Below are 56,417 nucleotides of genomic sequence, written 5' to 3'. Positions count from 1 at the left end.
GCTGAAGGCCGCGATTGCCGGCGATCCTGCGGCTCTGGACCGTTTGTCGGCCATCGTGCATCCCATTGTCGCCGCCGACCGCGATGGTTTCGTGGCGCTTCATGCCGATGCGCCCCTTGTTGTTCTGGATATTCCGCTGCTTTACGAAAACGGCTATGGGGCGCAGATGGACGGCGTGGCGGTTGTCTCGGCGGATGCGGATACGCAGCGCCGTCGGGTTCTTGCGCGGCCGGGCATGACGGAAGACCTGCTGGACCTGATCCTGTCGCGGCAGATGCCCGACGCCGAGAAACGGGCCCGGGCGGACTGGATCATCCCGACGGACAGCCTGGACGCCGCCCGCCGGGCCGTGAACCGCATCGTGAAGGAGATTGCCACCCTTGCGTGAAATCGTGATGGACACCGAAACCACCGGCTTTGACGCGGACAAGGACGACCGCATCGTCGAGATCGGCGGGATCGAGCTTGTGAACCACCTGCCCACCGGCCGGACCTTTCACGTCTATGTCAATCCCGAACGCCCCATGCCCAAGGAAGCCTTCGAGGTGCATGGCCTGGGCGACGACTTCCTGCGCGACAAGCCGAAATTCGCGGACATCGTTCAGGGCTTTGTCGATTTCATCGGCGACGACGCCCGGCTGGTGATCCACAATGCCAGCTTCGACATGAAGTTCCTGAACGCCGAACTGCGCCGGCTGGGCCGTCCCCCCCTGCCGTGGTCCCGCGCCCTGGACACCCTGGCGCTCGCGCGCGAGAAGTTTCCCGGCTCTCCGGCCACGCTGGACGCGCTGTGCCGCCGCTTCGGCATCGACAACTCCAACCGGCAGCTGCACGGCGCGCTTCTGGACAGCGAGCTTCTGGCCGAGGTCTATCTGGAACTGATCGGCGGCCGCCAGCCGGATCTGGTGCTGGACCAGCCCGGCCGCGGCCCGGCCGCCGGCCCGCAAGGCGCCGGCAGCGGCCCCCGCGCCGCCCGTCCCCATCCCCTGGCCCCGCGCCTGACCGAGGCCGAGGCCGCGGCCCATGCCGAATTCGTGGCTAAGCTGGGGGAAACGGCGGTCTGGGCGCGCTATACAGGTTGACAGTCGCGGCTGCCGGTGACGCCATAAGGGCTGTCCGACCACAAGGGCGAAGGTGCCGATGCTGACCCTGCTGCGCGAGATCTGGTCCTTTGTGGCGGCGATCTTTGAACGCATGGACAAGATCCACATGGGCCTGATCGCCGCGGGCGTGGCCTTTTATGCCATGTTCGCGGTCTTTCCGGGCCTTGCCGCCATTATCGCGTTGTGGAGCCTGTGGTTCGATCCGACCGTGATCATGACCTATCTGGACGTGGCGCATGAATTCCTGCCCGAGGGCGCGGGCGACCTGATCGACGCGCAGGTGATGTCGCTGACCTCGGCCGGGCGCACCTCGGTCGGCTGGACCTCCTTCGTGTCCTTCATGGTCGCGACCATCGCCGCGCGCGCGGGGGTCGAGGCGGTGGTCGGCGGCCTGAATGCCGCCTATGGCGTGCGGTCCCATTCGACGGTTTTCGGCTTCGTGCTGGCCTATGCGCTGACCCTGGCCATCGTGGGCATTTCGCTGGCGGGGCTTGCGACAATCGTTCTTGTGCCGATCCTGCTGAACTTCGAGGTCTTCGCCCAGGTGCGGGCCTGGGCGGTGGCCGGGCTGCCCTGGGGGGCGATGTTCCTGCTGGTGATCCTGGGGATCGGCATCCTGTATCGCTATGGCCCGAACGTGAAGACCCCGCGCACGCCGGTCTTCACCTGGGGCGCCTTTTTTGCCGCCGTCCTGTGGGCCGTGGCCTCGGTGGCCTTTTCCGCCTATCTCAGCAGCTTCAACAGCTACAACCGGATCTACGGGTCCATCGGCACGGTTGTCGCGCTGCTGATGTGGTTCTATCTGGCAGGCTTTTCCGTTCTGCTGGGCGCGCTCATCAATGTCGAGATCGCCCGCCGCCGCCGGGTCCGCGCCGCGCGCGAGGCCCGCGCCTCGCTGGTGGAAGGCATCAAAAAGGCGGCGGAATGACCCGCCGCCCCTCGGGTCCGCGAAAGCGGCCTCAGGCCGCGTCCAGCCCCTCGGTCGAGGAAAAGAACATCGCCTGGCTGACGGCCGAGCGGACCTGTTCCTCGTTGTAGGGCTTCGAGATCAGGAAGGCCGGTTCGGGCCGTTCGCCGGTCAGCAGCCGTTCGGGGAAGGCGGTGATGAAGATCACCGGGATGTCGCCCAGATCGCGCAGAAGCTCGTTCACGGCGTCGATGCCGGACGATCCGTCGGCCAGCTGGATGTCGGCCAGGATCAGGTCCGGGCGGGACTGGCCCGCCAGTTCGATGGCTGCGGAATGGGTGCGGGCCACGCCCGTCACCTCGTGGCCCATGGCCTGGACGATGCCCTTCAGGTCCATGGCGATGATCATCTCGTCCTCGATCACCATGACCTTGCCGCGCAGCGACGCGCTCATCTCGGACAAGGCGATGCCCACCAGTTCCTCGGCCTCGGTCGCGTCGATCTGCATCACGCGCCCGATCTGGTCGAAGCGCAGTTCCTCGATCGTGCGCAGCAGCAGGGCTTCGCGCGAATTGGCGGTCAGGCCCCGCAGGTGGTCCTGGGCGCGCGTTTCGCGCGCGGTGCGGTCGGTTTCATCGACCGGCTGGCCGGAGCTTTGCCAGATCGCGTGAAAGGTGCGGAACAGCCCGATCCGGGTGTCGTCTTCTTCTTGCAGGATCGAACGGTCCGACAGGATGGCTTCCAGGGTGGCGGCGGCATAGTTGTCACCGGCGCGCTGGCTGCCGGTCAGCGCACGCGCATAGCGCCGCAGATAGGGCAGCTCGCGCCCGATGGATTGGGCCAGATCGGCTGACGACATATCTCTCATCCTTCGCATTTCGCATATTGCGCGGAACCTATCCCAACCCCTACAGGTTGGACAACGTGCGCACAAGATTTCCGGGACTAACAAAGTAATGACATCGAAGCGAGATGATCGTCGCAAGGCGGCAGTCGAGAAGCAGATCGACGAGAATCTGCGCCGCGTCTATGAACAGGACGTGACCGAGCAGATTCCCGATCGTTTCCTGGCGCTTCTCGACCAGCTGCGCGAGCAGAAGTGATATCCTTGCAAACGCGACGACGCGACGGTGGACGGTGAGAGAATGAAGAAATCCGCGACAACGGATCCGCGCGACCAGTTGGTGGACCATCTGCCGGCGCTGCGCGCCTTTGCCCTGTCCCTGACGCGCGAAGGGGCATCCGCCGACGACCTGGTCCAGGACACCATCGTCAAGGCCTGGACCAACATGGACAAGTTCCAGGCCGGCACCAACCTGCGCGCCTGGCTGTTCACCATTCTGCGCAACACCTTCTATTCCGCCCGCCGCAAGACCAAGCGCGAGGTCAGCGACAGCGACGGCATCCATGCCGCCCGCCAGGCGACGCGCCCCGAACATGACGGGCGGCTGGCGATGAAGGATTTCCGCGTGGCCTTTGCCCAGCTGCCCGACGAACAGCGCGAGGCGCTGATCCTGGTGGGCGCATCCGGCTTTTCCTACGAGGAAGCGGCCGACATGACCGGGGTCGCCATCGGCACCGTCAAGTCGCGGGCCAATCGCGGGCGCCGCAAGCTGGCGGAACTGCTGCATCTGGAAAGCGGTGAGGAACTGGACATGACCGATCAGGCGACTCTGGCCGTGATGGCGTCCAGCCACACCATCGCCCGCTAGGAACCGCCGGTGTTCCGGCGGATCAGCGACCGTCTGGATTTCACCCGCAAGCTGGGTTTCCGGCTGGGCGCGCTGCTGTCTGTGGCCATCCTGCCTTTGGGGCTGATCTCGCTGATCCAGAACTTCAACCTGGTGGCCGAAGCCGAGCGCGGGGTCGAGATCGCGCTTCTGGGCCGCACCGCCTCGACCGCGGCGGGGGAACGGGCGCTTTTGCAAAGCGCGCTCGGCTCGGCGGACGCCCTTGGCCCCGCCGTGCTCGAGGCGATGAACCGCCCGCAGGCCTGTTCGGACCTGATGCGCAACTTCATCGAACGCAGCGCCACCTATGTGTTTGCGGGCTTCGTGCCGCTGGACGGGGTAAGCACCTGCAATTCGGCAAGCCAGGGTGGGCCGCTGGATCTGAGCCGGTCCGAGGGTTTCAGGACGTTCATCTCCCAGCCGGGCATCCGCGTCACCGCCATCGACCGGGGCACGGTCAGCCGCCGCCCGGTGGTGCTGGTCATGCAGCCGCTGTATCGCGACAGCCAGATGCTGGGCTATATCGGCCTGTCGCTGACCAACGAATTGCTGCGCTCCACCCACGACATCAGCTTCGGCAGCGAGGGGGCGCGGATCGTCACCTTCAACCAGCAGGGCGAGATCCTGACATCGGACACCGATGCCCAGACCAGCGTCGCGGACATCCTGCCCCAGAATGTCGAGCTGGTCAGCCTGCTGTCGCGGACCGAGACGACCTTCCGCGCCCGCGCCGGCAACGGCCAGATGCGCATGTTCACCGTTGTGCCCGCCATACCGGGGCTTGTTTATGCGCTTGGCAGCTGGTCGCCCAAGACGGCGGGCGTCGGGCTGTTCCAGTTGTCGCGCTTCGGGGCGGTGACGATCCCCATGGCCTTGTGGCTGGTGTCGCTGGCCGTGGCCTATTTCGCGGTGTTCCGCATGGTCCTGCGCCACATCACCGTTCTGCGCGGCCAGATGCGCCGTTTCGCCATCGGCAACCGCACGGAACCGCCCCCCGTGCTGACCGACGCGCCCACCGAGATCTGCGATGTCAGCCAGACCTTCCACAACATGGCCCGCATCCTGATCCGCGACGAGGAAGCGATGGAGGAGGCCGTCGCCGAAAAGACCGTGCTGCTGAAAGAGGTCCATCACCGGGTCAAGAACAACCTGCAACTGATCGCGTCCATCATCAACATGCAAAGCCGGGTGATCGACGATCCCGACGCCAAGCGCGTGCTGCGCTCGGTCCAGGACCGCGTGGCCGCCCTGGCGACGATCTACCGCAACCTTTACCAGGCCGAGCACCTGGACGCGGTCGAGGCCGGGCGCCTGATCTGCGACATCATCAACCAGATGGTCAGTGCCTCGGTCGAACCCGGCAGCCACCTGCGCATCGACACCAACATCGAAACCCTGATCCTGCTGCCCGACCAGGCGGTGCCGTTGTCGCTGCTGGCGACCGAGGCCTTCACCAACGCGCTGAAATACGCGGGCACCGCGCCGGGCGAGGACGCGCCGTGGGTGAGGGTGGACCTGGCGACCACCGCCCCCGGCAAGGCGGTGCTGGAGGTCGCCAATTCCGTCGGCCAGGATTCCCGCCAGTCCGAGGGGACCGGCCTCGGCAGCCAGCTGATCGAGGCCTTCGCGACCCAGCTCGAGGGTGAGGCCACCTCGGGGATCGAGGGGAACAGCTTCGTTCTGCGCCTGCATTTCGCCATCGACCAAGCCAAGACCCTGGCCGAGGCGCGCAACGTGGTTCTGACATCGGCGGCGCGGCCGGGGGCGCGGCATTAAGCGGATCGCCCCTTGCGCCGTCACGATGCCGCTTGCACGGACGGGTCCGGTCCCTATCTTGCAGGGCATGGATTCGCAGGGCAGCTTCGATCTGACGACCGGCCGGGGGCTGATGGCCTGTCCGCGCTGCGATGCCCTGCATGTCGAGGAAGACCTGGAACCCGGCGACACCTTGTGCTGCGTCCGCTGCGGCGGCGTGCTGGCCAAGCCCCGCGGCGGGGCCTTCAGCCAGCTGATCGCGCTGGCCTTCACCTCGATGGTGCTGATGATGGGGGCGATCTTCTTTCCGTTCCTGGAAATCTCGCGCATGGGGTTTGGCAATGCGACCTCGCTGTTCGGGGTGGCGATGGCCTTCGCCGACGGGGTGCTGCTGCCCCTGGTGCTGGCGGTGATGGCGATGATCGTCGGCCTGCCGGTGCTGCGGTCCTTTCTGCTGGTCTACACGCTGGCGCCCCTGGCCCAGGGCCGCGCGCCTTATCGCCACGCCGCGCGCGCCTTCCGCTGGTCCGAGGAACTGCGCCCTTGGTCGATGGCCGAGATCTTCGTGATCGGCACCGCGGTCGCCCTGGTCAAGGTGGCGGGGCTTGCGACCGTTCATCTGGGCCCCGCATTCTGGGCCTTCTGCGCCCTGATCCTGGTCAATCTCGCCTCGCGCGGGTTCATGTGCCAGACAACCATCTGGGACGCCATCGAGGACGCGGGCCTGCGCACCGACGGCCACGAGATGGCCGGGAACCGCGCGCCATGAACGGGGACGCCGCCGACGCCCCGATCCTGACGGCGCATCGCGCGGGTCTGCTGGGCTGCCGGTCCTGCGGCCGCGTCTGGCCCCAGGATCAGGAAACCTGCAACCGCTGCGGCGCGGATCTGGTGCCGCCCGACCGGCGCGGGCTGCAAAAGGTCTGGGCCTGGTGGCTGGCGGGCCTGATCATGTATGTTCCCGCCAACCTGTTCCCGATGATGCGGACCCAGACCTTTGCCGGGTTGCAGGGCAGCACCGAGGCAACCATCCTGGAAGGCGTGGTCGAGCTGGTCCATTACGGCAATTACGACATCGCCATCATCGTCTTTGTCGCCTCGGTGATCGTGCCGATCGCCAAGTTCCTGTCCATCGCCTGGCTGGCGCGGGTCGCCGGCCGGCCCGCGACGGTCGAGCAGGCCCATCTGCGCCTGAAAATCTACGAGGTGGTCGAATTCATCGGCCGCTGGTCGATGATCGACGTGTTCGTGGTGGCGATCCTGTCGGCCCTGGTGCAGCTGGGTTTCGTCGCCTCCATCCATCCCGGCCCTGCGGCCGTGTCCTTTGCGCTGTCTGTTGCCTTCACCATGCTTTCCGCGCAAAGCTTTGATCCAAGACTGATCTGGCGCGGATTGCCGCTGCGAAGCCGGACGGACGACACGGGGCAGGAATAAAGACACCGATGACCGACCAGCCGCCGCCCTTGAGACCGGCAAGTCCCGCGCGGAAAACGGCCGCGCGCGCCGCCCTGGCCGGGATCAACGTGATCTGGCTGGTGCCGATCATCGCCCTGATCGTGACGCTGGCGATCGCCTGGAACGCCTATGCGGACCGGGGCAAGACCATCAGGGTCGAATTCGCCGACGCGACCGGCGTGACGCCCGGCGAAACCGCCCTGCGCTTTCGCGAGATCACCGTGGGCCAGGTCGAATCCGTCAGCTTCACCCCGGATCTGGCGCGCGTGGTGGTCGAGATCCGCGTGGACAAGGACGTGGCCCCCTATATCGACAGCGACGCGGCCTTTTGGATCGTCCGCCCGCAGGTCACGGCCCAGGGGGTGACGCGGCTGGACACGGTGCTGACCGGCTCGTTCATCGAAGGCTATTGGGACGCCGCGGTTTCGGCCCCCCAGGACCGCTTCGTGGGCCAGGAACGCCCGCCCCTGGTGCGCAGCGACACGCCCGGCACCTGGGTCACGCTGGCGATGGAGAATGCCGACGGCATCAGCGAGGGCGCGCCGGTCCTGTATCGCGGGGTGCAGGTCGGGCGCATGGAAAACCTGCGCTTGTCCGCGTCCGAGGATCAGGTCATCGCCGACGCCTTTGTCGAGGCGCCCCACGACAAGCGGCTGACCACCGCGACGGTTTTCTGGGACACCTCGGGCTTTTCGCTGTCGCTGGGCGCCTCGGGCGTGTCTTTGAACGTGAACTCGCTGTCCTCGGTCCTGCAAGGGGGCGTCGCCTTCGACACCCTGGTCAGCGGCGGCCAGCCGGTCCAGCCGGGCCATGTCTTCGCCCTGCAACCCGACGAGGACACGGCCCGCAACGACATCCTGGCCAGCGACAATGCCGAACCCCTGCGCATCGCCATGCTGATCGACGATTCCCTGCGGGGGCTGGAAAAGGGCGCCGACGTGCAGTTCCAGGGCCTGCGCGTGGGCCAGGTCACCGACCTGGCGGTCGCGGTGGACGACGGCACGGACAGGATCCGTCAGGTCGTGACCATGGCGATCTCGCCCTTCCGGCTGGGGCTGGCCGACGACGCCACGCCCGAAGAAGCCCTGGCCTTCCTGCAAGAGGCCGTGGCCGACGGCCTGCGCGCGCGGGTCGCCAGCGCCGGATTCCTCGGCACCTCGCTGATGGTCGAGCTGGTCGACATTCCCGACGCCGCGCCCGCCGCCATCGACACAAGCGCCGAACCGAACCCCGTCATTCCCTCGGTCCCGGGGGATCTCGAGGATTTCACCGCCAGCGCCCAGGGCTTCCTGTCGCGCATCGGCAACCTGCCGCTGGAGGAGGTGCTGCGGTCGGCCACCGACATGATGAACAGCATCACCGCCCTTGCCAGTTCCGAGGACACGCGCGCCATTCCCGAAAGCCTGCGCCAGACGCTGGACCAGGCCAAGGGCGCGGCCACCGACATCGGCGGCATGGCGCGAGAGCTGCGCGAGGCGGACACCGCCGCGAACCTGGCCCGCCTGATCGACGAGGCCGCCGCCGCCGCGGAAGCGGTCAAGCTGGCCGCCGCCGACGCGCCCGAGATGGTGGACAGCATCGACGCCGCCGCCGCCGCGGTCGAGGAGTTCGGCTTTGCCGAGATCAGCGCCCAGGCCGAAGGGATCCTGGCCGACCTGCGCGCCATGCTGGGCAGCGAGGATGCCGAACAGCTGCCCGGAAACCTGTCCGACACCCTGGAGGCGGCGTCTGGCCTGCTCAATGACCTGCGCGACGGCGGCGCGGTGGGCAGCCTGAACGACGCGCTGGACAGCGCCAGCACCGCCGCCGATCAGGTGGCCCAATCCGTCCAGCGCCTGCCGCAATTGATCGGACGGCTGGAAGCCACGGCCGCGCGGGCGGATTCGGTCCTGGCCTCCTACGGCGACCGCTCGGCCTTCAACACCGAGGCGGTCAACATGCTGCGCGAGCTGCGCCGCGCGACCGAGGCCTTCGGATCGCTGGCGCGGCTGATCGAACGCAACCCCCGCGCCTTCATTCTGGGACGATGACATGACCCACAGCCTGCCCCTTGCCCTTGCCTGCCTTGGCCTTCTGGGGCTGTCCGCCTGTTCCGACCCGGAAAACACCGCGCGCTTCCTGATCGACCCGCCGGCGGGCGAACAGGTGCCCGACCGCCTGGGCAGCGCGGAACTGAAGGACGTGTCCCTGCCCGAATACGCCTCGGGACAGGAGGTCGCCTTTCAGACCGAAGACGGCGCGGTCCGCTCCACCCCCGACAACCTGTGGGCCGACAACCCGCAGCGCGCCTTCACCCTTGCGCTGGCGCGCGCGATTTCCGACGCCTCGGGCGCGACCGTGATCGGCGAGCCCTGGCCCCTGGCCGAACCCCCCCGGCGCCGGCTGGAGGTGCGGGTGGAAAAGGCCCTGGCCCAGGCCAACGGCACCTATCGGCTGTCGGGCCGTTATTTCGTGTCCGACGAGGGCAGCGGGGGCGCGAACCACGCCCGCAGCTTCGACATCGCCGTGCCGCTGGGGGGCACGGGGCCTGCGGCATCCGCCGCGGCGGCGTCCCGGGCCATCGCCCTTCTGGCGCGGCAGATCGCCACGCTGTCGGGGCCCGGCCGCACCATCGCCACCACGGCGCCCGCCGATCCCTTTGCGCTGGATCCGCTGTTCTGAACGCAAGGGAATGGCGGATGGCTGAAAGCCATCCGCCAAACACCCGCAGGCACAACAAGCACTGGTTACGCGGGGGGACTTGGCGGGTCTTCGTCCCGGTCCCGGAAATGGCCGGGGCGGGACACGGGATCGTCGCAGGCGCCGGCCCGTCCCATCACGCGGACGATGACCGGCAGGACGTAATGGTCGAAACAGCGGCGATCGGGGGCGAAGGCACCGGGATGGCCGATGCCTCCGCAGTCTTCGCAATCCTCGATGTTGCCCCAGCAATTGGGGCAGGCACCCAGGGCGCAGGCCAGCATCTCGACATGATCGACAAGAAGCCGGTTTTCCTGCTCGAGCCGCCGGAAAGCGGCCCAGGTCGGACGGTCGGGATCAGCGAGAGGAACATCGCCCCCTGATCGCCCGGATATTGCCGCCAGCAGATCCTGCTGCATGTCGTGAACCGGCATATTCTGCACACCCCCCGGTCCACCGCCCAGAAGCTGAAGCGCGGCAATCACGTTGCTGAAATTCGGAACTGAGTCACCCGGCATGTGCGTCTTCCCCCTTGCTGTCTTTCGCAAGCCGTCATCCCGTGCGACCAATGATCGCTTGCAATGGAATCATCATCGCTCAAAGCCGTGAAACGGGCGTGAATCCGGGGGCGGTTTTCGCAAGAAAGGCGATCGGCGCCGCTAGAACTCGCCGAAAGGCCCGGCAAAGGGCAGAATGGGCGGCTGATCGGGGGGTCTGGACGGCTGCTGGTCCTGCCGGGCCTTGTCCCGGACCGCCTGCCGGCCGTCCAGCACCGCGCCCTGCGACAATTGCCCTGCCAGCCAGCGCGCCAGCTGCGGCGCCGCAAGCGAGGTGCCCGACGCCAGCGCGAAGCTGCCGCTGTCGCGGCCGCGCACGATCATCGTCCCGGCATTGACGCTGCGGTCCACCGGGGCCAGGCAATCGCCCGGCTGCCCGTCCTCCAGCAGCGCCCCATAGGCCGCGTCCCGTTCGGTGCGCAGATAGATCGCCCCCGCCCGCAGCGTCCTGCTGCCGGTGGCATAGCTGTTGACCGTGCCCTTGCGGATCACCAGCGGATCGCCGCCGTTCCGCGCATCCGTCAGGATCGGAAAGCCCGCCTCGTCGTGGCTGCGATAGGCGGGGTCGTGAAACCAGCTTTGCCGCGCGCCCCGGCGAAAGCCGCGGATCACCTCGTCGCGCTGCGCCATGACGTCATAGCTTGCGCCGGGATCGGTGCTGCCGGCGATCCCGACCCGCCATTCGCCGGGCGGGGCGAAGGGCTCGCCCAGCCTTTCGGGGCAGGTCGGCGTGGCGATCACGGCGATGCCGTCGCGCCAGCGGCCGTCGGGCAGCAGATGCGGCGTGTAATAGGCGCGCGCCAGGGGCGTTCCCTTTGCGTCGGACAGAACGGAAAACTGCCAGGGCAGCGTAAAGGCGGTGGTCGCGGGCGGATGGCCCGGCGGGGTCAGCGTCACCTGCAACGCCCCCCGGGGGGGATGCGCATAGGGCGGCCCCCAGATCTCGATGGCGTTGATGGTGGTGTCGTCGGGGGGCAGGCGCCAACCGATCTGCTGGCCCGCCCGCAAGCGGGCGCGCAATCGGCCCTGGCGATGATTGCCCATGGGCAGCACGAAATGCACGGGGCCCAGATCCGGGGCTTGGACGGCCGAGACCGCATCCATGAACCGTTCCAGCAGGCTTGACCCGTCGCGCGGCCCCGCTGTCAGCCCCAGGCTGAGGTTAACGACCACCGGCAGCCGGACCGAGCCGCGCGGCTGGCCGCGCCGCGCCTCGATGAAGCGGCACAAGCGCCGGGCGCGGTGGATGATGAACAGCATTCCCGTCAGGATCGGAACAGGTGCCAGGACGCCCGTGGAATCGGCGATGATCCGCGGCGGCAGGCAGACGGCGATCACCGGATGGTCGCGGGCCCGCGGATCGCCCGGGTCGAAGCCTGCGGCCAGGGGGGCCACCGCCGCGCCATGCCCCGCCTCGAACGCGCCCGAGGGCGGGCCGGGGCGGGTCAGATCCACCGCGCCGGTCAGGCGGTAGATCGCATCCTCGCCCGGCAGGCTGCCGCTGGCGGCCCTGGCCAGCAGCTCCGACAGTTCGGCTCCGCGCCATTCCGCGCCGGATGGCAGGTCGGTGCCCGTCCCGGGCCGGAACCGCGCATCCTGCATCCACACGGCGGCCATGCGGCTGAGACCGCCCGCAAGGGTGAACCGCTGGTGGACAAAGGGAATCGCGTCGTCGATGACGCCGATGATGCAGCCCTTGCCGGGTTCGGGCAGCGCCCCGTCCGGCAGATAGGCCAGCGCCGGATCGGCCAGGTCGCCGTCGCCCGCCATCCGGTGATCCGGGTTGGCCGCATCGCCCGACAGGACGCCCGCCGGATCCTCCAGGAAATCCTCGAAGGCCGTGACGATCCTGTTGGCAAGGGCCATCATCGGAAGCTCTGCTCGATCAGGTCGCGCAGCGCCTGTTCAAGCTGCCCGGGCAGTTCGGCGCCGTCGGCCGGGCCGTGGCCGTCCTGCGCGGGAACCTGGTTCCGGCCGGCGCGCAGGTCGTGGAAGTAATGCAGGTAAGGCGACAGGCCGGGGCGGAACCGGTCATAGGCAGCCCGGGGCTCGGACCAGCGCGGGGGGTCGTCTTCGCCGGGACCGGATGTCAGCTCCATCGCGTCTGCCATTCCCGGGCCGCGCGCTGGCACAGCGATTGCCACAAGGGGGCGGGACGCACCGCCGCCGCATCGTCGGGAAAGCCGGCCGAGGGATCGCCGCCCCTCACCATCCGGTCCAGCACGCCGTAATGAAAGTCGCGCGGCTGGTTCCCGTCGCGGAAGGCCGTGCCGTCGAAGCTGGCCGACCCGACCGTGCCGCCCTGCCCCCGCGCCATCAGATAGCGCCCCAGCTGGATGCCCAGCACCGCGCCCGCCGCGCTGTCGGCGGGGAAATGCACGCCCGCCACCGTGCGGTTGATCGCGATCCGGCAGGCCAGGCGGTAAAGCTGGCTGTCGGCGGCAATGGCGGCGCCCGGGTCCGTCAGCCGCGACAGCATGGCCGCCAGCGTGAACATCTGCGTGGCATGGCCGCTGGGCAGGGTCGGATGGCCGGGTTCCGCGATCATCGGCTGGACAAGGGGGCTGAACTGCGAAGGGCGCGGGCAGCCAAGCGCGATCTTGGCCCGCATCACCACCGGCGTCACGATGTCCAGGCCGGTTTCCAGCATCTCGACCACGGCGGGCGCGCGGAAGGGGGTGACGGGCAGGATGGCGGAAACGAAGGGGATCAGGCGTTCTTTCTGGACCAGGATCTCGGCCAGGCGGTCGGCGCGCAGTTCGGCGTAAGCCGCGACCAGGGGCGCGGCATGGCCGAAATCCGCGACCTCGGGGCGGATGATCCGGGCCAGGGGGAGGGGGTCCGCAGCAGCGGCGCCGCCCCGCCGCAGCACCGTGACCGCCCGGGCGGCGGCGCGCTTCTGGGGATATTCCTCGATCTTGAAGGAGATGTCCTCCAGCAGTTCGGACATCAGAACGGCGCGCCGGAACGGAGGCTCCATCCGCCGCAGCCGGTCGGCGGCCTCCAGCGTCGCGTCCTGGCCGGCCTGGGGGGCGATCGTCTCGGTGCCGACAATGGCGTCGCGGGTCCGCATCAGGGCGGCGGCCATCATGCCCTCGGCGGAGGAAGCGTCCGGCCCGACTGCACCCTGGCCGTGCTGACCATGCTGGCCGTGTTGCAGGGACATTGTCCGACCTCGTTGACCGGGGGAATCGAAAACACTGTATCTTTGCCGCCGGGGAAAGCGTAACAACGAGTTCGGATTTCGCCTATAGCTTTGTTTTGATGCAGTCGCTGACGCTTCGCCTTATGGGGCCTGTCGAACTGACCGGGCCGGGAAACCTGCGGTTGACGCCGCGCGGGATGCGGGCGCGCGGCGCCCTGGCGGTGATGGGCAGCGCTGTGGCCATGCGGGTGCTGCGTGCCCGCTTGCAGGATCTGCTGTTCAGCACGCGCGAACCCGAAAACGCCAATGCCAGTCTGCGCCAGGTTCTGCGCGAGATCCGCATGGGCCTGGCGGATTTCCGCGGCGCGCTGGTCAGCGGGCCGGGATGGGTGGGGCTGGACGGCGCGGTTGTCCGGCTGGACATGACCGCGCGTCCCGGTCCGGACGGGCAGATGCCCGAATTCGCCGCCGACCTGGACATCCCCGACCCCGAATTCGAGGACTGGCTGCGCGATGCGCGGATGCATGCCGAGCAGGCCGTGACGCCTGGCGCCCCCGAGCCCGCGGTGCTGCCGGTTCTGCTGACAACCGAGCCGGTGGCGAGCGACATGGAGGCCGGCGTGATAGCGGCCATGGTGATGGGCGAGGCCGCGGGCCGGGTCTGCGACCTGGTGCCGATGGTCGCCATGCCCGACCGGGCCGATCCGGGACAATCGGCCATTGTCCTGTCCGCCATGGCCAACCGCCTGGGCCAGCAGATTCACGTTCTGGTCAAGCTGGGCCATCGGCCCAGCGGCCGCCTGTTCTGGTCGCACAAGTTCGTGCTGGACGCGGCCAGCCCGACCGCATCCATGAACGACTGCACGGCGCAGGTCTGCGTGGGCGTCATGCGCGTGCTGGAAGCCCTGCGCACCGTGGACGCCGCCCTTGGCGTGTCCTTTGCGGATGTGTTCAGCTTCAACCAGGCGCGGCTTCATCGCGCCGAACAGTCCCTGGCGGACATGGACAACGGCGTCAACGCGTCCCTGACCATGGCCCTGAGGGCCTGGGTGCGCACCACGCAGGTCTTCGAACGCCTGGTGCCCGACCCGCAGGACAGCATCCAGGAAGCGCATGAATTCGCCGCCAAGGCCCGCGAGGCCGATCCCTACAGCGCCACCGCCCTGGCCGTGGGATCGGTGGTGGAAGGCTACATGAACCACGGCCAGGTCAGCTTCTGGCTGGCCCAGCAGGCGGTCCAGATGGACGCCCGCAATCCCCTGTCGCGCTATGCCTATTCCCAGGCCCTGACCGATCTGGGCCGCCACAAGGAAGCGCATCGCGAGGCGCAGACGGGCCTGGCCGAGGCGCTGTCTGTTCTGAACCCCGCCACCTGGCAGTTGCGCATGGGCATCGCCCTGACCCGCCTTGGCCGCTTCGACGAGGCAGAACAGCGTTTCAACGCCGTCCAGCAGTTCGCCCCGGAAAACCGCCCCTCGCTGCGCTTCCTGGCCGCGCTGCGATACCGCCGCCGGGACGAGGCGGGCGCCCAGGCGGCCCTGCATGCGCTGAAGAAGGTCGAGCCGGGCTTCTCGCTGGAGGCGATGCGCAGCGACAGCTATCCCGTGGCGACCCTGCGCCAGGGCGGGTTGCTGGGGGTGACCCGGTCGGGGCTGATCTAGGGCGGCGCGGGGCGTCCGGCCTGCTTGATTGCCTGCACGGGCGGGGTCAGGAAACGGATGCGTTTCCCCGCCCCCGACGGTTTCGATGGCGAACGGTGCCCGCGACCATGCGAAACCGGCGCTCGGCGGCGGCGGGGCGCAGGCCGGCCCGTCCTTCAAGGCCCGGCGGCATGGGTGAACATGGCAGCCGCGGCGAATGCGGCTCGGGCGCGGGTGCCTCAGGCAACCGGCCCTTCGGCCAGGATCTTCTCGACCTCTTCGGCCATCGGGTTCCAGTCGAAGCGGGCGGCGATGATGCCATGGTCGTTGTAGCCGCGCCGCTTGCGCTCGGCCTCGGTCGCGGTCAGGTGGTCGTTCAGCACCCGCATTTCGCGGAAGGACCACCGGCGGATCGCCGAATGGTCGTAAAAGGAATCCGACACCATGATGTGGTCCAGCGACTCCATCTGGTTCTGGTGGATATAGGTGTAATAAACGTGGCGGAACGACCGCAGCTGTTGCAGCTTTTCGACCGTGTAGAGGCCCCGGTCGGACTTGCTGCCCGCCGTGCTTTTGGCAAAGAAGCGATAGCCCGGGTTGCCCGTCAGCAGCTCGGTCGAAACGGATGTGGTCGCGTCGTTCAGGTCGCCCAGCACCACCACCGGCTTGTCGTTCCGGCGCATCTCGTCGTCCAGAATGGCGCGAAAGGCCCCGGCCTCGACCATGCGGCGGACATGGGACACCACGGTCTGGGCGATGAACCTGTGCCGGCGCAGCACCGGATTGGCGTCGTCGCGCCGCAGCGCGGTCGGCCCCTTGGATTTCAGATGGGCCACGAAAACGGTGATGTCGGGCGTGCCGGGGGCCTTGTTCACCAGAACGCGCAGCAGCGGGCGGGAAAACCGGCGGATCGTGACGCTGACCGCCTCCCTGGCGTCGCGCGCCTCCTCCAGGTCGATGAAGCGGGCGTCGGGGGGCAGATCCTCGATCCATTCCGGCTCGTCCTGCAACATCCCCTTGCGCAGCGCCAGGGCGACCTGGATGCCGGGCGGATCGGTGGTGCGGGCAACAAGGTCATAGCGGCCGCGCAGGGCGGGACGGTCGAAGACCTCCGCCAGGGCCTCGGCGTTCCAGCATTCCTGAAAGCCGATGATGTCGGCGTCGATGTCGTCCAGGACGCGTTCGGAAAAGGCGATCTTCGCCGCGTATTGCTCGGCGGTCCAGCCTTCGTCGTCGTAGATCGGCCAGCCAGGCAGGTTGAGGTTCAGCAGGTTGAAATTGGCGATGCTGATGTCTTTTCGCGCCATCGGAAATGCCCGTTTGCCGAAGAATGGCCCCACCTTATCACGAAATCGCGCCGCGGGGTGCGTGCAAGCGCCCGAGCCTACACCATCCCGGCCAGCATTTCCCCATGCAGGCGCGGCCCAGCGACGATCATTCCGTCCACCATGGCGCGGGGACTGTTGAAGCGCATCGGCTGGCCACGCCGCGTGGTGGCCCGCGCCCCTGCCCGTTCCGCGATCAGGCTGCCCGCGGCGATGTCCCATTCCCATACGCTGCGCACCGACAGGGCGGCGTCGAAGCGCCCTTCGGCCACCAGGCACAGCCGCCAGGCCAGCGAGGGGCGGAACTCGCGCCGGAAGGGCGGCGTCCGGCCGTTCTTCCAATGCTCGGGCTCGGTCGCGGATTTGTAGGTCAGCACGCGCGCGTCGGCCAACCCGCGGTCGCTGGGGCGGATCGGCTTGCCGTTCAGCAGCGCGGGGCCATCGGCATGGGCGGTGAAGGTCAGGTCCATGGCGGGCAGATGCACGGCGGCGGCGATGATCCGGTCGCCCTCGGCGATCGCCAGGGAATGGGCGAAACCCTGCTGGCCGGCGATAAAGGCGCGGGTGCCGTCGATGGGGTCGATGATAAAGCACCGCTGCGCATCCAGGCGGGACGCATCGGCCTCGCTTTCCTCGGACAGCCAGCCGTAATCGGGGCGCGCGCCCCGCAGCAGATCCTGCAAGGCGTCGTTGACGGCCAGATCGGCCTCGGTCACGGGGCCCGCGCCGTCGGGCTTGTCCCAGGCCTTGGGCTGCGCGCGCCAGAAGGACAGCGCGATCGGCCCGGCGGCCTGCGCGGCCCGCACCAGCAGCGCCAGATCCGCGTCAGGCCCCGGCAACGGTCATTCCCCCGACCAGAAGGCTGGGCACCTCGATGGCGCGCCAGGGCAGGGCGTCGTTGGCGGCAGCCAGCGTCATCAGCATGTCGCGCAGGTTGCCCGCGATGGTGCATTCGTTGACGGGATAGGCGATCCTGCCATCCTCGACCCAGAACCCGGCCGCGCCGCGCGAATAATCTCCCGTGGTTGCGTTGATGGAAGCCCCCAGCATCGAGGTGACGACCAGCCCCGTGCCCATCCGCGCGATCAACTCGTCGGGGGCGGCGGTTCCCGGCGTCAGGATCACGTTGCTGTTCGTGGGCGAGGGCGCGGAGGACATGCCCCGCGCGGCCGAGGCCGTGCTGTCCATCCCCAGCTTGCGCGCGGTCGCCAGATCCAGCGTCCAGCCCTGCAACACGCCGCCTTCCACGATCTTGCGGGGACGGGTCGCCAGACCCTCGGCATCGAAGGGGCGGGACGAGGGATAGCGCGGGCGCAGCGGATCCTCGAGAAGGTCGAAGCCTTCGGGCAGCACCGGCTGGCCAAGATCCTTGCGCAGCCAGCTTGCGCCGCGCGCCACCGCAGCGCCGTTGACCGCCGATAGCAGGTGCCCGATCAGCGAGGACGACACGCGCCTGTCATAAAGGATCGGAAAGGCCCCGGTCGGCGGCTTGCGCGATCCTGCCCGCGCCAGCGTCCGTTCGGCGGCAAGGCGGCCGATCTCCTCGGGCGCGGGCAGATCCTCGGCCCAGACCCGCGCTTCCCCCGCATGATCGCGCTCCATCCCCAGGCCTTCGCCGGTGATGGCGACGGCGGAAACCGCATGGGTCGTGCGCCCGTAGCCGCCCGAAAACCCGTTCGAGGCCGCAAGCCACAGAAAGCGGCGGCTGAAAGAGGCATTGGCGGATTCCACCTGGGAAATGCCCGGCACGTCGCGCGCCGCCGCCTCGGCCCGCAGCGCCAGATCCTGCAACTGATCGGGCGAAGGGTCGGGCCGGTCGTCGGCGATCTGCAACCCTTCGGCATCGCGCCGGCGGGCCAGCTGGTCGGGATCGGCAAGCCCCAGCGTGTCGTCGACCGGCGCCTCGCGCGCCATCGCCACGGCGCGTTCGGCCATGGCGGCGATCGTGGCGGGGCTGTGGTCGGATGCCGAGACGCTGGCCTGCCGCCCGCCGATCAGCACGCGCAACCCGATTTCCACCCCCTCGGCGCGGTCGGCGTGTTCCAGCACGCCGCCGCGCATGTCGATGCTGGTGGACTGGCCGCTCATGGCCAGGGCGTCTGCCTGGTCGGCCCCCGCCCGCCGGGCCGCATCGACCAGCGATTCGGTCAAGCCCTGCAAATCCACGGGTGACATCGCTTCTCCTTCAACCAACTCGTTTCCCTGTTGTGCGGCGCATCAAGGCGGGCCGCAAACGGAAAAGGCCGGGACATGCGCCCCGGCCCAAGCCCGTGACCAGGCCCTTACTTGACCTGCTGGCCGTTCGCGAAGATCCGGCCGCCTTCGCGGAACTCGATCTCGGAGGTCAGGCGGTCGGGGTTGGCCTCATCCGGCTTGGCAAACATCGCCAGCATCATGCGCATGCCCATCATCTGCTCCTCGGGGACAAGGTTCATGGCGACCAGCTTGTCCATCAGCCCGTTCACGCCCTCGAAGGTGCCGTTCAGCTTGCCCACGGGCTCGTTCGGGTTGTCGCCGAATTCCAGCGCGCCGGTGATCTCGGCCTTGGCGCCCACCGCATCCAGCGCCACCGTGTTGACGGTCAGCGTTCGCGGGGTGAAGGGCGCATCCGGCGGGGTCGGGCCGCCCGGCTGCCCGATGGCCGGGTCCAGCAGGTTCTCGGCCACCACCGCGTCGCCCGACAGATCGACCGTCAGACTGGCCGGGTCGCGGGGCAGCTGCCTGCCGGGGTCGAACAGATCCCAGATCGCGTCCGCGAAGGTCAGCCCTTCCAGCGCATAGGCGAATTTGAAGGGCTGCGCCGCATCCGCCTTGCTGACCGGGATCAGCAGGTCGAAGCGGGTGCGGTCGGCCGCATAGCTGACCGGAAAGGGCAGGCTGCTGGCCGTCATCTCGGCCCGGGTCTCGGCGACATCGCCCTTGTAGCCGAGGCCGTCCGCCGACATCCGCAAGGAGGCGTTCCCCGCCCCGAGCGCCACCGTGCCGCTGCCGGTCTCATCCTCGCCCGCGTCGTTCCTGCCCGCGAAGTCGAAGCCGATGTCCATCGCCCCGAAGCCGAAATCGCCCTGGAAATCCAGCCCCGCAGCCAGGGCCTGGGCCATCTGGGTGCCCAGGTCGAAGCTTTGGGCCGGCATCCTGGCGGTGCCGGTGCTGGTCAGGTCCGTCAGCCTGACCTGGAGGTTCAGTTTGCCGTTCCCAGCGTCCTCGGCCCCGGCGGGGGCGTCGGCGGCGATCTGCACCGTCGCCTCGGACGCCTTGGCGTCGAAGCTGGTTTCGGACCCTTCGGCCGCCGCGCCCTGGCGCTGCGTGCCGGTGACATCGGTCAGCGTTCCGGTCACGGGCACGGTCGCGCCGGTTTCCGGGTCCGCCGGCATGGTCAGGTCGAAGGCCATGGTGGGATAGGAGAATTCGTAAAGCATGTCCTCGGGCGTGCCCGAAACGACCGTTTCGTTGCCGGGAACCTTGAGGGTGCCGGTCGTGGTCATCTCGACCATCTCGGGCGCGGCGGGGGCCGCTTGCGTCCCGTCGGCGGGGTTGTCGGCAGGGTTGTCGGCAGGGTCGTCGGCGGGCGCATCCTCGGGCGGGGCGGGAACCAGGAAGGTGCTGTCCAGCGCCATGTCGCCCTCGATGACCATGCGGACCCTGGCGTCGCCGGTTTCCTGAAAGGTCAGCCGCGGAATGGTGAAGGTGGTCGCGCCGCCTTCGTTCTTCATCGAGAAGACCGCGTCCCGAACGGTCAGCGTGCCGCCCCCATCCTCGACCTGGCCGGTCACCTGGTAGCCGAAATCGGCATAGTTTTCTTGCAGGTTCTCCCAGACCTGGGCCGGGGTGACGTCGGCCAGGGCCGGCGCGGCGATGCCAAGCGCCAGGGCCGAGGTTGCAGCGAAGCGGAACATGCCTGAGACCTTTCGGGATACCGTTGCCTTGGGGATTTGTGGCACAGCGGTCCCCGAACGCCAAGGGAGCAATCGCGTGATCGGTCCGGCCCGCGCGCGGAACATTGTTCCGCCTTGGCCGTTTTCCGGCATCTGCCGTCCCGGACCGGATGCACGGCGCATCCAAGCCATGATCACCAAGGAGATTTCCCCATGCGCAGCACCATCCTGTCCGTCGCCTTCGCCCTGACCGCCGTTCTGCCCGCCGCGGCGGACACGATCCGGGTGGGCATGTCCGGCGGCTATTTCCCCTTCACCTTTACGCGCGGCGACGAATTGCAGGGCTTCGAGGTGGATCTGATGAACGCCATCGGCGACATCACCGGCGACGACATCGAATTCGTCACCATGTCCTTTTCCGGGCTGATCGGGGCGCTGGAATCGGGCCGCATCGACACGGTCGACAACCAGATCACCATCACCCCCGAACGCGAGGCGAAGTTCGCCTTTACCCAGCCTTATGTCTATGACGGGGCGCAGGTCGTGGTGAAAAAGGGCAACGAACAGACGATCACCGGTCCCGAAAGCCTCAAGGGCAAGTCGGTCGCCGTGAACCTCGGCTCGAATTTCGAGGAACTGCTGCGCGCCCTGCCCTATGCGTCCGAAATCGACATCCGCACCTATGAATCCAACATCGAGCAGGACACCGCGCTTGGCCGGGTCGATGCCTTTGTGATGGACCGCGTGTCCTCGGCCCAGGTGATCAAGGAAAGCCCCCTGCCGCTGGCGCTGGCGGGCCAGCCCTTCAGCGAGATCCGCAACGCCCTGCCCTTCCGCAAGGACGAGGCGGGGCTGGCGCTGCGCGACAAGGTCGATGCCGCGATCACGCAACTGAAAGAGAACGGCAAGCTGGCCGAGATCTCGCGGAAATGGCTGGACGCCGATGTGACCAAGCCCCTGGCCGCCGCTGAATGAGGCCGCTCGACACCGCCTATATGGGGGATCTGGTGCCGGTCATCCTGGGCTATGTGCCCCTGACGCTCGGGATGGCGCTGGTCGCGATGGCGGCGGCGCTGGTGCTGGCCGCGGTGCTTGCCATCGTGCGCGTGCTGCGCGTCCCGGGGCTGGATCAGGCGGTGGCGGTGTTCATCAGCTTTTTTCGCGGCACGCCGCTTCTGGTGCAGCTGTTCCTGTTTTATTACGGGCTGCCGCAACTGGTTCCGGCCTTGACCACCATCGACGGGATCACGGCGGCGGTGATCGGGCTGACGCTGCATTTCTCGGCCTACATGGCCGAAAGCATCCGCGGCGCGATCCTGGGCGTGGACCGCAGCCAGTGGGAAGCCGCGCAAAGCATCGGCATGACCCAGGGCCAGCTTTTGCGGCGGATCGTGCTGCCGCAGGCGGCCCGCGTGGCCGCGCCCACGCTGATGAACTATTTCATCGACCTGATCAAAAGCACCTCGCTGGCCTTCACCCTGGGCGTGACCGAGATGATGGGCGCGGCGCAAAAGGAAGCCGCGGGCAGTTTCCTGTATCTGGAAGCCTTTCTGGTTGTCGCCGTGATCTACTGGATTCTGGTCGAGATCCTGTCCGTCGGTCAACGCTGGATGGAACGCCATCTGGGAAGGGCGGTGGCGCGATGAAATGCGAGATCGACATCGCGGGCCTGGTCAAGCGTTTCGGGACCGCCACGGTTCTGGACGGCATCGACCTGTGCCTGCGGCCGGGCGAGCGGGTGGCGATCATCGGCCCCTCGGGGACGGGCAAATCGACGCTGCTGCGCTGCCTCAACTGGCTGGACCGGCCCGATGCGGGGCGGATCACGCTGGGCGATCTGTCGGTGGATGCGGCCCATGCCACGCGCGCGCAGATTCTGGCGCTGCGGCGGCGGACGGGATTCGTGTTCCAGAACTATGCGCTGTTCGCCAACAAGACCGCGCGGCAGAACATCATGGAGGGACTGACCACCGTGCGCGGCTGGTCCAAGGCCAGGGCCACGGAACGCGCCAACGAGATCCTGGCCCAGATCGGGCTGGCGGACCGCGGGGACAGCTATCCGGCGGCCCTGTCGGGCGGCCAGCAGCAGCGGGTCGGCATCGGCCGGGCCATGGCGCTGGACGCGGACCTGCTGCTGTTCGACGAGCCGACCAGCGCGCTGGATCCCGAATGGGTGGGCGAGGTGCTGGATTTGATCCGAAGCATCGCGGACGGCCGTCAGACCATGCTGATCGTCACCCACGAGATGCAGTTCGCACGCGAGATCGCCGACCGGATCGTCTTCATGGAAGGCGGGCGGATCGTGGAGCAAGGGCCGCCCGCGCAGATCTTCGGCGACCCGCGGGACGAACGCACCCGCGCCTTCCTGCGCCGCGTGGCCTGAAGGCTGACCGGCATCCGGCAGGGACTGCGGCGCGGCGGCCCGTCCGGGGCGGGCGCCGGCGGGCGGGCGCTGGGGGGCCTTCGAGCCCCGGCAGTTTGGACGGATCGAAAGACGCCCCGCCTTACCGCAGTCCCGCCGTCTGGTAATAAACGTCCACGTCGCGCGCGGCGTCATAGCCGATGCCGGACGCGATGATGCAGCTCGTGTCGTCCCGGCGCGGGGCGACCAGCGTCCAGGTGCCCATCTGCCGCGAGGCCCAAAGCTCGGTCGCGGCATGGCCGTCGCCGGGCACGGGGGCCTCGTTGAAGTCGTGGCGCAAGGTTTGTTGGATCTCGGCGTCGTCGGCGCAATAGGGCTGGTCCCCGACCGCCATGTCCGAGGTGGGCAGATCCTGCGCCCGTTCCAGCAGCGTGGCGGTGTCGACGCCGGCCATCGCGGGCCAGGCCTGTACGGGCTGATCGGGGCGGGTCGCCGAAACGGCGGGCATGGCCATCGCGGCCATGACGCTGCCGGCCATTCCCAGGCAGGCGATGCGGTTGGCGATGCGGGTCATGGTTGCGGCCTTTCATCCGGTGCTTGCCGGGGAAAAACACGCAATGGCGGCCCGGGGTTCCCCTTCTGGGCGCGACGCGGCGTTGCGCCGCCCGGGAAAACCGGGCAATTCTGTCGCGAGACAAGGGACCAGGGCGGCAGGAAGGACGGACCGGGAATGGCGATACTTCTGGGCGATGTGGGGGGCACCAACGCCCGCCTGGCCATCGCGCGCAACGGCAGCATCGACCCGCAAACGGTGACGCGGTTCCGCGGCGACGACCATGCCAGCTTCGACGACGTGGTCCGCCAATTCCTCCGGCAGCAGGACCAGCCGCGCATCCATGCCGTTTGCGTCGCGGTGGCGGGCCCGGTCAGCGGCGGGCGGGCGCGGCTGACCAACCGGGACTGGGATTTCGACCAGGACCGGCTGGCCCGTCTGACCGATGCCGACCATGTCCGGCTGATCAACGACCTGACCGCGCTCGGCTACGCCACCCCGGCCCTGGGCGGCGACGGGGTGGCGGTTCTGCGCCGGGCACCCCCGGACAGGGCGCGCAACGGGCAGGCCCTGGTGGTGAACCTGGGCACCGGCTTCAACGTCTGCGCCGTGCGCAGCCTGCCCGGCGGCGCCATCACCGCGATGGAGGCCGAGGAAGGCCATACCCACCTGCCCGCCAACATCCACGGGCGCCTGCTGGATGCCGTCGGCCCCGATGCCGCCCGCGGCTTCACCTCGACCGAGGAAGCCTTTGCCGGGCGGGGCCTGTCCCGCCTGCACGCCGCGCTGACCGGCACGCCCCCCGTGCCCGGCGAGCAGATCGACCGCGCCTCGGACGCGGGCGAACCGGCGGCCGAGGCGACCTACGAGCTGTTCACCGAACTGGTGGGGCTTTTGTGCCGGGAGCTGGCGCTGCGCTTCATGCCCCTGGAGGGGCTGTTCCTGGCGGGCAGCGTGGCCCGCAGCATCGCCGACCGCATGGACCGCTTCGAGACCGGCTTTCTGGCCGAGCCGTTCATGCGCCATATCCCTGAAAACACGCCGGTCTTCATGATCCGCGACGACATGGCGGCCTTGCAGGGCTGCCTGGCCGCCCTGTCCTGACGGCAACAGATCACGGAAAGCTGATCCGCTGCCGCCATTTTGTCGATGAATCGCTGGATTCGCCGGGTCGATCCTGTTCAAATGCCCTCAAAGCAAGAACACGCGAAGGGCAGGAACGATGCGGGCATATCTGCGGGCGGCGCTGGTGGCATCCACGGTCGCAGGCTTCGGGGGCACGGTCTGGGCGCAGTCCTCCAACCCGTTCTCGGGGCTGTTCGGCGGCCCGAGCGAGACCGAAGGCCCCGTGTCCCTGCGCTTCCAGGTTCAGGGCGGCGAGGGTCTTGACCGGACGCTGCGCAACGCTTCGCTGATCTCGGGCGCCCTGTCGGAAGGCCGCACCACCGGCCAGGACGTGCTGGCCGCCGCCCGGGCGGATTACGCGCGGATGCTGGGCAACCTGTACGACCAAGGTTACTACTCCGCCATCATCAACATCACCCTGGACGGCGTCGAGGCGGCGGAAATCGCGCCGCTGGACGCCCCCGCCAGCGTCCGGCAGGTCGTGGTGGCCGTCCAGACCGGCCCCCAGTTCCGCTTTTCCCGGGCGGCCATCGCCCCGCTGGCCCCCCGCACCGATCTGCCCGACGGGTACCGCCAGGGCCAGGCCGCAGGCACCGGCACGATCCGCGGCGCTGCCACGGCGGGGGTCCGGGGCTGGCGCGACGCGGGCCACGCCAAGGCCGAGGTGTCCGGCCAGGAGATCACCGCGGACCATGTCGCCAATGTGGTGGACAGCCGCATCGGCCTGGCCCCCGGCCCCGCCGTCACCTTTGGCCGGCTGAACATGCGCGGCTACGACCGCATGGATCCGCGCCGGCTGCACAAGATCGCGGGCTTGCCCGAAGGCGAAAGGTTCGACCCCGACGAGGTCGAGGACGTGCGCAAGCGCCTGCGCCGGTCGGGCGTCTTTTCCGCCATCACCCTGGAAGAGGCGGAAACGCTCAATCCCGACGGCAGCATGGACATCGACCTGACCGTGGTCGAACAGAAGCCCCGCCGCATCGGCGCGGGGTTCGAGATCTCGACCAGCGACGGAACAATGCTTTCCGCCTATTGGATGCACCGCAACCTTCTGGGCGGGGGCGAGCGGCTGCGCATCGACGCGCGGGTCAAGGACATGGGATCGGACACCAGCGGCCGGGACGAGGAAGTGACCCTGCGCATCGACCGCCCCGCAACGGTCACGCCCGACACCACCGCCTATGTCCTGACCGGCCTGTCGCGCATGCGCGAGGAGGACTACGACGAGGATACCGGCACGATCGGCCTGGGCTTCAACCACATCTTCAGCGACCGCTTCACCTTCGACACGGCGGTCCAGTACCAGTTCTCGCGCGTTTACGACGAGGGCGGCGAGGAAACGGACTTCAAGGTTCTGGCCCTGCCCGCCAGCGTGATGTGGGACGCGCGCGACAATGAAAACAATGCCCGGCGCGGCTATTACCTGCAAGGCGACGCCACCCCCTTCAAGGGCTTCGACGGCACCGGTTCGGGTGTCCGGGTGCTGGGCGAGGGGCGCGCCTTTTATTCCCTCGGCCCCGAGGACCGCTTCACCCTGGCGGGCCGCGCCCGGATCGGCAGCGTCCTGGGCAGCGAGATCCGGAACACGCCGCGCAACTACCTGTTCTTTTCGGGCGGGGGCGGCACGGTGCGCGGCCAGCCCTATCAATCCCTGGGCGTCGAGGAGATCGAAGGCCCCGAAGGCCCGATCAAGACCGGCGGGATGAGCATCGCGACCCTTTCGGCCGAGGTGCGCTTTCAGGTCCGCGAGCGGATCGGCCTGGTGGCCTTCGCCGATTACGGCGAGGTCTGGACGGAAGACGGCTGGAACGGCGGCAGCGCATGGCACTCGGGGGCGGGGATCGGCGTTCGGTACGACACGCCCATCGGGCCGCTGCGTTTCGACGTGGCCGGACCGACCGGAGGAGACACCGGCGACGGCGTGCAACTGTATCTGGGACTGGGACAGGCTTTCTGATGAAGACCGGGCTGATGCGCACATTCTGGCTGATCCTTTTCGCGGTCCTGTTTCCGCTGTCGGCGATGGCGCAAAGCGCGGCCGAGATTTCCCGGCAGGAAAGCGACGACCGGGGCTTTCTGACCCGGCTTCTGGAACGCAACCTGTCCGGCGCGGGCCGCGAGGTGGTGATCGAGGGGTTCGATGGCGCGCTGTCCTCGCGCGCGACCTTTCGCCGGATCACCATCGCGGACGGCGAGGGCGTCTGGCTGACGCTGAACGACGGCGCGATCCAGTGGACGCGCTCGGCCCTGCTGCGCGGCCGGATCGAGATCGCGGAACTGTCGGCCCGCGAGATCCTGCTGCCGCGCCTGCCGCAGGGCGAGGCGCAGGCCCCCACGGCCGAGGCGCGCGAGTTCGAATTCGCCCTGCCCGACCTGCCCGTCGCCATCAACATCAGCCAGATCAGGGCCGACCGGGTGGAACTGGGCGAACCCGTGATCGGCCTTGCCGCGGCCATTTCCATGCAGGGCGGCATGAGCCTGGAAGGCGGCGAAGGGCAGGCCAAGCTTGCGATCCAGCGGCTGGACGGCCCGCGCGGCAGCTTCAACCTGGATGCCGGCTATTCCAATGAAACCCAGATCCTGCGCGTGAACCTGACCCTGGACGAGGCCGCCGACGGGCTGCTGGTCAACCTGATCGACCTTTACGACAAGCCCTCGGTCGTGGCGGAAATCAGCGGCGAAGGCCAGATCAGGGATTTCGGCGCGGACATCAAGCTGGCGACGGACGGGCTGCCCCGGGTCACGGGCCGGGTTTCCGCGGCCGGCGGGCCGGATGCGGCGGGCAATCCCGGCACCAATTTCCGCCTGCAACTGGGCGGCGACGTGGCTTCGCTCCTGGCGCCGGAAAACCGCACCTTTTTCGGCCCCGATGTGCAGCTGCTGGCCGAAGGCTGGCGCGGCGACGACGGCCGTCTGGCGATCCCCACCCTGAACCTGGCGACCGAGGCGCTGACGCTGGACGGCGATCTGGCCGTCAACGCGCAGGGCGCGCCGCAGAACGCCAACCTGCTGATCACGCTGGGATCGGACGCGGGCGCGGCCCAGGTGCCGGTTCCGCTGCCCTTCGCGGGCGAGGACGCGACCGTCGAATCCGGCCGGCTGGAATTGCGATACGACGCCGCCCAGGGCCAGGGATGGGTGCTGAACGGCCGCGTGGGCGCGCTGGATCTGGGCGGGGTGTCGCTGGGCGCGTTGCAGCTGGACGGGTCGGGCGCGGTGGTGCTGGACGGCGGCAGCCTGGGGTCCGTGAACGGCGGCATCCGCTTCGGGTCGCGGCAGATGGTCTTTGCCGATGCGGGTCTTGCCGAGGCCATCGGCCCGGAAATCGCCGGCAGCACCAGCTTCGACTTCACCCCCGGCAACGCGGTGGAGTTCACCGACCTGTCCGTCAACGGCAGCGACTATGGCTTGGACGGATTCCTGCTGCTGTCGGGACTTGGCAGCGGCTTTGTCGTTTCTGCCGACCTTGACGCGCGCTACGAGGATCTGGCGCGTCTGTCCACCCTGGCGGGACGGGACGTGCAGGGGCGGGCGGACGCAAGCGTGACGGGGTATTACAGCTTTCTGACGCGCGGCTTCGACGTGGATGCCGCCGTGACCGGCACCGACATCGCGCTGGATCAGCCGCAGCTGGACCGGCTGCTGGAAGGGCAGTCCACCATCACCCTGGACGCGCGCCGCGATGCGACCGGGATCGAGATCGGGAACCTGGCCGTCAACGCGCAGCGCCTGACCGCGCAGGCGCAGGGCTATGTCAACAGCCTGTCCAGCGACGTGACCGCCACCATCTCCATGCCCTCGCTCCAGGACGCGGATCCGAACTTTTCGGGGGCGCTCCAGGCGGATGCGAAGCTTTCGGGCGCGGCGGGCCAGCGCCAGCTGACCGTCAGCGGCGAGGCCGCCGATCTGCGCGTCGGCATCGACACGCTGGACAACGCGCTGGAAGGCGCGACCACGCTGACCGTTCTGGCCGCCGAAAGGCCCGAAGGGTTCGAGGTCGAGGTGTTCCGCCTGGCCAACCCGCAGATCCGCGCCGAAGGGCGCGGCAGCTTCGCGGCAGGCGCGCTGGATGCCAGCGTCGATCTGTCGGTGCCCGATCTGGCGGCGATCCGCGACGGCTGGACCGGCGGCTTCGACGCCATGGCGCGGCTGACCGAACAGGACGGCACCCGCTTCATCGACATGACCGGATCGGGTCAGAACCTGTCCTTCGGCGTCCAGAACGCGGACGCGGCGCTGACCGGCGCCACCCGGCTGCGCGTGCAGGCCGAGGAAAGGGACGGCACCGTCACCCTGCGCGACGTGGAACTGGTCAACGACCAGATGAACGCCACCGCCCGGGGCGTTTATGGTCCCGGCGTCACCGATATTTCCGCCGATGTCCGCGTGGACTCGCTGGCCCCCTTCGGTTCCGGCTGGCGCGGCGCGCTGGATTTGACCGGCAGCTTCCGCGAGGCGGGCGACGGCATCCGGCGGCTGGAGGTTTCGGGCACCGGCCGCGACCTGGCCTTCGGTCAGGCGCAGGTGGACGGCGCGCTGGCAGGGGAAACCCGGCTGGCGGTGACGGGAACGGAACGGAACGGGGTGTTCACCATCGGACAGGCCCGCATCGACAACCCCCGCCTGGGCGTGACCGCCGCGGGAACCGTGGGCGGCGACCAGACGGACGTGACCGCGCAGGTGAACGCCCAGGATCTGCGCTTCCTGGGCAACGGCATCAGCGGGGCGATGAACGCCGAAGCCCGGCTGGTTCAGCAGGCGGGCACCCGCCGCATCACCGCAACGGGAACGGCAAACGGTTTGTCCCTGGGCCAGCCGCGCGTCGATCCGCTGCTGCGGGGCCAGACCGGTTTCGATGTCGCGGCCACGCAGTCGCCGGCGGGACTCTCGTTCCAGCGGCTGAACGTCCAGAACCCGCAACTGTCGATCCAGGCCGAGGGCGACACGGCCAGCGGCATGAACGTCACGGCGCGCCTGGCCGATCTGGGCCTGATCCAGCCGGAGTTTCCCGGCCCTGTCCAGGCCGGCGGCACCATCCGCGAGGAAGGCGCCGACTTTGCCGTGAACCTGAACGCCACCGCGCCGGGCAGCACGCAGGTGCAGGTTTCGGGCCGCGCCGCGCGCGATTTTTCCACCCTGGATCTGCGGATCAACGGCAGCAGCGACGCATCCATCGCCAACACCTTTATCCGCACCCGCAGCATCGAGGGTCCGCTGTCCTTCGACCTGACCGTCAACGGCGCGCCGTCCTTGCAGGCGCTCGGCGGCCGGGTCCGGCTGACGAACGGCCGGATCGCGGATCCCGGCGTCGGCATCCGGCTGGAAAACGTGAACGCCACCGCCGATCTGGCGGGCGGGCGCGTCACGGTGGACGCGGCGGCCGATGTCGCGAATGGCGGCCGCGTGCAGGTCAGCGGGCCGGTCGACCTGACGGGCGGCACGCTGGATCTGGCGATCGTGCTGGACCGGGTGATCGCGCGCGACCCGAACCTGTACCAGACCGAGATCAACGGCCGCCTGCGCATGTCGGGCCGCAATGCCGAGGGTCCGCTGATTTCCGGCACCATCGACCTGGGCGAGACCGAGATCCGCATCCCCTCGACCGGGCTTGGCGGGACCAAGGCGATCCCCGACATCAACCACGTGGGCGACACGCGGCCCGTGCGGTCCACCCGCGCCAAGGCGGGGCTGGAGCCCTATCCGGGAGACGCCGCGCGCGAGGCGGGCTTGGCCGGGCCGCCCTCGACCCCGCCCGCCGCGCCGCCGCGCCTGGATCTGGTCATCAATGCGCCGAACCGGGTTTTCATCCGGGGGCGCGGCGTGGATGCCGAACTGGGCGGAACGATGCAGGTGCAGGGCACGACGCGCAACGCCATCCCCATCGGCTTTCTGGAACTGATCCGGGGCCGGGTGGACCTGCTGGGCAAGCGGTTCGACCTGAACGAAGGGCTGGTGGAACTGCAAGGCAGCCTGATCCCCGTGATCCGCCTGGTGGCCGAAACTGAACAGGACGGCATCACCACCCGCATCATCATCGACGGAGAGGTGCGCGACCCCGAGATCACCTTCGAATCCTCGCCCGAACTGCCCGAGGAGGAGGTGCTGTCCCAGCTGCTGTTCGGCCAGGGCCTTGCCAATATCAGCCCGCTTCAGGCCGCCCAGCTTGCCAACGCCATCGCCGTTCTGGCCGGGCGCGGGGGCGAAGGCATCATCGGCAACCTGCGCAATCAGGTGGGCCTCGACGACCTGGATCTGGCGACCGACGACGAAGGAAACGTGCAGGTCCGCGCGGGCAAATACCTGTCCGAGAACCTGTATACCGATGTCCAGGTCGGCGCGGACGGCAAAAGCTCGTTGAACCTGAACCTGGACGTGACGGACTCGCTGACCGCGCGCGGATCGGTCGGCACGGAAGGCGACAGCACCTTGGGGATCTATTTCGAGCGGGATTATTGACGAAATCGCGCATCAAGGTTGTCCGGTAAGGAACTTTTCACACATTTCGCGTTACGATTGTGTGGCCATAAATTTCTCATCCTGTCCGAAGGCCCGCCATGTCCTATGCCACCGCCAACGAGCGTTACTTCGCCAGTCTGGTCAACCAAGCCCGCCGGGCTGATGGTTTGGCGCCGCTGACCATGGAAAAACGCCTGAACGATTCGTCCGAGGCGCATAGTCGCTGGATGCTGAACGCCGACGTCTTTTCCCATACGGGGCAGGGCGGATCCTCGGCCCGCCAGAGGATCGAGGCGGCGGGCTTCGATCTAGCCGGGTCATGGACAACGGCGGAAAACATCGCCTATGTCAGCGTCCAGGGCGACGGCGACCTGCGCGACGAAATCCGCCAGCTGCACCAGAACCTGATGAATAGCCCCGGCCATTACGCCAACATCATGAGCGATGCGGCCTTTGTCGGGATCGGGCTGGAGGTCGGGTTCATGACCCTCGGGGGCCGCGACTACAAGGTGCTGATGGCGACCCAGAACTTTGCCGACACGGACGGGCAGGTGCGGGTGGACAAGGGCGGCTTCCTGCGCGTGGCGGAACCTCGGCCGAACACGGCCATGCAGACGCGCGCGGCCTGGGAAGAGGACTTTGACGGCCGGGTCTTCACGACGGCGACGGCGGGCACCGCGCGCGGCGACGATTATCGGCTGATCGCGCGGAACGACAAGGTCTTCGCCCTGGGCGGCGATGACTGGGTTGCGGCGGGGGCCGGCAACGACAGCCTGAACGGCGGTGCAGGCAACGACCATCTGCTGGGCGGCTTGGGCGCCGACAAGCTGATCGGCGGGGACGGATACGACACGCTGCAAGGGGGCATCGGTCACGATTTCCTGTCCGGCGAGAATGGCAACGACATGCTGCTGGGGGCTGGCGGCAACGACCGGATCTGGGGCGGCGCGGCCAATGACCGCCTGTTCGGAGGCGGCGACCACGATGCGATGAACGGCGGCGCGGGCAACGACCGGGTGATGGGCGAAAGCGGCAACGACACGCTGGCGGGCGGCGACGGCAACGACATGCTGAACGGCGGCGCGGGCAGGGACCTGCTGAACGGAGGCGCAGGGGCGGACAGCTTCGTCTTTCAGACCGGCGGCGGGGCCGACACCATCCAGGGGTATCAGCATGGCATCGACCGGCTGCTCATCGACGCCGACCGTCTGGAGGCCAGCCCGGCGGTGTTCATGCGCGACCACATGGCCAAGACCGCGGCGGGCGTCGTGGTTGACCTTGGCGGCGGCGACCGGATCCTTGTCGCGGGACAGAAGCTGACGGTCGAGGGGGTGGCCGACGACATCTTCGGGTTCTGACATCGCCCGGACGAAAATGCGAAATGCCCGCCATGAACATGGCGGGCCTCACTCGTTAAACCATTGCCCAGAAGCAATTCTACTACGCGCGACCAACGTTTTACGGGTGGGCGGGTTCCTGCGCCCGCGGCGAATCGGCAAAAGCGTCAAAGCCCCCGCGGGCGGTCCGCGCGTTGACAAGCCCGGCTCGCCGGCGCCAGTTGCGGGCAGATGCCACCACAGATCAGGACAAGCCGATGAACATCGAACTCAGCAGCACCGGCCATTTCGCGACCGGCAACGCCCATGGCTACATGAAGCAGCTGTGCAAGCATTTCGGCCACAAGATCCCCGCCACCGTCGACGGGGACGAGGGCTTCATCGCCTTCGAGATGGGCCAGGCGCGGCTGATCGCCCGGGACGGGGATCTGCAATGCACCGTCGCGGGTGCGGATGCGGCCGCCGTGGAACGCCTGCAAGGCATCATCGACAGCCATCTGGCGCGCTTCGCCTTCCGCGAGGACTTTTCCCGGATGGACTGGCAGCCTGCCGCCTGACCGCGCAGCCCTTTCCCTGGCGCGCCGGTCAAGGAAAAGGCAGCCCCAAAGGGCTGCCTGCTGGCCGTGTCATGCCCCGCGCGAAAGCCGCGCTCAGCCTTGGGACAGGATCGCCTCGACCACGCGGTCGGCGGCTTCCTCGGCGGACAGGGTCACGGTGTTGACCACCAGTTCGGCCCGCTCCGGCGCCTCGTAGGGGCTGTCGATGCCGGTGAAGTTCTTCAACTGGCCCGACCGCGCCTTTTTGTAAAGGCCCTTCACATCGCGGGCCTCGGCCACCTCCAGCGGGGTATCGACATAAACCTCCAGGAACTCGCCCGATGCCATCATGTCGCGGACCATCCGCCGTTCCGACCGGAAGGGCGAGATGAAGGCCGTCAGCACGATCAGCCCGGCATCGGTCATCAGCTTCGCGACCTCGCCCACGCGGCGGACGTTTTCGACGCGGTCGGCATCGGTGAAGCCCAGGTCGCGGTTCAGCCCGTGGCGCACATTGTCGCCGTCCAGAAGAAAGGTGTGCTTGCCCATCGCGTGCAGCTTGCGTTCGACGATGTTGGCGATGGTGGACTTGCCCGAACCCGACAGGCCGGTGAACCAGACCACCTTGGCGCGCTGGTTCTTCTGCGCGGCGTGCGCCTCGCGGTTCACGTCGGTGGCCTGCCAGTGGATGTTCTGCGACCGGCGCAGCGCGAAATGCAGCATCCCGGCGGCAATGGTGGCGTTGGTCATCCGGTCGATCAGGATAAAGCCGCCCAGGTCGGGATTGTCGCCGTAAGCCTCGAAGGGGACGGGCCGGTCGGTTGAGATATTGACCACGCCGATGGCATTGAGGCCCAGCGTCTTGGAGGCCAGATGCTCCATCGTGTTGACGTTCACCTCGTATTTCGGCTCGGTGATGGTGGCGCTGACGGTCTGGGTGCCGATCTTGAGCAGATAGGGGCGACCCGGCAGCATCTCCTGTTCCGACATCCAGACCAGCGTGGCCTCGAACTGGTCGGCCACCTCGCAGGGCGCGTCGGCCTGCACGATCACGTCGCCGCGCGAGCAGTCGATCTCGTCGGCGAAGGTCAGCGTCACGGACTGGCCCGCGACCGCCTGGGCCAGGTCGCCGTCGAAGGTCGCGATCGACTTGACGGTTGTCACCTTGCCCGAGGGCAGGACCCGGATCGCGTCGCCCGGCCGCACCGTCCCGGCGCTGATCTGGCCCGCGAAGCCGCGGAAATCCAGATGCGGGCGGTTGACCCATTGCACCGCCATGCGGAAGGGGCGGTCCCCCATCCGCATGTCGTTGACCGGCGCGTCTTCCAGATGGCCCAGCAGGGTCGGCCCCTGATACCAGTGCATGGCGGGGCTTTTCGTGACGATGTTGTCGCCCTTCAGCCCGGAAATCGGGATCGGCAGGAAGCTGTCCATGCCGATCTGCTTGGCGAAGTGGGAATAGTCCGCGACGATCTCGTAGAACCGCTCGGCCGAATAATCGACCAGGTCCATCTTGTTGACGGCCAGCACGATGTTCCTGATGCCCAGCAGGTTCACCAGATAGGAATGCCGCCGGGTCTGGGTCAGCACGCCCTGGCGCGCGTCGATCAGGATCACCGCCAGATCGGCGGTCGAGGCGCCCGTGACCATGTTGCGGGTGTATTGTTCATGGCCGGGCGTGTCGGCCACGATGAACTTGCGCTTGTCGGTGGCGAAAAAGCGATAGGCCACGTCGATGGTGATGCCCTGTTCGCGTTCCGCGGCCAGGCCGTCGACCAGCAGGGCGAAGTCGATCTCGCCCCCCTGGGTGCCGGACACCTTGCTGTCGGCTTCCAGCGAGGCCAGCTGATCCTCGAAGATCATCTTGCTGTCGTACAGCAGCCGGCCGATCAGCGTGGACTTGCCGTCATCGACCGAGCCGCAGGTGATGAAGCGCAGCATGGTCTTGTGCTGGTGCTTCAGCAGATAGGCGTCGATGTCGCGGGCGATCAGTTCGTCGGTGACATAGATCGGATCCTGGGCGTTCATCAGAAATACCCCTCTTGCTTCTTCTTCTCCATGGACGCGGCCTGGTCCTTGTCGATGGCGCGGCCCTGGCGTTCGGACGTGGTGGTCAGCAGCATTTCCTGGATCACCTCGGGCAGGGTCCGGGCATCGGATTCTACGGCCCCGGTCAGGGGATAGCAGCCCAGGGTGCGGAACCGGACCGACCGCATCCGAGGGGTTTCGCCGGGGCGCAGCGGGAAACGGTCGTCATCGACCATGATCAGCAAGCCGTCGCGTTCCACCACCGGGCGCGGCTCGCTGAAATACAGCGGCACGATCTCGATGTTTTCCAGGTGGATGTATTGCCAGATGTCGAGTTCCGTCCAGTTCGACAGCGGAAAGACCCGGATCGATTCGTCCTTGGCCTTGCGGGTGTTGTACAGCTTCCACAGTTCCGGCCGCTGGTTCTTGGGATCCCAGCGGTGGTTCGCGGACCGGAACGAGAAGATCCGCTCCTTGGCGCGGGATTTCTCCTCGTCGCGGCGCGCGCCGCCGAAGGCCACGTCGAAATTGTACTTCGTCAGCGCCTGCTTCAGTCCCTCGGTCTTCCACATGTCGGTGTGCAGGGGGCCGTGGTCGAAGGGGTTGATGCCCTGGGCCATGGCCTCGGGGTTGTGGTGGACGATCAGGTCCATGCCCGCCGCCTTGGCCGCCCGGTCGCGCAGTTCGTACATCGCCCGGAATTTCCAGGTCGTGTCCACATGCAGCAGCGGAAAGGGCGGCGGGGCAGGGTGGAAGGCCTTGCGCGCCAGGTGCAGCATGCAGGCCGAATCCTTGCCCACGGAATACAGCATCACCGGGTTTTCGGCATTCGCCACCACCTCGCGCATGATGTGGATGCTTTCGGCTTCCAGGCGCTGCAAATGCGTCAGGCTGGCCGGGGCAAGGCCGGTGCTGGAATGGCTGTTCATGGCATCAACTCTCTTTGCCTGGCAGCATGTGCTGCCCGAGTCAGGTCGGGCCACGCTATCGGCCAGCCCCGCCCCAGATGCAAGTTTAGACTGTGTGAAAAACCAGCATTTCCTGCGGATCCGGCGCGGTCAGGAACACTGTTCCGCCGCCGTGGCCAATGCCAGACCATCGACCACGGCGGTGAAGGCCTCGGACCGGCGGATCCGGGCGTCGGGCAGCTGCCGGGCGGCCAGATCGGACACCAGCTCCATCAGGCTGGACCCGCCGACCAGCACCACGGCGCCGATGTCGGCGGGCGACAGGCCTGCGCGGCCCAGGGTCTTGGCCAAGGCCTGCTCCAGGGCGCGGCCGTGGTCCTGTAAGGCGTCGCGCAGGGATGCGGCGCTGATCGGCGCGGCCAGACCCGGTTCGACGAAGCCCATGGCGATCCGGGTGCCGCTGCCGCCGTTGGCCGCGATCTTGCCGCGCTCCACGGCGAAGGCCAGGTCGTGGCCCAGTTCGTCCCGCAGCACCGCGGCCAGCCGGTCCAGCCGCGCGGGGTCCACCGCCAGGCGCGCCATCTGCTGCGCCTGCCTGCGGTTTTCCGGCGTATAGGCAAAAGGGATATGCGCCCAGGACGCCAGATCGGCATAGATCGCGTTGGGCACCGGCAGAAGGCCCGGCCCCATCTCGCGCCGCAGCTGCGATCCGTGTCCCAGATGCGGCATGGCATGGGTCAGGGACACCGCCTGGTCGAAATCGGTGCCCCCCAGACGGATCCCGTGGCTGGCCAGGATGCGGACCCGCCCGCCTTCGGCCCGGTACACCGAGAAGTCCGAGGTGCCGCCGCCGATATCCACGATCAGCCCGATTTCACCCGCGGCGCCGCCGTTCCCGCAGGCAAGCGCGGCGGCTTCTGGTTCGGGCATAAAGGCGATCTCGGCGAAGCCCGCCGCGCGATAGCAGGCGCGCAGGTCGGATTCCGCCTGGGCGTCGCGGGCGGGATCGGGGTGAAAATGGACCGGCCTGCCGGACAGGGCGCGGGTGAAGGACCGCCCCGCCGCGGCTTCGGCCCGGTGGCGCAGTTCGGCCAGAAAGGCCGCGATCACCTGGGCCAGGCTGCGCCGCCTGCCGCCGACAAGGCGCTGCTCGTGCAGCAGGGGCGTGCCCAGCACGCTTTTCAGCGCGCGCATGTAGCGGCCTTCCTCGGCCCCGGCCAGCGCCTTCGCCGCGGCGTCGCCGATCCGCATCGCCCCGCCGCGGGCGGGAAAGAAGACGGCGGTGGGCAGGGTGTCGGACCCCGCCTCGACGGCCAGGCGCCGGACCGCGCCGTTCTCGAGAATGGCGGCGGCCGAATTCGAGGTTCCGAAGTCGATGGCAAGGATGGACATGGGGCGCCCCGGTCAAAGCCCAGGGGGCTATTCGGTCGCGTCCCCGCCCGCAAGGGCCGGGCGGCCGATTCCCTGCAAGACGGGTTGACGCGGCGATCAACAATGCAACAGTCATGAAAGCAGCAGCAATCGAAGACACGGGCGCCATGGCATGATCGAACCCCATCACGCGACGCCAAGGCGCGACGCGCCCGAACCGGACGAACCGGTGACGCCCTTTCCCCTGATCAGCGACATTTCCGCCGCGCGCTGGCTGCTGGTCTTCATCATCGCCGCGGCGGCCTATTTCTTTCACGGCTTTCTGGTGCCGGTGCTGGCCGCGACGATCATCGCCTTTGCCAGCTGGCCCCTGTCGCGCAGCGTGCAGCGGGGCCTGGGGATCGACCGCACCACCACCGCGGCGCTGTTCATTCTGGTGATCGTGTTCTTTCTGCTGGTTCCGATCGCGATGGCGCTGCTGTATGCGTTCCGCGAATTGCAGCAATGGATCTATTGGGGGTTCGCCGTGAACGCCAACGGCGCGCCCACGCCCCTGTGGATGACCGAGCTGCCGCAGATCGGCGACTGGATCGACGAGCAATGGTCCCGCCATATCGGCCGTCCCGGCGCCATCGCCGAACTGGTGCAGCTGACCAGCGGCAGCACCATCGCGTCCATCTATCGCAGCGTTCTGGCGGCGGGCAACGTGGCCTTCCACCTGGCGCTGAACCTTTTGTTCATGCTGATCGCGCTGTTCGTGTTCTATCGCGACGGCCACAAGATCGCGGGCCAGATCGACATCGTCGGCGCCCGCATCCTGCCCCGCCGCTGGGAACGGCTGTCGCGCGTGGTGCCGCTGACCATCAGCGCCACCGTCACCGGCATGGCCCTGATCGCCATGGGCGAGGGCGTGATCCTGGGCATCGCCTACTGGATCGCGGGCGTGCCCTCGCCGGTGACGCTGGGCGTGATCACCGGGTTCATGGCGCTGATCCCCGGCGGCGCGCCCCTGTGCTTCACGCTGGTGTCGATCTATCTGGCGGCCAGCGGATCACCCCTGGCAGGGATCCTCTTGTTCCTGTGGGGCTCGATCGAGTTGTTCGTGGTGGACAAGACCATCCGCCCGGTGCTGGTCGGCGGCCCGGTCAAGATGCCCTTCCTGCCCACCTTTTTCGGGCTGGTGGGGGGCGTCAAGACCATGGGCATCGTCGGACTGTTCGTGGGGCCGGTGCTGATGGCCCTGCTGGTCGCCATCTGGCGCGAATGGCTGCGAGAGATCAGAACGCATCCCCAACCCTCTTGATCGGCGGATTTCGTTGAATATGATCCGGGGCCATGGCGTGTGCTGCGTGCGCCCAGGGACCACCCCTGAATACGGAGACTGGTTGCAACCGTTTCTGACAAAGGGGCCGTCAATGGCAGGTCTTATCCAAAACACCATCCGCAAGTTTCTGGACAGCGAGGCGTCGGGGGGCATCCTTCTGATGGGCTCGGCCGTGCTGGCGCTGATTGTCGCCAATTCGCCCTGGTCCGAGGCTTATTTCGACATGCTCCACGTTTATCTCGGACCGCTGTCGATCGCCCACTGGATCAACGACGCGCTGATGGCGGTGTTCTTCCTGATGGTCGGCCTGGAAATCAAGCGAGAGATGGTGGACGGTCATCTGTCGTCCTGGCCGCGCCGCATCCTGCCGGGCGCGGCCGCGGCGGCGGGCATGGCGGTTCCGGCGCTGATCTATCTGTTTTTCACCGCAGGCACGGGGGCGGAACACGGCTGGGCCATTCCGTCGGCCACCGACATCGCCTTCGCGCTCGGGGTGATCTCGCTGCTGGGGCCGCGGGTGCCGACCTCGCTCAAGGTGTTCCTGGCGGCGCTGGCGATCATCGACGACCTGGGCGCGGTTATCGTGATCGGGCTGTTCTATACGTCGGATGTCTCGTCGGCCTATCTGGCACTGTCGGCGGCAGTCGTGGCCGCGCTTGTCGGGCTGAACCGGTTCGGCGTGCGCCAGCTTTGGCCTTATCTGGCGCTGGGTGCGGTGTTGTGGTTCTTCGTCTTGCAGTCGGGCATCCACGCCACCATCGCGGGCGTTCTTCTGGCCCTGACCGTTCCCCTCAAGCGGACCCCGGGCACCCCCGAGGCCCGGCCATCCGAAAGTCCGCTGCACCGGCTGGAACATGCGCTGATCGCGCCGGTGGCCTATTTCATCGTTCCGATCTTCGGCTTTGCCAACGCGGGCGTCAGCTTTGCGGGCGTCGGGACCGATGCGCTGCTGGCCCCCGTCACCCTGGGCGTTGCGGCGGGCCTGTCATTGGGCAAGTTGGTCGGCATCTTTGGCGCGGTCTTTATTCTGGTGCGGCTGGACTGGGCCGATCTGCCCTCGGGCGCAAGCTGGTGGCAGATGCTCGGGACGACGCTTTTGTGCGGGATCGGCTTCACCATGAGCCTGTTCATCTCGCTTCTGGCCTTCAGCGAGCCTCTGCTCCAGGACGAGGCCAAGATCGGCATCCTGATCGGATCGCTGATTTCCGGTCTTGCGGGCTATGCCGTGCTGCGCTTCGCCAAGCGCGAGGCGCCGCGCCGGGTGTCGTCGGCCCGCTAGAACGGAACGGCGTTTCCTGCTGGAACAGGACAATTCTGGCCGCGGGCAGGGGCGGGGGAAACGCGCGCGTTTCCCCCGCCCGTTTGCCACCGCGAAAAGCCGGCGCCCGCCGGCCGGGTCCTTGGGGCCTTCGCCGGATCGGGGCCGGGGCGCCTGCCGAAATTCGGCCCGCCCCGGCGCGGATCAGACCGGCCAGACCGTCAGGATCAGCGGCACTCCGGTCAGCACCACCAGAACCGACAGGGGCAGGCCCAACCGGGGATAGTCGCTGAAGCGGTACCCCCCCGGTCCCATCACCAGCGTGTTGCACTGGTGGCCGATGGGGGTCAGGAAATCGCAGCCCGCGCCCACGGCGACCGCCATCAGGAAGGCCTCGGGCGCATAGCCCAGCGTGTCCGCGAAGGTCACGGCGATGGGCGCCATCACCAGCACGGTCGCGGCGTTGTTCAGGAAGGGCGTCACCGCCATGGCCGCGACCATGATCAGCGCCACCGCCCCCCAGACCGGCAGCCCGGTCGCCACATCCGACAGCCAGGCGCCGATCAGGTCGGTGCCGCCGGTGGTCTGCAAGGCCCCGCTGACCGGGATCAGCGTGCCCAGCATAATCAGAAGCGGCCATTCAACGGCCTCGTAGGCGCGTTCGGGGCTGATCGCGCCGGTCGCGATCATCAGCACCGCCGCGCCGAAAAAGGCGACGGCGACCGGCAGGATGCCGGCGGCGGTCAGCCCCATGGCCGCGCCCAGGATCGCGATCGGCATCAGTTCCTTGCGAACGCTGCCGATGCTGAGGCTGCGTTCGGCCAAGGGCAGCAGGCCCAGCGTGCGGATGCGTTCGGGCAGCACCTCGACCGGGCCTTGCAGCAGCAGCACGTCGCCCGCTTGCAGCCGGGTCTTGGACAGCCGCTCGGTCATCCGGTGGCCCGACCGCGACACCGCCAAAAGGCTGACCCCCTGTTCGTCGAACAGCCGGATGCTGCCCACGCTCTTGCCCACCATGGCCGAGGTGGCGGTGGTCACCGCCTCGATCACGCCGATCTTGCTGGGCGGCAGTTCCAGCCTGGACGCGGTGTCATGCCCGGTCAGTTCCAGCCCGCCCTTGGCCACGGCGCGCTCCAGCCCGTCGGGTTCGCCGCGCAGCAGCAGGATGTCGCCCGCCTCGATCACGGTGTCGAACAGCACCACCTTGCGCCGCTCGCCGCCCCGGATCAGGCCGGTCACGGTGATCTCGGCATCGGCAAGGCCGATCAGGGCGCCGATTGTCATGCCCACCGTGGGCGACCCTTCCGGCACCGTGGCCTCGGTGTTGTAGTCGCTGATCCTCACCGCCTCGCCCAGGGAAGCGGTGGCGCGGCGGTCGGACGGCAGCAGGCGCCAGGCGAACATCAGAAAGGCCACGCCCACGGCCGACAGGCCCAGGCCCACGGGCGCGAAGTCGAACATGCGGAAGGGACGGCCGGTCATCTCCTCGCGCACGCCCGAGACGATGATGTTTGGCGAGGTGCCCACCAGCGTGATCAGCCCCCCCAGAAGCGAGCCGAAGGACATCGGCATCAGGTAAAGCGAGGGCGACTGACCGGATTTCCGGGCCATCTTCAGCGCGGCGGGCATCATCATCGCCAAGGCGCCGATGTTTTTCACCAGCGAGGACAGCAGCGTGACCGTGCCCACCAGCACCAGAAGCTGCACCCCCATGGTGGTCAGCTTGCGCACCAGCCAGCGCAGCGCCGCCTCGATCAGGCCCGACCGCGACACGGCGGCGCTGACCACCAGGGCGCTGCCCACGATGATCACGATGTCGTCGGAAAAGCCCGCAAAGGCGTCGTCGGGCGCGACCGTGCCCGCCAGCAGCGATGCCAGCAGCGCCAGCATCGCCACCACGTCGTACCGAAGCCTGCCCCAGATGAACAGAACCATCATCACCCCGACGATGGCGAAGGCAAGCATCTGCTGTGTTGTCATGGAAAGCCCTTCCTTGCGCCCCTTGCCCGAAGGGGCCTTCGCAGAACCGATCACGGAAAGGATTGGTTGCCAGGCGGAAGAACGGGAACAGCAAGATTTTTCCCCCCAAGGCCGGGGGGTCCGGGACAAACGCCGCCCTGGCCGGCAGGAAGGGCGCCGCGCCCTCATGCGACCGGGGGCGGGTGGTTCCGGCGGTGCCGGACGGGCAGCTTGCGCCCGGCCATCCCGCCGGAACCGGGCGGGCGGCAGGCCGTTCCGCGCCCTGGCGCAGTGCGGGAACGGTCGCGAAGATCTCCGCGCGCGCCGCGGGTCCGGCCGAATCCTGCGCCTGCGCGCCGGTGTGCGGCGATTCGGTCTCGGCCCCCGTTCGCCATGACGATCTGGCGGCTGTCGAACGGGACATGGGTCACGATGGGTCACGGTGGGTCACGCGGTCCAGGTCGTGGGCGATGTCGATCCCGTCCAGGTCCGGCAGCTGCTTGGCCGCGGCCGGCGCCTCGGGCGTGCTGGACATCTTCTGCGCGATGCGCGAGCGCGGCGGGATGCGGTGCCGGGGCGGGATGCGGTGTCGGGGCGAAACGGCCAGATCGGCCGGGGAAACGCCCGCGCCAGGCGCACGCTTGCGGATGCGGACGGGGCGCAGCCGGGGAAGGGGCCGCCAGGTCGGCGGCGCTGTCATTCCCGGCCTTGGCCCCGGACCGGCAGACCGGTATCGTTGTCCGCGCCCGCGCCGCCGAACGCGGCGGCGTTTTCCGGGTCAGAGTTTTCTTCGGCCGTGCCGATAAAAGGCCGAGGACCGACCAAGACAAATCCGATCCCGTCGGCATCGAAAGATCCTCTGGCCGGGTCCAGGTGACCGGCGCGTGAAGGGCGGCAGGCTGGCGCCGGCACGAAAGCCGCATTGATTCCCGCGTCTTCAGATTCTATTCCATCGCTTCGAAGGCCCCTGCCAGGCGCGGCCGCGCAAGCGGCCCGGCTCGGGCACCCAGGCCCGGCCCAAGGCCGCGGATCCAAGGAGGACGACATGGACGACAAGACCCCAAGCGCGGGCGCGCTTTGCCCGATCCAGCACGGCGGCAACCGCAACACGCGGGCCAAGGCGCGGTCGAACCGTGAATGGTGGCCGGAACAGCTGAACCTTAAGATCCTGCACCAGAACAACGAACAGTCGAACCCGCTGGGCGCGGATTTCAACTATGCCGAGGCGTTCCGCAAGCTGGACCTCGATGCCGTCAAGGCCGACCTGCGGGCGCTGATGACCGACAGCCAGGACTGGTGGCCCGCCGACTGGGGCCATTACGGGCCGCTGTTCGTGCGCATGGCCTGGCACAGCGCCGGCACCTATCGCACCGCCGACGGGCGGGGCGGCGCGCGGGCGGGGGCGCAGCGGTTCGCGCCGCTGAACTCCTGGCCCGACAACGTGAACCTGGACAAGGCCCGGCGCCTGCTGTGGCCGATCAAGCGCAAGTACGGCAACAGCCTGTCATGGGCGGACCTGCTGATCCTGACGGGCAACGTCGCGCTGGAATCCATGGGCTTCAAGACCTTCGGCTTCGGCGGCGGGCGCCCCGACGTCTGGGAACCGGCCGAGGACATCTATTGGGGTTCGGAAACCGAATGGCTGGCGCTGAGCGACAACCCCAACAGCCGCTACAAGGGCGACCGGGAACTGGACAGCCCGCTGGCCGCCGTGCAGATGGGTCTGATCTACGTGAACCCCGAAGGCCCCGACGGCAAGCCCGACCCGGTGGCCGCCGCGCGCGACATCCGCGAGACCTTCAAGCGCATGGCCATGAACGACGAGGAAACCGTGGCGCTGATCGCGGGCGGCCATACCTTCGGCAAGACCCATGGCGCGGGCGAGGCGTCGCATGTTGACGTCGATCCCGAAGGTTCGGCCATCGAGTTGCAGGGCCTCGGCTGGGTCAGCAAGTTCGGCAAGGGCCATGGCGCGGATGCGATCTCCTCGGGGCTCGAGGTCGTCTGGACCCAGACCCCCACGCAATGGAGCATGGGCTTCTTCAAGAACCTGTTCGAATATGAATGGGAGTTGACGAAATCCCCGGCAGGCGCCTGGCAGTGGAAGCCCAAGGACGGCGCGGGCGCTGGCACGGTGCCCGACGCGCACGATCCGTCCAAGAAGATCGCCCCGTCGATGCTGACCACCGACCTGTCGCTGCGCGAGGACCCGGTCTATCGCGAGATCTCGCTGCGGTTCCTGAACAACCCCGACCAGTTCGCCGACGCCTTCGCCCGCGCCTGGTTCAAGCTGACCCACCGCGACATGGGACCGAAGGTGCTGTACGAAGGCCCCGAGGTGCCGTCGGAAGACCTGATCTGGCAGGATCCGATCCCCGCGCCGGACCACCCGCTGGTGGATGCAGCGGATGTGGCGGCGCTCAAGGCGCAGGTGCTGGCCTCGGGCCTGACCGGGCCGGAACTGATCGCCACCGCCTGGGCCTCGGCCTCGACCTTCCGGGGATCGGACTACCGCGGCGGCGCCAACGGCGCGCGGATCCGGCTGGCCCCGCAAAAGGACTGGGAAGCGAACCAGCCGCAGCAGCTTGCCAAGGTTCTGAATGTTCTGGAGGGCATCAAGGCCGATTTCGACGCCAAGGGCGCGAAAAAGGTCTCGATGGCCGACCTGATCGTGCTTGGGGGCGATGCGGCGGTGGAAGCCGCCGCCAAGGCCGCCGGCCATGACCTGGCGCTGGACTTCATCCCAGGCCGGGGCGACGCCACCCAAGACCAGACCGACGTGGAAAGCTTCGACTGGATGGAGCCTTTGGCCGACGGCTTCCGCAACTATCAGCGCCAGAAGTTCAACGTCCCGGCGGAAGAACTGCTGATCGACCGGGCGCAGCTGCTGACCCTGACCGCGCCCGAGATGACGGTTCTGGTGGGCGGCCTGCGCGCGCTGGACGCCAACTGGGACCACACCGACCATGGCGTGCTGACGACCCGTCCGGGCCAGTTGACGAACGACTTCTTCGTCAACCTGCTGTCGATGGACACGGTGTGGAAGGCGCAGAACGACGACCAGATGGTCTTCGACGGCACCGACCGCCAGACGGGCGCGCATCGCTGGACGGCGACGCGCGTGGACCTGATCTTCGGCTCGAACTCGCAGCTGCGCGCCATTGCCGAGGTTTATGCCCAGGACGACTGCAAGGCCAAGTTCGTGCGCGATTTCGGCCGCGCCTGGTCCAAGGTGATGAATGCCGACCGCTTCGACGCGCGGCGGCAGTTGGACCCCGTCGCCTGACGGCGCCCTCGCCCGCCCCTGCCGGGGGCGGGCTTATTCCGCCGCCATCCGGTGCCGCCCGATGGGCAGCATCATCGGCCGTCCCGAGGTCGGATCGGGGATGATCCGGCTGTCCAGCCCGAACACCGCGCGCACGTTGGCCTCGGTCAGCACCTCCTCGGGCGCGCCCTGGGCGTGCAGGGTGCCGCCCGCCATCGCCACCAGATGATCGGCATAGCGCGCCGCCAGGTTCAGGTCGTGCAGCACCATCACCACCGTGGTGCCGCGCCGGTGGTTGAGGTCGGTCAGCAGATCCAGAACCTCGACCTGGTGGCTGATGTCCAGAAAGGTCGTGGGTTCGTCCAGCAGCAGCAGGTCGGTTTCCTGGGCCAGCGCCATGGCGATCCAGACGCGCTGGCGCTGCCCGCCCGACAGCTCGTCCACCGCGCGTTCGGCAAGGTCGGTGGTTCTGGTGACCTCCAGCGCGGCGGCGACCGCCTGATCGTCCCGGGGCGACCAGCGCGACAGGATGCCGTGATGGGGATGGCGGCCCCGGCCGACCAGATCGGCCACGGTGATGCCCTCGGGGGCGATGGGCGATTGCGGCAAAAGGCCCATGACCCGCGCGACCTGGCGGGGGGCCATGCGGTGGATCGCCGTGCCGTCCAGAAGCACCTGCCCCGCGCGCGGGGACAAAAGCCGCGACATGGTCCGCAGCAGCGTCGATTTCCCGCAGGCGTTGGCGCCCACGATGGCGGTGATCCGGCCCGGCAGCACCTCCAGGTCCAGGCCTTGCAGGATCGTCCGGTCGGCGTAGCCCGCGACAAGGCCGCGGACGGAAAGGGAATGGTTGCTCACAACGATCCTCCGGCGCGGTTCACGCGCACGATCAGCCAGATCAGGTAGGGCGCGCCTAGGGCGCCGGTGACGACGCCCACGGGAAAGCGCGCGGGCAGCAGGAACTGGCCCGCGTAATCGCCCCCCAGAACCAGAAGCGCGCCGACCAGCCCCGCCGGGATCAGCGCCGACCCGTTCGGCCCCAGGATCCGCGCGGCGATGGGACCGGACAGAAAGGCCACAAAGGCCACCGGCCCGGTGATGGCGGTGGCGACCGCGATCAGGCCCACGGCGGCGACGACGACCAGCAGGCGCGTCAGGGGCACATTCGTGCCAAGCGCCGCGGCGGCGTCGTCGCCAAGCCGCAAGGCTTCCAGATCGCGGGCGCGGCTGACCAGAAGCCCGCCGAAGACGGCCAGCGACGCCAGCAGCGGCACGGCCTGGGACAGCTGCGCGCCGTTCACGCTGCCGCCCAGCCAGCGCATCGCCTCGGCCAGATCCCAGGACGGCGCGCGGGACAGGGTATAGGCGATGAAGCTGTCCAGCATGGCCGAGACGCCGATGCCGATCAGGATCAGCCGCGTGCCCGCGACGCCGCCCCGGTGCGACAGGCCATAGATCAGCATGGCGACCCCAAGTCCCGCCAGAACCGCGAAAACCGGCACCATGGGTCCGTCGGTTTCCAGAACCACGATGGCGAACACCGCAGCCGCGCTGGCGCCCCGGCTGATGCCGATGATGTCGGGGCTGGCCAGCGGATTGCGCAGCATGATCTGGAAGGCCGCGCCGCCAAGCCCAAAGGACAGCCCGGCCAGCACCGACAACACCGCGCGGGGCAGGCGCAGCTGGCCCACGGTAAAGGACGCGCCGGGCACGTCCTGGCCCGCCAGCACGCGCAGCACGGTGCCGGGCGGCACAAAGGATTGCCCCATCGTCAGCGTCAGCGCCAGACCCGCCAGCAGCAGCGCCAGCGCGCCCCCGACGACCATGGTGCGCCGCCGCATCCGGCGCAGGCGGATCGCGGCGACAAGATGGGCGGCGCTCATAGTTCCCGCACCCGTGCCCGCCGAACGATCCAGATGAAGAAAGGCGCGCCGACAAAGGCGGTGACGATGCCCACGTCAAGCTCGGACGGGCGGGCGATCAGGCGGCCCGCGATGTCGGATGCGATCAGCAGGCAGGCTCCGGCAAGGGCCGAAAAGGGCAGCAGCCAGCGGTGATCGACGCCCACCAGCAAGCGGCACAGATGCGGCACCATCAGGCCCACAAAGGCGATCGGCCCGCAGATCGCCGTTGTCGCCCCGCACAGCAGGACCGCCCCCAGCGCGGCCAGCCCGCGCGCCGGCGCCACGCGTTCGCCCAATCCCGCCGCCATGTCGTCGCCAAGCGCCAGAGAGTTCAGCTTTCTTGCGCAGCCCAGGCTGATGGCGAAGCCCGCGGCCAGAAAGGGCAGCACATGGACCATGCGCGCGAAGGTCGCCCCGCCCACGCCGCCGATCTGCCAGGATTGCAGCCCGCCCGCGACCTCGCTGTGGGACAGCATCACCGCCAGCACCAGCGACACAAAGGCGACCGAGGTCGCAACGCCCGCCAGCGCCAGCTTCAGCGGCGTCGGCCCGCCGCGCCCCAGCGATCCGACGGCATAAACGAAGACCGCCGTGGCCCCGGCCCCCGCGACCGCCACCCAGACATAGGCCTGGGCGGAACTGATGCCGAAAAAGGCCACCGCCACGGCGACCGCCAGCGAGGCGCCCATGTTCACCCCCAGGATGCCCGGATCGGCCAGGGGGTTGCGCGTCACGCCCTGCATGACGGCGCCCGCCACCCCGAGCGCCGCCCCCGCCAGGGCCGCCAGAACGGTGCGCGGGATCCGCGCGGCCACGGCCGCCCGGGCGATCGTGTCCACCCGCCCCCGCAGCGCGGCGGCGATGTCGTTCCCGCCCACGTCCCGGGTGCCGACGGCGACGGACAAGGCGCACAGCAGCGCCAGCAGCGCCAGGCCCGCCGCCAGCCAGAACAGGCGCCTGCGGGTCGAGCGGCGCCCGGCCTGGGCGCGCGGCAGCGGACGGGCGGCGGCCGTCATGGGGATTTCCGCGCCGCCTCGGCCAGAAGGGCGGCGTAATCGTCCACCAGATAGGGCAGGGATAGGGGGGTCGGGTTGGCGGCATTGCCCAGGGGGTCGTTGCCCAGCATCACAATGGCCTCGTTCGCCACGGCGGGCATGTGCGCCATCAGCGGATCGGCCTTCATCGCCTCGAGCAGGGGCGCGCCGCCGTAGGTCACAAGGATGTCCACGTCGTCGAAGGCGTCGATCCGCTCGGCGCTGACCGATCCGAAGAACTGCCCGGGCTGCGTGGCCTCGATCACGCTTTTCGGCATCGCCAGGCCCAGATCCCCGAAGAACTTCACCCGCGTGTCATGGGCGCTGTAGAAGTTGACGACCGACAGGTTCGTGGCGTCCAGATGCGTCACGAACATCGCGGTCTTGCCCGCCAGTTGCGGGTGGCGGGCGATGGCCTCGGCGATGCGGGCCTCCATCCGCGCGACCAGGGCCTCGCCTTCCGCGGCAAGCCCCATGCCGGCGCTGTTCATGCGGATCATCTGCCGCCATTCGGTTGTCCAGGCCCCGTCGGGATAGGCCACCACCGGGGCGATCTGGGACAGCGTGTCGTAATCGGCCCGGCTGAGACCCGAATAGGCGGCCAGGATCACGTCGGGCTCGGTCGCGGCCACCGCCTCGAAGTCGATACCGTCGCCTTCGTCGAACAGGACGGGCGGTTCGGCGCCCAGTTCCTCGAGCCGCTCGGCCACCCAGGGCAGCAGGCCGTCGCCATTGTTGTCGCCATAGTTCGCGGCGGCCATTCCCACCGGCACCACGCCAAGCGCCAGGGGAACCTCGTGGTTGCCGGAATTGACGGTCGCCACGCGCCGCGGCTTTTCGGCGATGGTGGTGGTGCCGAAGGCGTGGGGGATGGCCAGAGGATAGTCCTGCGCCACGGCAAGGGCCGGGGCAAGCGTGGCGGCAAGGCACGGAACGAGACGGATCATGGGCGCGATCTCCTTGAGCACGGCAGGCTTTTTCGCGTCGGACGGGCCGCGTCAACCCCGGCAGCGGGGCTGCCCGCGCCGGCTTTAACACTTTCCCGATGATTCCGACAAAAAAAGTGGGATTCTACAAGACAGCTTCGGTCCGGCGGTCCTACAAGCCGCGCCAGCATGATCGCCGCGCCGTTTCCGCCCCCGACCGGGCGCGGAGGGCACAAGGTCATTCCACAGGCCAGCCAGCCGCGGACCCTCTCTGATCCGGCGGCAGCCAGCGGCAACGACAACACCCATGCGGGACTTTGATCCATGGCACATGACATTTCGTGCGGCACGCGCCGCACCCTGACGGCCCTGCTGCTGGGCTGCACGGCGCTGATCGCGACCCAGGCCCTGGCCCAGGACGCCGGAACCGGGTCCGAGGAATCCCCTTATCGCCTGTCGCCGATCCTGATCAACGCGGACGGCCAGGCCGACGACGACGCGAATTCCATCGTCGCCCAGGAACTGTGGACCGGCGGCAAGGTGGCGACCAGCATCCTGGACACTCCGGCCTCGGTGTCCGTGGTCACCGAAAAGGAGGTCCGCGACCGCGACGCGGACACGCTGGAGGAGGTGCTGAACTATTCGGCGGGCATCCACACCGACTATTACGGCACCGACGACCGCAACGAGTATTTCCTGGTGCGCGGCTTTCAGGCGACGACCTATCGCGACGGGCTGACGCTGGGCTCCATGCGCAGCGCGCGCGAGGAACCCTATGCCTTCGAACGGACCGAGGTGATCCGGGGCGGCAACTCGACCCTGTTCGGCACCTCGGATCCGGGCGGCACGATCAACTTCGTGACCAAGCAGCCGCGCTTCGAGCGGTTCGGAGAGGTTTACGGGTCCGTGGGATCGCCGCGCAATGCGGAATACGGCTTCGACGCGGGCGACGTGCTGAACGCCGAAGGCACGCTGGCCTATCGCCTGACCGGCAAGGTCCAGGACGGGGAACGGGACTACGACAACTCCCGCAACGATTCGCGTTTCCTGATGGGCGGCCTGTCCTGGCAGCCCACCGACGCCACCAAGCTGAGCGTGGTCGCGGATTACCTGAAACGCGAAAACACCCCCAACAGCGGCGGCTATCCGACCGACCGCGAATACGACCGCGACGAATTCTTCGGCGAGCCCGGCTTCAATGACCAGAACGTCGAGCGCGCCAGCATCACCGGCCTGCTGGAACACGACTTCGACAACGGCCTGAACCTGCGCGCGAACCTGCGCTACAGCGACCTGAAAAGCGATTTCGGCTATGTCTATCTGCTTGACAGCCTGCGGACCGGCAACCTCGTCGAACGCGCCTATTTCGGCGGCGAAAACACGGCCGAGGAACTGATCGGCAACGTCATCCTGCAATACGACCGCAGCTTCGAGCGGTTCGACAGCAGCACCCTTGCCGGGCTGGAATTCCGCGACGCCTCGACCAGCGGCGCGCCGTTCTATTACGGCCCCGTTTTCGACGAGGAAGGCAATCTCGTCGGCCGGGCGATCGATCCGATCGACGTGGCCGATCCCGTTTATGCCGGCGCGCCCACCGTTCTGACCCCTTACGAACTGCGCGACAACGATTACAGCACGCAATCGCTGTTCGTGCAGCAGAACCTGTCCTTTGACGACCGCTTCATTGCGACCGTAGGCCTGCGCCACGACTGGCTGGACATCGACGAAACCCTGAACGGCGTCCGTTCGGCCAGCGATTTCTCGGAAACCTCGATCCGCGGCGCGCTGACCTACAAGATCACGCCCGAGGTCTCGACTTACGTCAGCTATGTCGAATCCGTCGCGCCTCCGGTCATCGGCGTCGAACCGGAACGGGGCGAGCAATACGAGCTGGGCGTCAAGTATCAGCCCGCCGGGACGACCGCGCTGATCTCGGCCTCGGTTTATGACCTGACCAAGAACAACGTCACCGTGGCCGTGGTGCAGGACGACGGCAACATCACCCGCGAACTGGTGGGCGAACAGCGGGTGCGCGGGATCGACCTGGAAGGCAAGGCCGAGCTTGCGAACAATCTCGACGTGATCGCCTCCTATTCCTACATGAAGTCCGAGGTCGTGCGGTCCGGCCCGATCCGGGGCGCGGAGGTGGAGGGCAACGAGTTCTCAGAGGTGCCCCGGCACCTGGCGTCGCTGTGGGTGAACTATACCCTGCCGGGCAACGACACGCGCGGCGACATGACCTTTGGCCTGGGCGCGCGCTATGTCGGATCGTATTACTTCGCGATCTCGAACGACACGGGCAAGGCCGAATCGTCGGTCACGCTGGACGCGGCGTTCAATTACCGGGTGCAGGACAACACGACCCTGGCCGTGAATGTCACCAACCTGCTCGACGACCAGCATGTGGTCGGGCGCGGCACCGCGGATTACTACAATCCGGGCCGAGAGGTTGCCGTGACCCTGCGCCACACCTGGTAAGGGTCAGCCCGCCGCCTGCATCCGCCGCCAGGCCGCGGGCGTTTCGCCCGTGATCTGGCGGAACACCCGCGTCAGGTGCGCCTGGTCGGAAAAGCCAAGCTGCGCCGCGACATCGGCCACGGTCAGCGCGCTTTCGGCCAGCATGCGCTGCGCCCGCGCGATCCGCTGGGCCAGCTGCCATTGCAAGGGCGTCTGGCCGGTCGTCTGCTTGAAGACCGCCGCGAACCAGCTTTCCGACAGCCCCACCGTCGCGGCCATGTCCGCCACGGTCATGCGCCGGTCGGCGCGCGCCTTCAGCGCCGCCGTCAGCCGGCGCATCTGCGCGGGCGTCAGCCCGCCCGAGACCCGGTCGCCGCCGCCGGCGGGAATGTCCAGCAGCCCCGTGGCGATGCTGCCGATCAGGCTTTCGGCAAAGAGCGGGTGACGGCCGGGCCGCGACAGCTCGTCCGCCAGCAGCCCGGCCAGCGTGGCCAGGGCCGGGGCGTCCTGCACCTCGACCGGGCGGCGCAGGGCGGACAGCGCGTCCGACGCGCCCAGCGGCGGCGACAGGAACCGCAGCAGCCGGTCGCGGTGGATGTGCAGGTCGAGATGCGCGAATCGATGGCCCCCCGTGAAGCGGGACCACAACGGCACGCCCGCCGGGACATAGATCGCCCGCATCATCGGCCGCCCCCCGGCCGCAATGGCGTTGTCGCGGTTCGACACCAGGATATGGGACGACACGTCATTCAGGAACAGCACGATGCGCGGGTCGGGCGACAGATAATAGCCCTTGGCGCCCGCCTGTCCTTCGGCCTGCCAGAAGACGCCGACCATGCCGTCCAGACCGCGCCAGCGGACCGGAACGGTGGCCCGGATCCCTTCGGTCCGGCAGGTCATCCTGTGCAGATAGCTCATGCGCGCGGACAGTTTCGTATTGTTGACTGAATTGGTTCAGTATAAGAAAACCGCACACATGGAAAGGCCCGCGTCATGTCGCTTCTGCGCAGCCACCGCAATTCCGGCACCATTCCGCGCACCTCGGGCGCGGCGGCCGCGGCCTTGAAGGCCCGCGCCGCCGCCTGGGAGGTGCCCCTTGTGGAAACGCCCGAGGCGCTGAGCCTGTTCGTCTGGGGCTGCGAGTTGCGGCTGGTGCCGGGCGGCGACGACATGCGCGTCGAACTGTCGGCCCCCGAGGCGCGGCTGATCGGCACTCTTCAGGACAGCGCGACCGAACTGTTCGCCGAAGCCGGGCTGGAGATCGCCTGGGACCGCGTCGATGCGGGGGCGCTTGCTCCGGGCTTGTCGCTGATGCGCGTCCGGTCGGTGACGCAACGCTCGCCGGGGTTCGTCCGGGTGCGGCTGTCGGGGCCGGACGCGGCGCGATTCGCGACGGGCAGCCTGCATTTCCGCCTGCTTCTGCCGCCCCAGGGCCGTGCGGCGGTGTGGCCGCGAATCGGCGTCTCGGGGCGGACGGAATGGCCCGAAGGCGCGGACGCCCTGCACCGGCCGGTCTACACCGTGGCCGACCAGGGAAACGACTGGCTGGATTTCGACATCTTCCGCCATGCGGGCAGCCCGACCTGCGATTGGGCCTTGTCCGGGCCCGAAGGCGCCGAAGTGGGCATTGTCGGGCCGGGGGGCGGCTGGTGCCCCGAAGCGGATCGCCTGCACCTGTTCGGGGACGAGACCGCGCTGCCCGCCATCGCCCGGATGCTGGATCTGGCGGAGGGCGAGGTGACGGCCCATGTCCGCGCCTGTTATTCCGACTTGGGACCGATGGCGGCCGATCCGCGCGTGACCCGCTGCGACGACATGCTGGCGGCTCTGGCGGCGGCGGATCTGGGGCCCGGCGCCTTTGTCTGGTTCGCCGCCGAGGCGGGGCAGGCGCGCCAGGCGCGCCAGCATCTTCTGGCGCGGGGGATGGACCGCAAGGCCTTCACCGCCGCCGCGTACTGGGGCTGAAGGCGGGGCCGGGCCCCGCCTGCGCCTTTCTTCAGGCGTCCTTGCGCCGGCGCGCGACCAGGCCCGCAGCGCCCATCGCCGCCGCCAGCAGCGGCAGGGTCGCGGGCAGCGGCACCGGCGCGGGGGCCGGGCTGTCCTCGACGTTCAGGCTCATCGTCACCGGGCCGCCCAGGGCCCAGATGCCGGCGATGAAGTCAATGCCCAGGGCCAGATAGCCCAGATCGACCGAGCTGTCCTTCATCACGTCCCATTTGACGCCGCCGCCCAGCGTGCCGAGCAGATCGTCCAGCCCGTCGTTCACCTCGGCAAAGACATAGGCCGCCTTGCCCAGGTAGTTCGGGTTGAACCACAGCTTGCCCTTGCCGGTGAAATCCAGCGTATAGTCGCCCGCCTGGTCGATCTCATGGACCAGGGTTCCGGTCTTTCCCCAGGCCACGTCCACGCTGGCCACGGTGGCCGCATCGGCGGCATGGCCGATGCCGAGGCTTGCCGCGGCGGCCAGAAGCGCGGCTTTCAAGGTCGTTGTCATAAACTTCTCCTTCACAAGGCAACATACAGAAAACCCCTTTGCTGCAATCCAGGGGAACGGCACCGCCCGACCGAAGCAGGCAGGCGATGCCACGCAATATCGCATGATTGAACGAACTATTAAGACTTTTTTAAAGTTTTCGTTAACGCCCGCCCGGACCTGGTGGGAATGCGGCGCCCGGCGCGGCGATCCGGCCGGACCGGGCCGTTCAGGCGGCCAGCCGGGCATAGATCCCGCCCCGGGCGATCAGCTCGGCATGGCTGCCGATTTCCGCGATCCGGCCCGCCTGCATGACAACGATGCGGTCGGCGTTGCGGATCGTGCCCAGCCGGTGCGCGATGACCAGCGTGGTGCGGCCGGCGGCCAGGGCGTCCAGCGCCTGCTGGATCTCGCGCTCGGTCTGGCTGTCGAGCGCGCTTGTCGCCTCGTCCAGGATCAGGATCGGGGGGTTCTTCAGAAAGGCCCGGGCGATCGCCACGCGCTGCTTCTGTCCGCCCGACAGCATCACGCCGCGTTCGCCCACGATCGTGTCCAGCCCGTCGGGCAGCCCTTCGATCATCGAGGTCAGCTGCGCCTGCGCGGCGGCCTGGCGGATGTCCTCGTCGGTCGCGCCCAGACGGCCATAGCCGATGTTCTCGCGCAGCGTGCCGCCGAACAGGAACACGTCCTGGCTGACCAGCCCGATCTGGCGGCGCAGGCTGTTCAGCCGCATCGAAGGCAGCGCCAGCCCGTCCACGGTGATCCGGCCCGTTGTCGGTTCGTAAAAGCGCGGCAACAGCGCCAGCAGCGTGGTCTTGCCCGCGCCGGACGGGCCGACAAAGGCCACGGTTTCCCCGGCCCGCACGTGCAGGTCGATGCCGTCCAGGATGGTGCGGCCTTCCTCATAGGCGAAGCCGACGTTTTCAAACACGATGTCGCCGCGCAAGGGGGGCGCTTCGACCGCGTCGGGGGCGTCGGTGATTTCCGGCTCGGTCGCCAGCAGTTCCTGATAACGGCGGAAGCCCGCGATGCCGCGCGGATAGGTCTCGATCACGGCGGCGATCTTTTCCAGCGGGCGATAAAAGACGCCCACCAGCAAAAGAAAGCCCACAAAGCCGCCGGTGGTCAGATCGCCCTCCAGCACGAAGCCCGCGCCGACCACCATCACGATCACCTGCACCAGCCGCAGACCCATGTATTGCAGCGCCGAGGATACCGCCATCACCTTGTAGGCTTCCAGCTTGGTGGTCCGGTAACGCTGGTTGTCATAGCCGAAAAGTTCGGTTTCGTGCGCCTCGTTGCCGAAGGCCTGGACCACGCGGACGCCGCCCAGGGCTTCCTCCAGCCGGACGTTGAAATCGCCCACGCGGGAATAGATGGCGCGCCAGGTCCGCGTCATCCGGCCGCCGTAAAAGATCACGATGCCCAGCATCGCGGGCACGATCAGCGCCACGATCACCGCAAGCCGGGGGTTTACCCAGAACATCAGCGCAAAGGCGCCGGCAAAGGTCATGATGGCGATAAAGGCGTCCTCGGGGCCGTGATGGGCGACCTCTCCGATCTCCTCCAGGTCGCGGGTCACGCGGGCGACCAGCTTGCCGGTGCGCGCGCGGTCGTACCAGCGCCAGGACAGCCGCGTCAGGTGGTCGAAGGCGCGGGCGCGCATGGCGGTCTCGATGTTGATGCCCAGCTTGTGGCCCCAATAGATCACCACCGTCAGCAGGCCCGCGTTGACCGCATACAGCACCAGAAGCCCTGCGGCGGCGGCCACCGTCAGCGTCCAGTTGCCCTGCGGCAGCAGGTGGTCGATAAAGGCGGTGATCGCCAGCGGAAAGGCCAGTTCCAGCAGGCCCGACAGCACCGCGCAGCCGAAATCCAGCCAGAACAGACCCATGAAGGGGCGGTAATAGGAAAAGAACTGGCGCAGCATCGGTTTTCCTTCAGGCGGGGACGGCCACCGGGCTGCCGTCGGCGCGGGTCAGCACCTGCATCGGCAGGCCGTAGATCTGTTCCAGCGCGTGCGGCCGCATCAGGTCGGACGGCCCGCCCTGCAAGGCCAGGCGGCCCCCCTTCAGCGCGACCACGTGGTCGCAGAATCGGGCGGCCATGTTGACCTCGTGCAACACGATCACGGCGCTGCGGCCCGCCTCATGGCACATGCGGCGGACAAGCGCCAGAACCTCGACCTGGTGGGCGATGTCAAGCGCGCTGATCGGCTCGTCCAGCAGCAGGGCGCCCGCCTCCTGCGCGACCATCATCGCCAGCCAGGCCCGCTGGCGTTCGCCGCCCGAAAGGGTATCGACCAGCCGGTCGGCAAAGGGGGACACGCCGCATTCGGCCATGGCGCGGGCGACGGTTGCATGGTCGTGGGGGCCGAAGCGGCCAAGCGCGCCGTGCCAGGGATAGCGGCCAAGCGCCACCAGCTCGCGCACGGTCATCCCTTCGGCGGCCGGGGGATGCTGGGGCAGAAAGGCCAGGCGGCGGGCATAGTCGCGGGGGCGCCAGTCGGAAAGGGCGCGGCCTTCAAAGGCGACATGGCCGCCGTTTGGCGCGATCTGCCGGGCCAGCGCCTTCAGCAGGGTGGACTTGCCCGACCCATTGTGGCCGATCAGCGCGATCATCCGCCCCGCGGGCAGATCCAGCGTCAGGCCGTGCAGCAGGCGCCGGCCCGGCACGTCCACGGTCAGGTCGCTGAGGGAAAACAGGGTCATCGGATGCGTCTCATCATCAGCCAGATCAGCCAGGGGGCGCCGATCAGGGACGCGAACAGGCCCAACGGCAGCTCATAAGGAAAGCCCGCCATGCGCGCGCCGAAATCGGCGGCCAGCATCAGCCCCGCGCCGATCAGCGCCGCGCCGGTGACGTGATCGCCGGGCCGCGCAAGGCCCAGGCGGCGCGCCATGTGCGGGGCCATCAGGCCGACAAAGGACAGCGGGCCGACCAGCACGGTCGCGGCTCCGGTCGCCGTCC

48 protein-coding genes (2 of these 48 running past the window's edge) are annotated in these 56,417 nt (G+C 68.3%); 24 read left to right on the top strand and 24 right to left on the bottom strand.

Annotated features, from left to right (window positions below; translation table 11 throughout):
• The 3 genes in view from coaE to ACFOM8_RS12740 are tightly spaced (at most 58 nt apart) and all read left to right on the top strand, a layout consistent with a single transcriptional unit that may run on beyond the window.
• A protein-coding gene (gene coaE, locus ACFOM8_RS12750) for a dephospho-CoA kinase (RefSeq protein ID WP_377761884.1) crosses the window boundary here: on the top strand, positions 1–388 show its 3' portion. It extends 200 nt beyond the left edge of the window; the window shows 388 of its 588 coding nt (coding positions 201–588); its start codon lies beyond the left edge, outside the window; its stop codon occupies positions 386–388.
• Positions 381–1,082: a DNA polymerase III subunit epsilon gene (gene dnaQ, locus ACFOM8_RS12745; RefSeq protein WP_377761882.1), complete on the top strand. Its 702-nt coding sequence runs from the start codon at positions 381–383 to the stop codon at positions 1,080–1,082. Before coaE ends, dnaQ begins: the two co-directional genes overlap by 8 nt.
• Positions 1,083–1,140: 58 nt before the next feature.
• On the top strand, positions 1,141–2,031 hold the full coding sequence (locus tag ACFOM8_RS12740) for a YihY/virulence factor BrkB family protein (protein ID WP_377761880.1): 891 nt from the start codon (positions 1,141–1,143) through the stop codon (positions 2,029–2,031).
• A 31-nt stretch (positions 2,032–2,062) separates the two neighbouring features.
• On the opposite strand, the gene ACFOM8_RS12735 is transcribed toward ACFOM8_RS12740, so the two are convergent.
• Positions 2,063–2,869, bottom strand: coding sequence for a response regulator (locus tag ACFOM8_RS12735; protein WP_377761878.1), 807 nt, complete (start codon positions 2,867–2,869; stop codon positions 2,063–2,065).
• A gap of 97 nt (positions 2,870–2,966) precedes the next feature.
• Between ACFOM8_RS12735 and ACFOM8_RS12730 the strand changes: the two genes are divergently transcribed.
• The 7 genes from ACFOM8_RS12730 to ACFOM8_RS12700 all read left to right on the top strand — a co-directional run bounded on the left by ACFOM8_RS12730 (position 2,967) and on the right by ACFOM8_RS12700 (position 9,611).
• Positions 2,967–3,113 (top strand): NepR family anti-sigma factor, encoded by a 147-nt coding sequence (locus tag ACFOM8_RS12730; RefSeq protein ID WP_154764828.1) that lies wholly within the window; start codon positions 2,967–2,969, stop codon positions 3,111–3,113.
• A gap of 42 nt (positions 3,114–3,155) precedes the next feature.
• Positions 3,156–3,722: an RNA polymerase sigma factor gene (locus tag ACFOM8_RS12725; RefSeq protein WP_377761876.1), complete on the top strand. Its 567-nt coding sequence runs from the start codon at positions 3,156–3,158 to the stop codon at positions 3,720–3,722.
• Between the two features lie 9 nt (positions 3,723–3,731).
• Positions 3,732–5,516, top strand: a complete 1,785-nt coding sequence (locus ACFOM8_RS12720) for a sensor histidine kinase (protein WP_377761874.1) — start codon at positions 3,732–3,734, stop codon at positions 5,514–5,516.
• Between the two features lie 67 nt (positions 5,517–5,583).
• A complete protein-coding gene (locus ACFOM8_RS12715; RefSeq protein ID WP_377761872.1) occupies positions 5,584–6,264 on the top strand; it encodes a paraquat-inducible protein A in 681 nt (226 codons plus the stop codon).
• A complete protein-coding gene (locus tag ACFOM8_RS12710) occupies positions 6,261–6,929 on the top strand; it encodes a paraquat-inducible protein A (RefSeq protein ID WP_377761870.1) in 669 nt (222 codons plus the stop codon). Before ACFOM8_RS12715 ends, ACFOM8_RS12710 begins: the two co-directional genes overlap by 4 nt.
• A gap of 8 nt (positions 6,930–6,937) precedes the next feature.
• The gene (locus ACFOM8_RS12705; RefSeq protein WP_377761869.1) at positions 6,938–8,980 is read left to right on the top strand and encodes a PqiB family protein; all 2,043 of its coding nucleotides are present in this window, start codon (positions 6,938–6,940) and stop codon (positions 8,978–8,980) included.
• Position 8,981: 1 nt separating this feature from the next.
• Positions 8,982–9,611 (top strand): PqiC family protein, encoded by a 630-nt coding sequence (locus tag ACFOM8_RS12700; protein ID WP_377761867.1) that lies wholly within the window; start codon positions 8,982–8,984, stop codon positions 9,609–9,611.
• A gap of 65 nt (positions 9,612–9,676) precedes the next feature.
• Here the strand turns inward: ACFOM8_RS12700 and ACFOM8_RS12695 are convergent, their stop codons facing one another.
• From ACFOM8_RS12695 to ACFOM8_RS12680, 4 genes are all read right to left on the bottom strand, one after another.
• Entirely contained in the window at positions 9,677–10,147 is a 471-nt protein-coding gene (locus tag ACFOM8_RS12695) for a hypothetical protein (RefSeq protein WP_377761865.1), read from the bottom strand.
• Between the two features lie 141 nt (positions 10,148–10,288).
• The gene (locus ACFOM8_RS12690) at positions 10,289–12,055 is read right to left on the bottom strand and encodes a hypothetical protein (RefSeq protein WP_377761863.1); all 1,767 of its coding nucleotides are present in this window, start codon (positions 12,053–12,055) and stop codon (positions 10,289–10,291) included.
• Entirely contained in the window at positions 12,052–12,297 is a 246-nt protein-coding gene (locus ACFOM8_RS12685; RefSeq protein WP_377761861.1) for a hypothetical protein, read from the bottom strand. Before ACFOM8_RS12685 ends, ACFOM8_RS12690 begins: the two co-directional genes overlap by 4 nt.
• Entirely contained in the window at positions 12,276–13,352 is a 1,077-nt protein-coding gene (locus ACFOM8_RS12680; RefSeq protein WP_377761859.1) for a phosphatase PAP2 family protein, read from the bottom strand. Before ACFOM8_RS12680 ends, ACFOM8_RS12685 begins: the two co-directional genes overlap by 22 nt.
• A gap of 98 nt (positions 13,353–13,450) precedes the next feature.
• Between ACFOM8_RS12680 and ACFOM8_RS12675 the strand changes: the two genes are divergently transcribed.
• Positions 13,451–14,992, top strand: coding sequence for an SARP family transcriptional regulator (locus ACFOM8_RS12675; protein WP_377761857.1), 1,542 nt, complete (start codon positions 13,451–13,453; stop codon positions 14,990–14,992).
• 218 nt (positions 14,993–15,210) lie between these two features.
• Here ACFOM8_RS12675 and ACFOM8_RS12670 read toward each other — a convergent pair whose 3' ends face one another.
• The 4 genes from ACFOM8_RS12670 to ACFOM8_RS12655 all read right to left on the bottom strand — a co-directional run bounded on the left by ACFOM8_RS12670 (position 15,211) and on the right by ACFOM8_RS12655 (position 20,192).
• Positions 15,211–16,278, bottom strand: coding sequence for an endonuclease/exonuclease/phosphatase family protein (locus ACFOM8_RS12670; RefSeq protein WP_377761855.1), 1,068 nt, complete (start codon positions 16,276–16,278; stop codon positions 15,211–15,213).
• 77 nt (positions 16,279–16,355) lie between these two features.
• Positions 16,356–17,135 (bottom strand): inositol monophosphatase family protein, encoded by a 780-nt coding sequence (locus tag ACFOM8_RS12665; RefSeq protein WP_377761853.1) that lies wholly within the window; start codon positions 17,133–17,135, stop codon positions 16,356–16,358.
• On the bottom strand, positions 17,122–18,471 hold the full coding sequence (locus ACFOM8_RS12660) for a TldD/PmbA family protein (RefSeq protein WP_377761851.1): 1,350 nt from the start codon (positions 18,469–18,471) through the stop codon (positions 17,122–17,124). Before ACFOM8_RS12660 ends, ACFOM8_RS12665 begins: the two co-directional genes overlap by 14 nt.
• 107 nt (positions 18,472–18,578) lie before the next feature.
• The gene (locus tag ACFOM8_RS12655) at positions 18,579–20,192 is read right to left on the bottom strand and encodes a hypothetical protein (protein ID WP_377761849.1); all 1,614 of its coding nucleotides are present in this window, start codon (positions 20,190–20,192) and stop codon (positions 18,579–18,581) included.
• Positions 20,193–20,384: 192 nt separating this feature from the next.
• Between ACFOM8_RS12655 and ACFOM8_RS12650 the strand changes: the two genes are divergently transcribed.
• From ACFOM8_RS12650 to ACFOM8_RS12640, 3 genes are read left to right on the top strand one after another with little or no spacing between them, the layout of a single operon-like run.
• Complete coding sequence (locus tag ACFOM8_RS12650; RefSeq protein WP_377761847.1) at positions 20,385–21,146, top strand: amino acid ABC transporter substrate-binding protein; 762 nt, start codon at positions 20,385–20,387, stop codon at positions 21,144–21,146.
• A complete protein-coding gene (locus ACFOM8_RS12645; protein WP_377761845.1) occupies positions 21,143–21,817 on the top strand; it encodes an amino acid ABC transporter permease in 675 nt (224 codons plus the stop codon). Before ACFOM8_RS12650 ends, ACFOM8_RS12645 begins: the two co-directional genes overlap by 4 nt.
• Positions 21,814–22,554 carry an amino acid ABC transporter ATP-binding protein gene (locus tag ACFOM8_RS12640; protein ID WP_377761843.1) on the top strand — a complete coding sequence of 247 codons (741 nt, stop codon included), beginning with the start codon at positions 21,814–21,816 and terminating at the stop codon, positions 22,552–22,554. Before ACFOM8_RS12645 ends, ACFOM8_RS12640 begins: the two co-directional genes overlap by 4 nt.
• A 121-nt stretch (positions 22,555–22,675) precedes the next feature.
• Here ACFOM8_RS12640 and ACFOM8_RS12635 read toward each other — a convergent pair whose 3' ends face one another.
• Positions 22,676–23,107 carry a hypothetical protein gene (locus ACFOM8_RS12635; RefSeq protein WP_377761841.1) on the bottom strand — a complete coding sequence of 144 codons (432 nt, stop codon included), beginning with the start codon at positions 23,105–23,107 and terminating at the stop codon, positions 22,676–22,678.
• A gap of 156 nt (positions 23,108–23,263) precedes the next feature.
• Here ACFOM8_RS12635 and ACFOM8_RS12630 point away from each other — a divergent pair, with 156 nt between their 5' ends.
• The 5 genes from ACFOM8_RS12630 (at position 23,264) to ACFOM8_RS12610 (ending at position 32,561) form a co-directional block, all read left to right on the top strand.
• Positions 23,264–24,190, top strand: coding sequence for a glucokinase (locus ACFOM8_RS12630; protein ID WP_377761839.1), 927 nt, complete (start codon positions 23,264–23,266; stop codon positions 24,188–24,190).
• Between the two features lie 118 nt (positions 24,191–24,308).
• Positions 24,309–26,168: an autotransporter assembly complex protein TamA gene (locus ACFOM8_RS12625; protein ID WP_377761837.1), complete on the top strand. Its 1,860-nt coding sequence runs from the start codon at positions 24,309–24,311 to the stop codon at positions 26,166–26,168.
• Positions 26,168–30,667, top strand: coding sequence for a translocation/assembly module TamB domain-containing protein (locus ACFOM8_RS12620; RefSeq protein WP_377761835.1), 4,500 nt, complete (start codon positions 26,168–26,170; stop codon positions 30,665–30,667). Before ACFOM8_RS12625 ends, ACFOM8_RS12620 begins: the two co-directional genes overlap by 1 nt.
• A gap of 98 nt (positions 30,668–30,765) precedes the next feature.
• The gene (locus tag ACFOM8_RS12615) at positions 30,766–32,025 is read left to right on the top strand and encodes a CAP domain-containing protein (RefSeq protein ID WP_377761834.1); all 1,260 of its coding nucleotides are present in this window, start codon (positions 30,766–30,768) and stop codon (positions 32,023–32,025) included.
• A 236-nt stretch (positions 32,026–32,261) separates the two neighbouring features.
• A complete protein-coding gene (locus tag ACFOM8_RS12610) occupies positions 32,262–32,561 on the top strand; it encodes a DUF2218 domain-containing protein (RefSeq protein WP_377761832.1) in 300 nt (99 codons plus the stop codon).
• A gap of 93 nt (positions 32,562–32,654) precedes the next feature.
• Here the strand turns inward: ACFOM8_RS12610 and cysN are convergent, their stop codons facing one another.
• The 3 genes from cysN to ACFOM8_RS12595 form a co-directional block, all read right to left on the bottom strand.
• Positions 32,655–34,568 (bottom strand): sulfate adenylyltransferase subunit CysN, encoded by a 1,914-nt coding sequence (gene cysN, locus ACFOM8_RS12605; protein ID WP_377761830.1) that lies wholly within the window; start codon positions 34,566–34,568, stop codon positions 32,655–32,657.
• Complete coding sequence (gene cysD / locus ACFOM8_RS12600; protein ID WP_377761828.1) at positions 34,568–35,497, bottom strand: sulfate adenylyltransferase subunit CysD; 930 nt, start codon at positions 35,495–35,497, stop codon at positions 34,568–34,570. The genes cysN and cysD overlap by 1 nt, the downstream gene beginning before the upstream one ends.
• Before the next feature lie 129 nt (positions 35,498–35,626).
• Entirely contained in the window at positions 35,627–36,868 is a 1,242-nt protein-coding gene (locus ACFOM8_RS12595; RefSeq protein ID WP_377761826.1) for an Hsp70 family protein, read from the bottom strand.
• Positions 36,869–37,019: 151 nt separating this feature from the next.
• On the opposite strand from ACFOM8_RS12595, the gene ACFOM8_RS12590 reads away from it, so the two are divergent.
• Both ACFOM8_RS12590 and nhaA read left to right on the top strand, forming a co-directional pair.
• A complete protein-coding gene (locus tag ACFOM8_RS12590; protein ID WP_377761825.1) occupies positions 37,020–38,150 on the top strand; it encodes an AI-2E family transporter in 1,131 nt (376 codons plus the stop codon).
• Between the two features lie 112 nt (positions 38,151–38,262).
• Entirely contained in the window at positions 38,263–39,450 is a 1,188-nt protein-coding gene (gene nhaA, locus ACFOM8_RS12585; protein WP_377761823.1) for a Na+/H+ antiporter NhaA, read from the top strand.
• A 183-nt stretch (positions 39,451–39,633) separates the two neighbouring features.
• On the opposite strand, the gene ACFOM8_RS12580 is transcribed toward nhaA, so the two are convergent.
• Together ACFOM8_RS12580 and ACFOM8_RS12575 are read right to left on the bottom strand one after the other, a co-directional pair.
• On the bottom strand, positions 39,634–41,409 hold the full coding sequence (locus ACFOM8_RS12580) for an SLC13 family permease (protein ID WP_377761821.1): 1,776 nt from the start codon (positions 41,407–41,409) through the stop codon (positions 39,634–39,636).
• 406 nt (positions 41,410–41,815) lie between these two features.
• The gene (locus ACFOM8_RS12575) at positions 41,816–42,088 is read right to left on the bottom strand and encodes a hypothetical protein (protein ID WP_377761819.1); all 273 of its coding nucleotides are present in this window, start codon (positions 42,086–42,088) and stop codon (positions 41,816–41,818) included.
• A gap of 345 nt (positions 42,089–42,433) precedes the next feature.
• On the opposite strand from ACFOM8_RS12575, the gene katG reads away from it, so the two are divergent.
• Positions 42,434–44,674, top strand: coding sequence for a catalase/peroxidase HPI (gene katG / locus ACFOM8_RS12570; RefSeq protein WP_377761817.1), 2,241 nt, complete (start codon positions 42,434–42,436; stop codon positions 44,672–44,674).
• Between the two features lie 33 nt (positions 44,675–44,707).
• On the opposite strand, the gene ACFOM8_RS12565 is transcribed toward katG, so the two are convergent.
• The 4 genes from ACFOM8_RS12565 to ACFOM8_RS12550 are packed head-to-tail and all read right to left on the bottom strand — an operon-like array spanning position 44,708 to position 48,538.
• Positions 44,708–45,511, bottom strand: a complete 804-nt coding sequence (locus tag ACFOM8_RS12565) for an ABC transporter ATP-binding protein (protein WP_377761815.1) — start codon at positions 45,509–45,511, stop codon at positions 44,708–44,710.
• Complete coding sequence (locus ACFOM8_RS12560) at positions 45,508–46,536, bottom strand: FecCD family ABC transporter permease (protein ID WP_377761813.1); 1,029 nt, start codon at positions 46,534–46,536, stop codon at positions 45,508–45,510. Before ACFOM8_RS12560 ends, ACFOM8_RS12565 begins: the two co-directional genes overlap by 4 nt.
• On the bottom strand, positions 46,533–47,573 hold the full coding sequence (locus ACFOM8_RS12555; RefSeq protein WP_377761811.1) for a FecCD family ABC transporter permease: 1,041 nt from the start codon (positions 47,571–47,573) through the stop codon (positions 46,533–46,535). The genes ACFOM8_RS12560 and ACFOM8_RS12555 overlap by 4 nt, the downstream gene beginning before the upstream one ends.
• A complete protein-coding gene (locus tag ACFOM8_RS12550; RefSeq protein ID WP_377761810.1) occupies positions 47,570–48,538 on the bottom strand; it encodes an iron-siderophore ABC transporter substrate-binding protein in 969 nt (322 codons plus the stop codon). Before ACFOM8_RS12550 ends, ACFOM8_RS12555 begins: the two co-directional genes overlap by 4 nt.
• 303 nt (positions 48,539–48,841) lie before the next feature.
• Here ACFOM8_RS12550 and ACFOM8_RS12545 point away from each other — a divergent pair, with 303 nt between their 5' ends.
• Positions 48,842–50,995: a TonB-dependent siderophore receptor gene (locus tag ACFOM8_RS12545; RefSeq protein WP_377761808.1), complete on the top strand. Its 2,154-nt coding sequence runs from the start codon at positions 48,842–48,844 to the stop codon at positions 50,993–50,995.
• 3 nt (positions 50,996–50,998) lie between these two features.
• Here the strand turns inward: ACFOM8_RS12545 and ACFOM8_RS12540 are convergent, their stop codons facing one another.
• Positions 50,999–51,892, bottom strand: a complete 894-nt coding sequence (locus ACFOM8_RS12540) for a helix-turn-helix domain-containing protein (protein WP_377761806.1) — start codon at positions 51,890–51,892, stop codon at positions 50,999–51,001.
• Between the two features lie 75 nt (positions 51,893–51,967).
• Here ACFOM8_RS12540 and ACFOM8_RS12535 point away from each other — a divergent pair, with 75 nt between their 5' ends.
• A complete protein-coding gene (locus ACFOM8_RS12535; protein WP_377761804.1) occupies positions 51,968–52,939 on the top strand; it encodes a siderophore-interacting protein in 972 nt (323 codons plus the stop codon).
• A gap of 31 nt (positions 52,940–52,970) precedes the next feature.
• Here the strand turns inward: ACFOM8_RS12535 and ACFOM8_RS12530 are convergent, their stop codons facing one another.
• The 4 genes from ACFOM8_RS12530 to fhuB form a co-directional block, all read right to left on the bottom strand.
• A complete protein-coding gene (locus tag ACFOM8_RS12530) occupies positions 52,971–53,468 on the bottom strand; it encodes a VPLPA-CTERM sorting domain-containing protein (protein WP_377761802.1) in 498 nt (165 codons plus the stop codon).
• Positions 53,469–53,676: 208 nt separating this feature from the next.
• Positions 53,677–55,377 carry an ABC transporter ATP-binding protein gene (locus ACFOM8_RS12525; protein ID WP_377761800.1) on the bottom strand — a complete coding sequence of 567 codons (1,701 nt, stop codon included), beginning with the start codon at positions 55,375–55,377 and terminating at the stop codon, positions 53,677–53,679.
• 10 nt (positions 55,378–55,387) lie between these two features.
• A complete protein-coding gene (locus ACFOM8_RS12520; protein ID WP_377761798.1) occupies positions 55,388–56,158 on the bottom strand; it encodes an ABC transporter ATP-binding protein in 771 nt (256 codons plus the stop codon).
• Positions 56,155–56,417: the end of a Fe(3+)-hydroxamate ABC transporter permease FhuB gene (gene fhuB, locus ACFOM8_RS12515; RefSeq protein ID WP_377761796.1), read on the bottom strand. Its footprint extends 1,699 nt past the window's final position; 263 of the gene's 1,962 nt are visible here — the last part of the coding sequence; its start codon lies off the right edge, out of view; its stop codon occupies positions 56,155–56,157. The genes ACFOM8_RS12520 and fhuB overlap by 4 nt, the downstream gene beginning before the upstream one ends.

The organism is Paracoccus angustae (assembly GCF_042648745.1).
GTDB classification, from domain to species: domain Bacteria; phylum Pseudomonadota; class Alphaproteobacteria; order Rhodobacterales; family Rhodobacteraceae; genus Paracoccus; species Paracoccus angustae.
Note: the sequence above shows the minus strand (reverse complement) of the source record. Positions and strands in the feature narration are given on the sequence as shown.

Excerpts from the sequence above, each read along its gene's own strand:
- ACFOM8_RS12740 (WP_377761880.1), top strand. The coding sequence starts at position 1,141 with ATGCTGACCCTGCTGCGCGAGATCTGGTCCTTTGTGGCGGCGATCTTT.
- ACFOM8_RS12735 (WP_377761878.1), bottom strand. The coding sequence starts at position 2,869 with ATGTCGTCAGCCGATCTGGCCCAATCCATCGGGCGCGAGCTGCCCTAT.
- ACFOM8_RS12730 (WP_154764828.1), top strand. The coding sequence starts at position 2,967 with ATGACATCGAAGCGAGATGATCGTCGCAAGGCGGCAGTCGAGAAGCAG.
- ACFOM8_RS12725 (WP_377761876.1), top strand. The coding sequence starts at position 3,156 with ATGAAGAAATCCGCGACAACGGATCCGCGCGACCAGTTGGTGGACCAT.
- ACFOM8_RS12715 (WP_377761872.1), top strand. The coding sequence starts at position 5,584 with ATGGATTCGCAGGGCAGCTTCGATCTGACGACCGGCCGGGGGCTGATG.
- ACFOM8_RS12710 (WP_377761870.1), top strand. The coding sequence starts at position 6,261 with ATGAACGGGGACGCCGCCGACGCCCCGATCCTGACGGCGCATCGCGCG.
- ACFOM8_RS12705 (WP_377761869.1), top strand. The coding sequence starts at position 6,938 with ATGACCGACCAGCCGCCGCCCTTGAGACCGGCAAGTCCCGCGCGGAAA.
- ACFOM8_RS12700 (WP_377761867.1), top strand. The coding sequence starts at position 8,982 with ATGACCCACAGCCTGCCCCTTGCCCTTGCCTGCCTTGGCCTTCTGGGG.
- ACFOM8_RS12695 (WP_377761865.1), bottom strand. The coding sequence starts at position 10,147 with ATGCCGGGTGACTCAGTTCCGAATTTCAGCAACGTGATTGCCGCGCTT.
- ACFOM8_RS12690 (WP_377761863.1), bottom strand. The coding sequence starts at position 12,055 with ATGATGGCCCTTGCCAACAGGATCGTCACGGCCTTCGAGGATTTCCTG.
- ACFOM8_RS12685 (WP_377761861.1), bottom strand. The coding sequence starts at position 12,297 with ATGGCAGACGCGATGGAGCTGACATCCGGTCCCGGCGAAGACGACCCC.
- ACFOM8_RS12680 (WP_377761859.1), bottom strand. The coding sequence starts at position 13,352 with ATGTCCCTGCAACACGGCCAGCATGGTCAGCACGGCCAGGGTGCAGTC.
- ACFOM8_RS12675 (WP_377761857.1), top strand. The coding sequence starts at position 13,451 with ATGCAGTCGCTGACGCTTCGCCTTATGGGGCCTGTCGAACTGACCGGG.
- ACFOM8_RS12670 (WP_377761855.1), bottom strand. The coding sequence starts at position 16,278 with ATGGCGCGAAAAGACATCAGCATCGCCAATTTCAACCTGCTGAACCTC.
- ACFOM8_RS12660 (WP_377761851.1), bottom strand. The coding sequence starts at position 18,471 with ATGTCACCCGTGGATTTGCAGGGCTTGACCGAATCGCTGGTCGATGCG.
- ACFOM8_RS12655 (WP_377761849.1), bottom strand. The coding sequence starts at position 20,192 with ATGTTCCGCTTCGCTGCAACCTCGGCCCTGGCGCTTGGCATCGCCGCG.
- ACFOM8_RS12650 (WP_377761847.1), top strand. The coding sequence starts at position 20,385 with ATGCGCAGCACCATCCTGTCCGTCGCCTTCGCCCTGACCGCCGTTCTG.
- ACFOM8_RS12645 (WP_377761845.1), top strand. The coding sequence starts at position 21,143 with ATGAGGCCGCTCGACACCGCCTATATGGGGGATCTGGTGCCGGTCATC.
- ACFOM8_RS12640 (WP_377761843.1), top strand. The coding sequence starts at position 21,814 with ATGAAATGCGAGATCGACATCGCGGGCCTGGTCAAGCGTTTCGGGACC.
- ACFOM8_RS12635 (WP_377761841.1), bottom strand. The coding sequence starts at position 23,107 with ATGACCCGCATCGCCAACCGCATCGCCTGCCTGGGAATGGCCGGCAGC.
- ACFOM8_RS12630 (WP_377761839.1), top strand. The coding sequence starts at position 23,264 with ATGGCGATACTTCTGGGCGATGTGGGGGGCACCAACGCCCGCCTGGCC.
- ACFOM8_RS12625 (WP_377761837.1), top strand. The coding sequence starts at position 24,309 with ATGCGGGCATATCTGCGGGCGGCGCTGGTGGCATCCACGGTCGCAGGC.
- ACFOM8_RS12620 (WP_377761835.1), top strand. The coding sequence starts at position 26,168 with ATGAAGACCGGGCTGATGCGCACATTCTGGCTGATCCTTTTCGCGGTC.
- ACFOM8_RS12615 (WP_377761834.1), top strand. The coding sequence starts at position 30,766 with ATGTCCTATGCCACCGCCAACGAGCGTTACTTCGCCAGTCTGGTCAAC.
- ACFOM8_RS12610 (WP_377761832.1), top strand. The coding sequence starts at position 32,262 with ATGAACATCGAACTCAGCAGCACCGGCCATTTCGCGACCGGCAACGCC.
- cysN (WP_377761830.1), bottom strand. The coding sequence starts at position 34,568 with ATGAACGCCCAGGATCCGATCTATGTCACCGACGAACTGATCGCCCGC.
- cysD (WP_377761828.1), bottom strand. The coding sequence starts at position 35,497 with ATGAACAGCCATTCCAGCACCGGCCTTGCCCCGGCCAGCCTGACGCAT.
- ACFOM8_RS12595 (WP_377761826.1), bottom strand. The coding sequence starts at position 36,868 with ATGTCCATCCTTGCCATCGACTTCGGAACCTCGAATTCGGCCGCCGCC.
- ACFOM8_RS12590 (WP_377761825.1), top strand. The coding sequence starts at position 37,020 with ATGATCGAACCCCATCACGCGACGCCAAGGCGCGACGCGCCCGAACCG.
- nhaA (WP_377761823.1), top strand. The coding sequence starts at position 38,263 with ATGGCAGGTCTTATCCAAAACACCATCCGCAAGTTTCTGGACAGCGAG.
- ACFOM8_RS12580 (WP_377761821.1), bottom strand. The coding sequence starts at position 41,409 with ATGACAACACAGCAGATGCTTGCCTTCGCCATCGTCGGGGTGATGATG.
- ACFOM8_RS12575 (WP_377761819.1), bottom strand. The coding sequence starts at position 42,088 with ATGACAGCGCCGCCGACCTGGCGGCCCCTTCCCCGGCTGCGCCCCGTC.
- katG (WP_377761817.1), top strand. The coding sequence starts at position 42,434 with ATGGACGACAAGACCCCAAGCGCGGGCGCGCTTTGCCCGATCCAGCAC.
- ACFOM8_RS12560 (WP_377761813.1), bottom strand. The coding sequence starts at position 46,536 with ATGAGCGCCGCCCATCTTGTCGCCGCGATCCGCCTGCGCCGGATGCGG.
- ACFOM8_RS12555 (WP_377761811.1), bottom strand. The coding sequence starts at position 47,573 with ATGACGGCCGCCGCCCGTCCGCTGCCGCGCGCCCAGGCCGGGCGCCGC.
- ACFOM8_RS12550 (WP_377761810.1), bottom strand. The coding sequence starts at position 48,538 with ATGATCCGTCTCGTTCCGTGCCTTGCCGCCACGCTTGCCCCGGCCCTT.
- ACFOM8_RS12545 (WP_377761808.1), top strand. The coding sequence starts at position 48,842 with ATGGCACATGACATTTCGTGCGGCACGCGCCGCACCCTGACGGCCCTG.
- ACFOM8_RS12540 (WP_377761806.1), bottom strand. The coding sequence starts at position 51,892 with ATGAGCTATCTGCACAGGATGACCTGCCGGACCGAAGGGATCCGGGCC.
- ACFOM8_RS12535 (WP_377761804.1), top strand. The coding sequence starts at position 51,968 with ATGTCGCTTCTGCGCAGCCACCGCAATTCCGGCACCATTCCGCGCACC.
- ACFOM8_RS12530 (WP_377761802.1), bottom strand. The coding sequence starts at position 53,468 with ATGACAACGACCTTGAAAGCCGCGCTTCTGGCCGCCGCGGCAAGCCTC.
- ACFOM8_RS12525 (WP_377761800.1), bottom strand. The coding sequence starts at position 55,377 with ATGCTGCGCCAGTTCTTTTCCTATTACCGCCCCTTCATGGGTCTGTTC.
- ACFOM8_RS12520 (WP_377761798.1), bottom strand. The coding sequence starts at position 56,158 with ATGACCCTGTTTTCCCTCAGCGACCTGACCGTGGACGTGCCGGGCCGG.